This is a genomic window from Serratia sp. JSRIV002 (assembly GCF_019968725.1).
Lineage (GTDB): Bacteria > Pseudomonadota > Gammaproteobacteria > Enterobacterales > Enterobacteriaceae > Chania > Chania fonticola_B.
The window spans coordinates 1,554,390-1,612,060 of the sequence record NZ_CP074143.1 but is presented as its reverse complement, the minus strand read 5'-3'; the positions used below and the strand labels follow the sequence as shown (position 1 = coordinate 1,612,060).

The window sequence follows — 57,671 nt, the reverse complement described above, 5'->3', positions numbered from 1 at the left end:
ACGGCTGGTATGCCTGGAGCCGTCAGAACGAAAATAATGAAGCCGCGCTGAAAATCCGCTGGTTGCCACGGCAAAAGGCTCTCACGCTGCTGGTGGTTTGCGTGGTGGCCATCGGCCTGATGTCGCTGTTTATCGATCCGGTATTCGCCGTGCTGACGCGCATTGCCATCGGCATTATGCAGGGAATGGGGCTTTCGGTGGTGATGCCTGAACTGCAACCAGACGCCTTCCCACTGTGGGATTCCACCATGCTGGTGCTGTCGATCGCCGCCATGGTGCTGATGACGCGCAAATACGTCGAGAACTGGCTGCTGTGGGTGCTGATTGACGTGATCAGCGTAGTGATTTACGCCATCCAGGGGGTTTATGCCATGTCGTTGGAGTATATTTTACTGACGGTGATTGCGCTGATGGGGTCGTTTGCCTGGATCAACAGTGCGCGCCAACATGGCTCAAAGCCGTTGCAACAAGAGACAGCACTCAAGGCAATGCCTTGAAAATGGGGGGTATCCCCCCCATGTAACCTGTGTTGTCTGCCATTTCGGTAGGTCTAGCGAAAGGAAATGAACATGTTAGAGAATTATTTTGGCTCTGGGATCGCTCCAACGGAAGAGCAAAAACGCAGATTACTGGCGGTGCAGGCAGCACTGGAACTGTTGAAGGCAACGCTGTCTGACACCAATGACGGCAACGGTGTCGAATACCAGCTGAAAACGGCAGAAAAGCACGTCAGCTCTCTGGCAGATGCCATCCAGGCAGCCGTAGAGAAGAAGTAACGTCCTTGCCTTGCCGAAACCCCTGCACAATCCACGTTGTGCGGGGGTTTTTATTGTCTGCTCCCCTCAAAAAACTGCTTACCTCCCCCCGATGTCTTTATCCGTAATATATATTTGTGCCAGCACTCACATATTTAACCAGGGAATTTTTGATTCCCATTCACAACCGTTCCCCTCTTCCTATAGTGTGAAAATCAATCACCAAGAGGGCGATAACTAAAAAATAAAATCTGGACTTTCTTATCAGCATTAAATCATGTGCGGCGTAGGTTGCTTATTGGTTCGCTATTATCTGTTTATTGTTAAATAAGTTAATTATCTCAAGCACAAATCGTTAGAGAGTTTAATGCATCCAGCTCAACTCATTATTTTTTAGTGAGTCGTTTTAGTTCGCCTCATCTTAATAAAAAAAAAGAAAAATGACTTACCTTACACAGGATCATAATAATGAAAACAATACCTCTGGCATTACTCCTTCCTGCCCTGCTAGCCACCAGCGCCGCCGAGGCAGTGACGGTCTATAACAGTAAAGGAACACAACTCGATATTTATGGCCGTATCGAGGCACAAACCGGCAATGAATGGACAGATGAACACACTAATGCCACCAACCTGACCGGCCGTCTTGGCTTTGAAGCCAAACAAAAGCTCGATGAGCAATTCGGCCTGTTTGGCAAGTTGGAATGGCAGGTTAACACTCAGAAGAACGATACCGAGGTCGCCGAAGATAACTGGGATATTCGTTATGGCTATATCGGGATTGACGGTAAGGATCTGGGGAAACTGATGGTTGGCCGTACGCGCAACCCGATGTACCAGTGGATGGGCATCACCGATCGTTACATGAACTACACGGCTAACGTTTACTCCAACTGGGTCGGCACGCGTATCGACTCCTCCTATCAATGGAACCGTCAGGACGGCACATTACAATATGAATATACCTATGCCGGGCTGGACGTTCGCACCGCCTACGTGATGGGTAACGGTGCAAGCGACAGCACCGTTGACGATGGTTATATGGCCAGCCTCGGCTACGCTTTTGAATTCCCGGTGATGGGTACGCCACTAAAAATCAAACCGGTGATTGCCTGGCAGAAAATGACCAAAGACCCCAAAAATACCAGCCTAAGCGGCAACTACACCGATTATACCCAAAAAGGGATTGGCATACGCCTCAGCTACGACAAGGCTTATCTTGGTATCAACGTTGGCCGACAAACCTACGAGCAAACCGGCAAGCCAGATAAAGATTATGATGCCTTCGACTCGCTGGCCGAATACTGGTTTACCAGCAAAGTCGCGCTACGTGGTGGTTACTCGCAGTTGATCGAGTCTGAAAATGATTACGCCCACCGCAAACAGTGGATCTCTGAACTGGAATATCGCCTGAAAAAAGATGTGCATCTTTCTGCCACCTACATTTATGACGATCGGCAAAGCTACGATTCGGCAGAAAACCTGTGGGTACTTGGGTTACGTTACGAATTTTAATCACTGCGCAAGGATGGAAAACATGAACAATTTTCTCAGTTTATTCGCCGTGTTAGCGTTGAGCGCCAGCGTCAGTCACGCAGCCGCGCTGCCAAAAGAGAGCGGTAGTTTCGATTTCACCGTGCCACAAACCGGCAAGAAGATGGAGGTCTTCAGCTACCAGCCTCCTGGTGCCAATGCCAACACCCCAGTAGTGTTTGTCCTGACCGGGCTGAACCGTAATGCCGATGAGTACCGCGACTCTTGGGTAGAAAATGCCAAGAAAAACAAACTTATCGTCATCGCCCCGCTGTTCTCCGAAGCCGATTATCCCGGTAACGACGGCTATAACCTGGGGAATATCGAGAATGCCAAAACCCACCAGGTCAACCCTAAAGGGGAATGGGCTTTCACGGTCATTGACGATCTGTTTGCCGATATGCAAAAGCAGGGGATCACCAAACAACAAGACTATTATTTATTTGGTAACAGCGCTGGCTGCCAGTTTGTTCACCGGATGCTGACCTTTGTCCCTGAGGCGAATGTCAAAGCCGCCATTTGTGCGGCAGCCGGATGGTGGACCATGCCAGATGTGGAAAACCCCTGGCCCTATGGCCTGGACAATGCGCCGGTGAAAGTGACGCAAAAACAGCTGGCCGACTACTTTGCCAAACCCGTGCTGATCACCGTCGGTGAAAAAGATAACGATCCGTATCACCCTTTGCTGCGCCGCTCTTATGAAGCCATGGCACAGGGGGATAGCCGGTTAACCCGTGCACAAAGCTATTTCCTGACGGCGCAGCAGAAAGCCAAACGCTATAAGGTCGACTTCAACTGGCGCTTTACGACCTTGCCCGACGTTGGGCATAGCGGCTCGAAGATGTCTGCCTATGGCGCAGAGCAATTTGCCTGGTTTGAACAGCATGGCGAGTTCAAGGTACAACCGTAACTTGAGGAGAACGCGCTACTGCCAAAGCAAGCGGTAGCGCGGGTCAGAAGGGAATGAGAGATGACACACACTTCTGACAAGGGAATTTTTGATTCCCCTTTTTTCTCCCTTGGGTTTTGTTATTAATGAAGGAAGAAATGGCGTAGAGGGGAAAACTGACATGAACAGAGCGGAATTCACTCAACGTATTGCCAGCATTGATAATCTGACCGAAACGGATCGGCGTATCATCGACTATTTTGACAAACACTTTGAGTCCATCCCCTACAGCAAAGTGATCGATGTTTGCCATGAGATCAACATCGCCAAGTCAACCTTGGGGCGATTTATGATGAAGCTCGGCTTCACCGGCTTTCGTGACTTCAAAGAGTCCACCATCGAGCCAGAGCAGCGCAGAAACATCTCCCCCATAGAACGCTTCGACAACAGCAAAAACAGAAAAAACGGCATCGAATTCATAGAAAAACACTGCGGCGAGATCACCGATAATATCAACAATACGTTGAAAAACATCAATCGCCAGCATTTGGAGAAAACCATCGCGCTGATTTGCGATCCGGAAAAAAGGCTGTATGTGATTGGCAGCGCAACGGCACATGCCTTGGCCGAGTATTTTTATCTGCTTGGCCGCTATATCAAAAAAGACATTGTGCTACTGGATGCCAATATTGCCAATTTACCGCATAAGCTAATCGACTCGAGAAAAGGCGATGTGCTACTGGCGATTTCTTATTATCGTTTTTCCAGCGTGACGACAAGGCTGATAAAATGGTTTTATCAACATCGTGGCGATACCATCGTTATCACCGATAATGCCGTCAATCCGTTCAGCCACTTCGCCACGGCGATGTTGCTGATGGAGAGCCAGCATAGCGGGCTGTTCAGCAGCCGCAGCGCGGGCTTCGTATTAATCGAGGCGCTGGTCAATTATATGGGCGAAGTGAAAAGCAACGAATTAAACGAGAACTTCAACGTCATGGAGTCGTTATTCGAGGCATTTAACGTTTTCAATAAATAACACCAACACCAGGCAGTATTAATATTCACCAACCATCTTTATAGCCCTGTTGCTTCAGGGCTAAGCATTGACTTACCAGAATGCCATGTAGCAATCCATCTCTGGCGTTTATTTAATGAAAAGAGGCTTTATCATGAGCAGTGAAAACAGCGCAATCCCTGTTTGCCCTGAGCAGCAAATTCTACGTACCTCACAGGGGAATTTATCTTTCCGCGCCTGCGGTGAGGGCGAAACCCTGATCTTTTTACACGGTATTCTGGGCAGCTCAAAAGCCTGGCCATTCCAGTATGCCGCCTTTTCTCCCCACTACCGCGTCATGGCTTGGGATGCACCGGGATATGCCGACTCCGCGCTGGTTCCGGCCGAGATCGACGCTTTTGTGCAGATGCTGCATGAGTGGGTGCAATACTGCGGGGCAGAGAAAGTCTCCCTCGTCGGGCATTCAATGGGCGGCACCGTTGCCAGCCGCTACGCCGCACGCTATCCAGAGCGGGTAAAAAACCTGGTGTTGTCCTGCACCCATCCCGGCTATGGCGCGCCAGAGTCGGCCCCAAGTTCGGAAAAGCTGGAAAAACGGCTGAAAGAGCTCGCCGAAATCGGCCGCGAAGCCTACGGCAGAAACCGCGCCCGAGATCTGCTTCCCTTCCCAGATGTGCCCACAGCGGTGCTGGACTATGCGGCAGACATTGCGGCAGGCACCAATCTGGAAGGCCTGAGGCGTGCCACTCGCATGTTGCAACTCGCCGACAACCGCCCGCTACTGCCCCAGCTCAAGATGCCAACGCTGATCCTCACCGGTGAAAAAGACGCCGTGGTGCAACCACAGCTCAAAGCCGATCTGCTGGCGCTGGTGCCTTATACCCAACATATCGAGATGCCCGGTATGGGCCATGCGCCTTATTTCCAGGCTCCGGATTATTACAACACGCTATTGCATGAGTTTTTTGCCAAACACTCATAAGGGGACATGATGACTGGATTTATCATCGGGATGATCGTTACCGTATTGGCGGCCTGGTTTATTATCAAAAACTACCAGCCGCAAACCGTGTTACTGCTGGCGGGGCTGAGCCTGCTGCTGATCACGGCGGTGTTCTTTCCCGAGCAATCGATATTGTACGGCAAGGCCAAATCCATCGGCTGGGTTGGCGGGGATATTTTCGCGTTCGTGAAAGAGTCTTTGACCACCCAGGTGGCGGGCATCGGTTTGATCATTATGGCGGCGGGCGGTTTTGCCGACTATATGGATCACATCAAAGCGTCGAACTCGATGGTAAATCTGTGCATCAAACCCTTGCAGATGATCAAGGCTCCTTACCTGATCCTGGCGATCGGCTACATCTTATCCCAGTTGCTGCACGTGGCGATTTCCAGCGCGGCCGGTCTGGCGATGCTGCTGTTGGTCACCTTCTTCCCGGTGTTGGTGCGGCTTGGTGTCAGTAAAGCCGCCGCCGCCTCGATGATCGGCATGTCGGCGTTTATGGATCTCGGCCCGGCGGTGGGCACCGCCAACCTGGCAGCCAAACATGCCGGTATGGAAACCGCAGTCTACTTTGCCCACTACCAACTGCCGGTCGCTACCGGCGTGATGCTGGCGGTAGCGGTACTGATCTTCTTCACCGCACGCTACTTTGACGCCAAAGACGGGCACATCGTCACCCAACAGCAGGTGGAACAGCCAACCAGCGAAGATACAGCCAAGGTACCGGCATTCTACGCTTTCCTGCCGGTGTTCCCGGTGATACTGGTGATCGTCTTCAGCCCGCTGGTGATCAGCAGCATCAAGATTGACGTGGTGACAGCGATGATTATCGGCACCCTGTTGGCATTTTTCTGCGAGTTGCTGGTACGGAGAGATTTCAAAACGGCCTGCAAAGGCATCCAGGTGTTCTTCAAAGGCATGGGCACCATGTTTACCAGCATCGTTTCCCTGCTGGTGTGTGCCGACGTTTTCGCCCAGGGCTTACAGATCATCGGAGCCGTTGACTTCATTATTCACACCGTTCAGGCCGCGGGCTTTGGCTTTGGCAATATGACGATCGTGATGGCCCTGCTGGTCTGCGTGACCGCGGCGCTGACCGGCTCCGGCGTGGCGGCGTTCTTCTCCTTCTCTGGGCTGGCTCCAGGCATTGCCGCCAAGTTTGGCGAAAGCGCCGTCAGCATGATCCTGCCAATGCAACTGATGGCCGGTATGGGAAGATCGATTTCCCCGGTGGCAGGGGTGATCATTGCCGTCAGCAAGGCCGGTGAATGCTCGCCGTTTATGATTGTCCGCCGTACGCTGATCCCCGCTGTAGGCGGGATGATCACCATGCTGGTGCTAAACGGCATCTTGAATTAACACCCTGTTAAAACTCGGGGCAGGGAACTCTCTGCCCTATCATCAAATCCTCGCCAACTGTCCATTTCCTGACCATAAACCTGGTCTTTTCTGAAATGTTTCACCGCCTCTATATCGCCTGGTTTTCCCTCTGTACACTGCCTGAAATTACCCCTCACCCCAACCCTCTCCCACAGGGAGAGGGAGCTGTCTGGAGTCTGCGGTTAGCCCGCGCAGCTTCGGAAAATTGGATGTAAGAACAAGAAAGGCAAGGTATTACGCAAGGCAATCAACGAACTCGATCGGTCCCCTCGCCCTTTGGGAGAGGAAGCTGTCTGGAGTCTGCGGTTAGCCCGCGCAGCTTCGGAAAATTGGGTGTAAGAACAAGAAAGGCAAGGTATTACGCAAGGCAATCAACGAACTCGATCGGTCCCCTCGCCCTTTGGGGGAGGGAGCTGTCTGGAGTCTGCGGTTAGCCCGCGCAGCTTCGGAAAGTTGGGTGTAAGAACAAGAAAGGCAAGGTATTACGTCAAGCAATCAACGAACTCGATCGGTCCCCTCGCCCTTTGGGAGAGGGTTAGGGTGAGGGGAACCAAAAACACCAAACCAAAACGTCGAATTTATTAACAAGGAGTGTTGATATCATGTTCTCAAAGATCATGTTTATTCTGTTTGCCGCCACCGTGGTATTGGTGCTGATTAACTGGGAACGCCTGTGGGACTATATCCGCCCAATGGTGTAATTCAACATAACCCTGCCCCTGCAAAAAAGGGGCAGGTAATTCACTGAGCGCTAACGATGGTACAGTCCCATTGCTGGTTTACCTCGCTCTGATTAGCGGGAACGCAGATCTAGCGCCACGTCGACGATCATATCTTCCTGGCCGCCCACCATGCGGCGTTTACCCAGCTCGACCAGAATATCCACCGTGTTGATACCGTATTTCACCGCGGCCACTTCACAGTGGCGCAGAAAACTGGAGTAAACTCCGGCGTAGCCCAGCGCCAACGTTTCACGATCGACACGAACGGGCCGATCCTGCAATGGGCGCACCAGATCGTCAGCCGCATCCATCAAGGCATACAGATCCGTGCCATGGTGCCAGCCAAGTTTATCCGCCGCCGCAATAAACACCTCAAGCGGCGCGTTACCGGCTCCTGCCCCCATCCCTGCCAAGCTGGCATCCACGCGATCGCACCCTTCTTCCACCGCCACCATCGAGTTGGCGACCCCAAGGCTGAGGTTATGGTGCGCATGGATACCGGTATGCGTTTCTGGTTGCAACACCGCTTTCAAGGCTCGGAAACGGGCACGGATATCGTTCATATTCATCGCGCCGCCAGAATCCACCACGTAGATGCAGGTTGCCCCGTAGCTTTCCATCAGCTTGGCCTGGCTGGCCAGATTTTCCGGCGTCGTCATATGGCTCATCATCAGGAAACCCACGGTATCCATGCCCAGCTCACGGGCATAGGCGATATGCTGTTTGGAGACATCGGCTTCGGTACAGTGAGTGGCGACACGCACTACCCGCGCCCCGGCGTTATAGGCATCCTTCAAATCGTGAATGGTGCCAATGCCCGGCAGCAGCAAGGTGGCGATTTTAGCGTGGGTGGTCACGTCCGCCGCCGCCGCAATCCATTCCAGATCGGTATGTGCGCCAAAGCCGTAGTTGAAGCTGGAGCCCTGCAGACCATCGCCATGCGCCACTTCAATCGAATCCACCTTCGCCGCATCCAGCGCCCTGGTAATGTCCTGCACATTTTGCAGCGTATATTGGTGACGGATCGCGTGCATCCCGTCGCGCAGGGTCACATCCGAGATAGTGATTTTTTTCTCGTTCATAGCCGTTCTCCAGCAACGTGTGCCATGGCCTGAGCCATTCGCTCGGCGGTCGCCAGCGCAGCGGAAGTCATGATATCAAGGTTGCCTGCATAGGCAGGTAAGTAGTGCGCCGCGCCTTCAACCTCCAGAAACACCGAGGTTTTCAGGCCAGAAAAACGGCCAATCCCCGGTAAGTTAAGCGGTGCATCGGCAGGGATGACATCAAACTGCACTTGCTGCTTCAGCCGATACCCCGGCACATAGGCCTGCACGGCCGCCGCCATTTCATTGATTGAAGCCTCAACCTTGTCTTGATCGACGGCTTCACTCAACACATAGACGGTATCACGCATCATTAAGGACGGTTCCGCCGGGTTCAACACGATAATCGCTTTGCCCCTCTCTGCCCCGCCAACTACCTCGATTGCCTTGCTGGTGGTTTCGGTAAACTCGTCGATATTGGCGCGGGTGCCCGGCCCGGCAGACTTACTGGCAATGGAGGCGATAATTTCGGCGTAATGAACTCTGGCCACCCTAGCTACCGCTGCCACCATCGGAATGGTCGCCTGCCCGCCGCAGGTCACCATATTGACGTTGACCTGGCTCAGATTTTCCTCCAGGTTCACTACCGGCACGCAATAAGGGCCAATCGCCGCAGGCGTCAGATCGATCAGCCGGATCCCCGGTTTGGCCGCCCGCAGGATGGCATCATTTTTAACATGAGCACTCGCGCTGGTGGCATCAAAGACAAAATCAATGTCGGCGAACTCAGGCATCAGGATCAGCCCGTTAACGCCGGTATGACAGGTTGCAACCCCCATCCGGCGAGCACGAGCCAGGCCGTCCGATTCAGGAGCGATCCCCACCATCGCCCCCATCTCCAGATGCTTGGCGTTACGCAGGATTTTAATCATCAAATCGGTACCGATATTACCGGAACCGATGATCGCCGCTTTTCTCTTGCTCATCATTGGCTGTCCTCATAGAAGTGGGCAGAAACCGTGCCGACGCCTTCAATTGTTGCCGTAAAACTGTCACCTGCTTGCACCGGCACCATCGGGCCCAGTGCTCCAGTCAGCACAACATCACCCGCTCGTAACGGCGTGCCGAGGCTGGCCATTTTGCGTGCCAACCAGACGGCAGCATTAATCGGATGCCCAAGACATTCACTTCCACGCCCGCTAGACACCACCTCGTGATTGCGCGTCATGCTCATGCCGCAATGTTGCAGATCCACCTCATCGATGCGACGCACCGGGCCACCCAGCACATACACGCCACAGGAAGCGTTATCCGCCACGGTATCGACAAACGCGATCGACCAGTCCTTGATGCGGCTGCCCACCACTTCCAGCGCTGGCAATACCCACTCCACTGCGCTACATAACTCATCGAACGTGGTATCGGCATGCGGTAAATCACGATCCAGCACCAACGCAATCTCCGCTTCGATACGGGGCTGCATCACCCGCGAAAATGGAATGTCCTGGTTGGTGCCGTAGCACATGTCGGCAAACAGGGTGCCGAAATCCGGCTGGTCAACTCCCAGCTGTTGCTGAACCTTGGGATGGGTGAGCCCTACTTTGCGCCCCACCACTCGGCGGCCAGCAGCCTGCCAATGCTGTACGTTCAACTGCTGGATGGCATAGGCCGCCTCGCCGTTGTCGAGGCCTAGGCGATCGCGCAAGGGCTCAATCACCTTGCCGCTGAACTCGGACTGCCGTAGCGCCGCAGCCAATTGCTCCAAATTGTCATCACTCATCATTCGCTCCCTGATTAATGCTTGAGAAAATCCACGACCATGCGGTTAAAGCTGTCGGCATGTTCCCATTGCGCCCAATGCCCACAGTTGCTGAACACATGCAGTTGTGACCCGGCAATGCCTGCCAGCAGGCGCAGCCCGGTATCCATCGGCACAAAACGATCGTTACGCCCCCAGACGATCAGCGTCTGGGCTTTGATTTCACCCAGGCGCGGGCTAAAATCCGGGAACTGCTTCGGATTGACCGACAGGCTCTTGACGAAGTTCTCCAGGTGGTCACGGTGCGCCAGAATATTGTCGAGGCGGGTTTTGAACAGCGCTTCAGTCAGATCGCTGGGATCGTAAACAAAAATGTTCATCATTTTGCGCAGGTTCTCGATGTTTGGCTCACGGTAGAGCCCCTGCAGCAGCTTGATCCCTTCCGTTGGCATCGGCACAAACGGGCTAGCACCACCGGTACCGCCCCCCATCAACACCAGTTTGCCAACGCGCTCAGGCCAGGTCAGGGTAAACGCCACGGCGCTGTGGCCGCCCATCGAGTTCCCCAGCAGATGTACCTGCTCCAGATCCAGCGCGTCCACCAGCCCTTTCAAAATGCGGGCATTGAGGTCCGAACGGGAACCGGTACTGACGATCGAATCGCTCTTGCTCCAGCCAGGGAAATCCAGCAGGATCACGCGATAACCCGCCGTTACCAGCGGTTGAATATTACGGCTGAAGTTCGCCCAGCCGCTGGCTCCGGGGCCGGAACCGTGCAGCATGACCACGGTTTGTGCACCGCTGCCACAGTCGTTGTAATGGATACGCAGGCTGGCTTCACCCTCTTGGATTTGCACGAAGCGGCTGGTATTTTCTTCAGTAAGGTCAAAAGATTGCGATGTCATGATGGTGCTCCTTTATCGTTATTATTTCCGCGGTGCGGCGCTGATTGAGCCGAACCCGGCGATCCACTCGGGAAGCTCGCGGTAATAGCGCCCCTCGGTCTGATAAGGACCAAATGCCGATAGTGCAGCAAAGGCGGCCATCCAGGCTTTAACCTCATGGGTTGAGCGGCCAGCGATCGCCGACAGTTCGTCATTGCCCAGCCCATCCAGTTCCGCCAACTGTCCGCCGGAAAGAATGTCCATAAACTGGTTGTCCCAGACCGGGTTGAGAGGATGTAAGGTGCTCTGATCCTGCACAAAAGCACGGGCAGCAGAGATAACGCGGTGCTGGCGTAATTGGCGCTCGTCTGCCGGTAATTGGCGGCCACTGCCCAACAGGCGGTCACGCATATGAGCGTCAGCCTCGGCCAACTGAGGTACCGGCGGCTGGTGCGAAAGCCCACCAGAGCCCAGGATCAATACTCGTTTATCCAGGCCACGGGCAAAACGCCCGATAGCTTCACCCAGCAGGCGCGTTCGCTTGAAGCCAGGCAAGGGTGGCGCAACCCCATTGATAAATACCGGCAGCACCGGGCAGTTCGCCAGGCCACCGAGCAAATACTCCAGCGGCTGGGCAAAACCATGATCCACCTGCATGCAGTAGGAAACCGCAACGTCGACCCCCGCATCCAACACCGATTGAGCGCAGGCCTCGGCCAGCTTCGCAGGCACCGGCAGCTCGCCAGCGGCACTGCTGAAGTCACCTATCGCCGTAGCGGCCATACCAATGCAGAACGGCGGCATGATGTCGTAGAAAAAGCCGTTGTAATGATCTGGCGCGAACAGGATCACCAGTTCAGGATCAAATGCCTGGATCCGCTGCCGTGCGTCGGCAATAGTTTTTTCCACTTCGGCCAGCACCACTGGGGCCGGATCAACGTAGCCCACTAACGGGGAATGAGAGAGACAATGAAGATAAGCGTTCATATCAAGCCACCTTGTTTTTAATCATTAGCGTGTTTAGCGCGGAACGGCTATTCCAGACGGTCCAGGTTCCGGGCGTGAAAGCCCCCCCTCACCTGCTCGCGACACCAGATCAACTCCCTCTCCTGCGTAAGAGAGTGGGGTGAGGAGGGGAAACCGGTTAGCCATGACAGGGCTAAATCAAGCTCTTTAGTGCAACCTGTGGATCAACCAATAGCCTTTCATCTATCTGGCTACCTTGCTGGATCAGCCTGCGAAGATGGCGCATTTCCCGCCCCTGGTTCAGCGTGATGGCCCCCACCAGCCGACCCTCTTGCAACCCAAACCAGATGGCGCTGTGCGCCTCAACGCTGCCGCGCACCAACCAATATTCGCTCTGCATGGCCCCGATAAACTGAATATTGCTGTCGAACTGATCGGTCCAGAACCACACCGGCACCGTGGGCGGTAACGGCTGATCCAACATGGCACAGGCCGCCACCAGTGCCTGCTGGTTGGCGTTATCCCAGGTCTCCAGGCGGACAAGTTGCTCACCCTGACGGCGTAAAGTGACATCTCCAGCCGCATAAATATTGGCAACCGAAGTACGGCAATGGTCGTCGACAATGATGCCGTTGGCAGTCGCTAACCCTGCCTGGATAGCCAGACGATCGTTGGCTTCAATGCCGATGCCATAAATCACCGCGTCCCCCATCAGCCGTTCACCGTCCTGCAACGTCAGCACTACGTTTCCCTGTTCCAGAGCGACGTGCTCAATCTGGGCATTAAGGCAAAGACGCACCTGATGCTGTTGATGCAGGCCCATCAGATAATCGCGCACCGGCGGTGGAGCATTGCGCCCCATCACCATCGCCGCCTGTTCAATCACCGTCACCTCACAGCCACTCTGCTTCGCACTGGCTGCCAACTCGAGGCCAATGGTGCCGGCACCGACAATCAGGATCCGTTGGTTGGCAGTCAGTGCTTCACGTAACCGCCTGGCATCTGCCGCTGTGCGCAAGGTATGCGATTTATCACCCAACGCATCCAGCGATGTGAGCCGTCGAGCCTTGGCCCCAGTCGCCAACAGCAACCGGTCCCACTCCAGTTCTTCACCATCAGCCAGTAGCACCGTGTGCTGTAAGGTATCGATCGCGACAACCTGCGTATTGCGGCGCAGGACAATGGCATTCTCCTCATAGAAGGAAGCAGGCAGAATGTCTTGCAACTGCGGGGTGGGCGACAGCAACATGGCTTTCGACAAAGGGGGGCGTTCGTACGGAATTTCCGCTTCTTCGCCGATCAGGGTGATGCCACCGGTAAACCGTTGTGCGCGTAGGGCTGCGGCCGCCATAGCTCCGGCCTGACCACCGCCGATAATCACTATCTGTTTCATGTTGGCTCCTATAGCTGCAATCCACCCGCCACGTGGCGAATACCCCGAATGGCAAGGCCCGCATCGGCATTGATCATCACGCCGCTCAACGTCCGGTTGTTACGGCGCGAGGCCAGCATCAGGTAAGGGCCGGTAAAATCTTCCGGCGCAGGGGAAAATTGCAACGGCAAAATGGCGGCAATCTTTTCCGGCGTCAGCGATTGCATAATCGAGGTGTCGTGCTGCCCAAGCGCCTGTGGACCACGCAAGTCACTGGCCATGCCACAAGGCCCAACGCCATTGACCCGAACCTTGGGGGCCAGTTCATAAGCCAACTGACGGATCAGCCCTACGTCAGCATGCTTGCTGGCGGTATACAGCGGGCCGCCGCCGCCGGGATACCAGGCCGCATTGGAAAGCGTGAAGATCATACTGCCGCAGGAGTGGATCAATGCCGGAGCACTGGCTTTGGCGCCCAACAGATAGCCTTTGACGTTAACGGCAAACAGCTCGTTAAAGCCGGACTCCAACTGCTCCGCCGGTGTCGCCAGCAACGAGGCATTATGATCCCAGATACCGGCATTGCCGATAAAACAGTCCAGACGCCCAAAGCGGGACAGCGCCATCTCCACCGCACGCTGATTATCGGCAAAGGAAGTCACGTCACCCTGTACAGCCACAACCTGCTCGCCAAACTGCTGCTGTAACCGGCTGACCTTTTCCGCTGAACGCTCCAGGGTCGCCACCCTGGCACCCTCCTCGATAAATCGCGCCACCAGAGCCAACCCCAAGCCTGAGCCGCCACCGGTTATCAGCACTACGTCATCTTTAAGATCGGACATCAGACGCCCTCCGGTAAATCGATAAACACGGCCCCCTCTAACACGGTGACCTGATAGGTTTGCAGCGGTTCGGTGGCGGGCATGCATAACGCTTTACCGGTCTTCAGGCAAAAGCTGGCCGAGTGCAGTGGGCATTCCACGGTCGCGTCATCCTCGATATAGCCCTCAGACATCGACGCATTGCCGTGGCTGCAACGATCGTTGATCGCGTAATATTCACCGCCCACGTGAAACAACGCGATCGTCGGCTCAGTATCGAGCCGGAGAGCTTCCCCCTCCGGCAACGCCCCAACAGCACAAGCATGGATTCGTTTCATCAGAACAGGATGCTCATGTTGTGGGAGGTGATAACCGCCTGGTCGAGAATGATTTCACGCCTACACAGCCCCCAGCCCTCCTCGGTTGAACGGCGGCGCAGCAGATCGGTACGGGTGCCAACGTAGATGGTTTCATCACGCTCTTTTTGCGACCGGTAAAGCAGGTAGTTCACTCGCACGGAGAACACATCGGCCTGTGCCGTTTCGCTGATAATGCAGTTGTTGACCATATGCCGAGTGCGGGACGGCGGCTCTTCAGCCCAGGCCATCCCGGTTTCCAGGCGGGCGATCCGGCGTTCAAGCTGTGATTTGGTGTCGTTGAAAATCCAGGTGGTCGGTGGTTGAACGCCTTTGCGCCGATCGCGAGTCTGGGCATTAACCCTAGTGCGCATGGTGTAGCTCAAATCATCGTCAAGCAGTTCTAGCCAGGCACGGAACGCCCAATCATCTAACAGGGCGGCTTCGCGGTAGAGAAACTGGGTAATCTGATGCTGGAGTTCCATAGAGATCGGATGGCTCATTTCATCACCTCCTGCTGGTAGGCTGCGGTTTTCTCTTGGACTTCCTGCCAGGTATCGCTGCTCAGCAAATCCGCCCAACGTTGGTACATGCCGCGCGCGGCGGTTTCAGAAAAGATGTAGTTGGTAATACCGGGGATACCGTCTTCACGGCGTTTTTCCTGATTCAGCCCCATCTCCAGGCATAATGGATTGTGACGGGCCTGGTGGCCTTTGAGCAGTTTCTGGATCTCAGCCCAGTTTTCCGAATCATCCTGCTCAAGGAAACCGGCAGGGCCAAAGGCTCGAGTGGCGCTATTTTCAAACGCCGCTTTGGTTTCCGGCGAGGCGGCCTTGTCGGCAATGCAGAACGCCCAAACCTCAACCTGATCTGGCCCACGGGGATGCCAGACACGCATAGTGGCGGTGCCATTGAGCCAGGAAAGCGTAGGGAAAATATTGTTATGCCCGGCCAGGCGCAAAGCACGGATCTTGCCCAGACGCTGCTCGGCTTCGGGGTAGCTTTCCCGGTAGTAGCGCGAGACTTCACCATCAACCCACACGTTGGCGTCCGGCTTTTCGGTAAAGAAGAAGCCGCAGCCGTGGCCATCCTGACCGAATTGCACCGCGTCTTTGGCGGTTTCCCACACCGGGCGTGCGGTCTGGTCATTACCCAGTTTTTTATCGCTGCCATCCTGCATGCCGCCCAGTACCTGTACCGCCGAGACATGGCTGAACAGGGCATGATACTGATCGCTGGCGAACTGCTCGGCCGGGAACTTCCAGTTGCAGTTAATTACCCACTTCTGCACGCCACCGACAATTTCGGTGCCGCCTTCCCGCCGATCCAGCAAACCATCCAGATACCAGGCCATATCACCCAGATACTCTTTGAGTGGCGGAGCACTGGTATCCCAGTTGCCAAATATCAGGCCTTTATAGCTTTCGACACCAGGCACTTCCTTCAGCCCCCAATGCGATTTGCACAAGCCTTGTGGATAGGCGCGCGGCTCCAATGGCACCTCAGTCAATTCGCCATCGATGCCATAAGACCAGCCGTGGTAAGGGCAGGTAAAAGCGCGGGTATTGCCGCTATCTGCGTAGCTGACACGCATCGCACGGTGGCGGCACTGGTTGAGAAACGCCTTGATGGAGCCATCTTTCTGACGGATGACGACTACCGCGTCTTCACCCATGTAGGTGTTAAAGAAATCGCCGGGTTTGGGGATCTGACTTTCATGGGCCAGAAACAGCCAGCAGCGGCCAAATATACGCTCAAGCTCTAATTGATAAATGTCCGGATCGGTGTAGATCCGTGGCAGAACTTGTCCATTCCGGGTGTCGATCAGGCTATAAACATCTAATTTTGCGTTGGTGGTCATATTATTTGATCCTCATCCAAGAGATGTATTGACCTTCGTAGGGGTTACGCAAAGGATGTTGCTTTCCAGTTACTATTTTGTGAAATAGTAAAAAACGACCGTACCAGACATTTTTTCTATGATGGGAGAAAAAGGCATGGAGCTAAGACACTTACGTTATTTTGTCGCGGTAGCCGAAGAACTCAATTTCACCCGGGCCGCCGAGAGGCTACATACGTCGCAGCCCTCATTGAGCAGCCAGATAAAAGATCTTGAGGGTTGTGTCGGCGCGCCATTATTAATAAGAAATAATCGTCAGGTTTCGCTAACCCGCGCCGGAGAGGTGTTTTTACATCAGGCGATCAATATTCTTGAATTGTCAGAGCAGGCAAAACAGCTGGCGCGTAAGGCCATGGAGCAACAGGTTCGGCTGATCATTGGCTTTGTACCCTGTGCGGAAGTGAATATCCTGCCCGACGTTCTGCCCCAGTTACGCCTGAGGCTACCGGCGTCCAGTATCGAACTGGTGAGTATCATTACCACTCAGCAAGAAGATAAGTTATTGAAAGGAGAAATTGACGTTGGTTTTATGCGCCGCCCGATTATCAGTAATCAGCTGAACTACCGGGTGGTTTATCGTGAGCCCTTGGTGGTGGTGATGCCCATCGATCACCCACTGAGTAAAGAATCGCAGCTAGAACCGCATCATCTTGATGGCGAAAATTTTATCAGCACCGATCCGGCCCACTCCGGCGCGTTGTACCAGATGGTGACAGCCTATCTCGCCGAGGCCCGGTGCAAGCCCAAGATCGTGCAGGCAGCGACCAATATTCTGGTCACCATGAATCTGGTGGGAATGGGGCTAGGCTTGTCCATTGTGCCGCGCTATGTCAGCCATTTTCAGTCATCGAACGTGGTCTTCCGCCCGCTACCGGCCAGTGCACCGCAGATCGAATTATTGATGGCGTGGCACAGAGAGAACAGCAGCGCGGCGCTGGCACAAATGATTGATCTGGTGGAAGAGCAACCTGAGGTTTAGCCGCATCCAGTCCTTTTTTGCACTCTCAGAACCCACTACTTGGGCGGGTCTTTGAGAGATTGCTAGGCGACAGCTTCGCGCTTTTCCTTACGCACCACGTTGACCCGCCAGATGCCAAAGCACACCAGCACCAGCGCCACGGCATAACGCCATTCCATGATGCTTTCCTGTAAGAAAATGGCCGACAGCACCGCGCCGGAAACCGGGATCAGGAAGTTGAACGGCGCAATCATGCCCACGCGGTTATATTTCAGCAGCAGGCTCCAGAGCGCGAAAGCGACCGAGGACAGCAGCGCAAGGTAGCTCAGGATCGCCACCGATGCCCAACCGTGGAACTCTAATCGTCCCCCCGCCAGATATCCCCCTACCGTCAGCATCACGCCGCCGATGGCCAGTTGCCAACCGGTCATGATGGTCGGATCGACGGTCTGCGAAATGCGTTTGCCATACAGCGTAGCGGCCGAAAGGATAAACGCAGCGATCACCACAAAACCGTCCCCCAGCCAGCTAAAGCTGAAGTCCATCAGTTGACTGTTGAAGTTCACCACCATCACCCCGGCAAAGCCCACCACGCAGCCGACGATTTTATTCATGCTAAGACGATCGTTTTTATAAATGAAATGCGCCAGCAACACGCTAAAGAAGGTGCCGGTCGCATTCATGATCGATCCTTTTACCCCAGTGGTGTAGGCCAGACCGATATAGAAGAAAACGTATTGCAGCGCCGTTTGCGTGCTCCCTAACACCACCAACTGTGAATACTGGTGCCGTGACAAACGGCCGATGGGTTTACCCTGCAAGATGGCAAACAGCAGCAGCAAGGCCCCGGCAATCACAAAGCGGTAACCGGCAAAAACGATCTTGCCGGGGAGATCGTCCGTGGCAATCTGGAAAATGTCATAACCGTTTTTAATCGCCGGGTAGGCACTGCCCCACAGCAAACAGCAGAAAGCCGCACACAGCCAGACGAACTTCGGCTGGGTAAACAACGACAGGTTAGTCTTCACGCCCCTTTCCTTTCAAAAAATTAAAATCCCGTTTCATAATTGCGTATTATCCGTCAAAACAAAAAAATAGCCCGCTGTTTAATCAATAATTTGGCTGATCTCTTCGCCGTCACAACGCGTTATGATAGGGCAGGATAATCAACACTCAGGAGAACATGGCGTGTCTACCGCAACCTTTAGCCGTTTAACTTCCCTTCTTGACCAACACCAAGCCCGCTATCGCGTGGTTGAGCATCCTAAGGCAGGCAAATCCGAAGAAGTCGCCAAGATACGCGGCACCCAGTTGGGGCAAGGGGCGAAAGCGTTGGTGTGCCACGTCAAGGGCAACGGCATCAAGCAGCACGTGCTGGCCATCATGCCCGCCGACCAACAGGCCGATCTCGGCGCGTTGGCACAGGGTGTTGGCGGGACTCGCGCCTCTCTGGCCAGCCCGGTGGAAGTCGACCAACTGACCGACTGCGTCTTTGGCGCGATCCCGCCGTTCAGCTTCCACCCGGATTTGCTGCTGGTGGCCGATCCGCTGCTGTTTGAGCGCTTTGACGAGTTGGCCTTTAATGCTGGCACGCTGGAGCGTTCGCTGATCCTCAACACTGGGGATTATCAGCGCATTGCTGAGCCTAGACTGGTGAATTTCGTCCGCATGGCGTGATTTATTGTTGGCGCAGTAGCAGCTTGGCCATATTGATGGCCTCAATCAGCTGTGGCCGATTAACCCGTGGTGATTGGCTGTCCAACAGGCGTTGCCACAAGTTTATCGCCTTGGCATATTCCGTATGCAAAAAGGCATCGGCAGCCAGCAGCATCAGCGCCGAGACCTCATCCTTATCCAGTGCCAAGGCCTTTGCTATATTGCTCTCCACCTGCGGGGTAATCCGCTGCCCTGCCTGGTAATAAAGCACCGTTGCCAACGCCGAGTACAGTTCGGCATTCGCCCCCCGCAGTGCCAATGCCCGCTGATAGGCCGCCTGCGCATCGGCAAAATTATCGTTAAACAGATAATATTCTGCCAGCTGCGCCCACAACACGCTGTCTTGCGGTGACTGCTCGATCTGTTGCTGTAACTGCTTTAACTCGCTTTCGGCCTGCTGCTGAGGCGTGAGCGGCTGGACAGGCAAGCTGCGCTTATGCTGTTCGGCCAACACGGTGGCCGGGCGGCCGCTGGCCACATACCAACCCGCGGTAAGGCCAAGCACCAGCACGATAAACAGCAGAGGGTAAGAGCGCGATTTCATTCCGCTTTCCTCCGCCGCCATAACACCAACCCGATCGCCCCCAACATCAGCGGTGGCAGCCCCCAAAGTAACAACGTAGAGGACTCAAAAGCCGGTTGATAGCGGACAAAGTTGCCGTAGCGTGCCGTCATAAAACTCATGATTTCCGCCTGCGTTTTGCCTTGTTCGGTCATGGCGAACACCTCATGGCGCATGGCGACCGCCGCAGGGGCATTGGACTCCAGCAGGCTCTGATTCTGGCATTGCGGGCAACGGATCTGGCCCGCTACTGCCAACGCTCTCTCCTGCATTTCCGGCGAGGTAAATGCCCAGGTATCGACGATCTGGGCCGCCAGCGGCAACGTGATGCTCCCCCACAACAGCAGAGCGGTTAACCAGCGCATGCTTGCCTCCTTTGGCAACCGGTAGCCAACACGCCAATCATCATCAGCGCCCCTCCCCACCAGATCCAACGGATGCCGGTCTGTACATAAAAACGCATGGCGTAACGCTGCTCGCCGCTTTTTTCGCCCATCACCACGTACCAGTCATGGAAAGCGTTCCAGTCGATGCCGGGCTCAAACATCTGTTGGCGGCGGGCGGTATAAAACCGCCTTTCAGGCGTCAACTGGGCCACGGGCTTGCCATACCGGGTAACCTCAATCACCGCCTGTTCACTGGTGAAATTAGCCTGAGCCTGCAGATCTACCGAGCGCAGCGTAAATTGGTATCCCGCCAGGCTGACCGTCTCGCCCACGGTGACGTTCAGGCTGATTTCATGGCGTTGCAGCGCCGAACTGGCGATGCCTAATGCCGTCAGCAGCACTCCGGCGTGAGCGATCCACTGGCCATAGCGCCGCCGCCTAAACCCGCCGTAGCACATCAATACCAATCCCAGCAGCCCAAACGGCAGCAGCACCAGATTGAAATAAGGCGCGCCAACCGAGATCTGCCCCCATCCCATCATCCGATAGAGCATCGGGTACAAAGTGCCCACCAGCACGATCAGGGCGGCGGAGCTGAGAAGCAACAACGCGCCGAGCAACGCAGGTTTCACCGGGGACGTAACGGCTTTCCCCCGGTTGGCGCGTAAGGCATAGATTAAAAATGACGACCCGCTAAGAAAGGCAAACAGGATAAACAGCGGCAAGGCGCGCTGCTCATCCAGCGCAAAGGCATGCACTGAAACCAGGATGCCAGAACGCACAATCAGGGTGCCCAACAGGCTGAGAACAAAGGTGCCCAGCGTCAGCAATAGCGACCAATGCCGCAATCCTCCGGTACGCTGGCCGACCGCCAAACTGTGTAACAAAGCGGTCGCGGTCAGCCAAGGGAGCAGTGAAGCATTCTCCACCGGATCCCAGAACCACCAGCCGCCCCAGCCCAGTTCGCTGTAAGCCCACCAGGACCCCAAAATGATCCCGGCAGTGAGGAAACACCAGGCCGGTTTGGCCCATCGCAGGCACTGCCCGGCAATCTCGGCGCTAAACTCCCCTTGCAGCAAAGCAGCCAGCATCAGAGCACTACAGGTGGCAAACCCGGCATAGCCCAAATAGAGCAGCGGAGGGTGCAGGATCAGGCCGATATGTTGCAGCATCGGGTTCAGATCGCGCCCTTGAAGCGCGGCGGGAAAGAGCCGAACGAAAGGATCGGAAAAGAACAGGATGAAAAGCAGAAAACAGCCGACGATCAGCGCCAGAATGGCCAGCGTGAGCGGCTGTAGTGAGCGTACCGATTTGGGGCTGAATAAGGCAAAGCAGGCAGACCAACCGGCCAGGCACAGCAACCAGAGCAGCAGCGAACCTTCGTGCCCACCCCACAGCGCCCCGGCCTTCATCAACGGTGGCAACTGGCTGTGACCATGTTGGGCTACGTACATGACCGAGAAGTCATTACTCAAAAACAGCTGTAGCAGAATGGCGAAAGACAGTGCGATTAACACAAAAATGCTCAGGCTCCAGCCACGCGCTGGCAACAGCCCACCCCAACGGCGATCCATCAACGTCAACAGCGTGATGCCAGCCAGCAGCAGCGACGCCGTGCAGGCCAGCAATAACGCAATAAATCCCAGCTCGGGTAACCACAACACATCTACCGCCTTATTCTGCTACAACATGCCTTCAAGCTACTGTCATCTGCCCGGCATACAGAATGAAATAACGCAGCAACAGCACGCCACACAGGCTAGCGCCGCTGATCAACAGGATATGGAAACGCGCTTTCCCCCAGCCCAAGGCCTTCAGCAGCAATGGCATAATCAGCCCACAGCCGACGACGCCCAACCAGAACCACCAGGACCAGAACCCACCGCCAAGCGCGGCCGACAAGGCACGGAGTTTGCCGTCATCCCCCAGCCACAGGCCGATGAAGAACGCCGCCAGCAGGAAGATCTCCAGCCACACCACCGGCGTCTCCAGGCGATGCAGGAAATGCACTTCCCGGCTGTGCAGATGACCTTTAGGGCCGCAGGCCGCCACCAGCAGTGCCACCGCGATCCCGGACGAAACGCCCGAGAACAGGAACAGCACCGGTAACAACGGGTTATTCAGCATCGGGTACGACTTCAGCGCCGAAAGCAGGAAGCCGGTATAAGCCCCCAACAGCACCGCCAACACCAGCATCACCGTTTCTATTGGCCGCAACAACGGCAGCAAGCGCTGCTGCAGGCGCGGGATCAGCGCCAACTTTGGCAACCAACGCTGTTGTAGCGCCGCCACCTCGTCACGGAAAATCAGCGCCAGCCAGACCACCAACACCACCATGTAGACCTGGAACAGCATCACCCCCATCGACATCACCGAGGTGAAGCTATAGTGGAACATCAGTTTCCAGAAGGTCCACGGACGGGTCAGATGGAAAATCAGGATCACCAGCCCAAGCATGACCGAGGTTGGCGCGACAAACAGCGTGGTCAACATTACCCGGCTGTTAGAGGCCCCCTCCTCTGGATGATAGCGGCGCAACAGTATAGCCAGGGTGACCAGACCGGCGGAGATGCCGATCAGGAACAGGTAAATCGCAATGGGCCAGTCCCAGACCAGAGAGTCAAAATGAAAGGCAGAAGTCATTGACTTGTCTCCCCATATTTAAACGGCACGCGATACATTTTTGGCCGTGTCCCTAACGCTATCTTGTAGCGATAAGTGGTCTTTTGCTGCAACAGACGCGAAATATCACTGTGCGGATCGTCGAGATTGCCAAAGGTTAATGCCTTGGTGGGGCACGACAATACACAGGCTGGCTGCTTGCCCTGACGCAGGTTGGTCTTGCGGCAAAAATCGCATTTATCCGCCGTTTTGCTCACCGGATGAATAAAGCGCACCCGGTAAGGGCACGCAGCGATGCAGTATTGGCAACCGACACAGAGATCCGGGTTGACGTCGACAATGCCGCTGGCGGCATCGATAAACGAGGCCCCGGTTGGGCAGACATGCACGCAGGGAGCGTCATCGCAATGCTGGCACGAATGGCGGAAAAACCGGTACTTCACGTCCGGAAATTGGCCTATCGGTTCACTACGAACGATCTCCAGGCGTGAAACGCCCACCGGCACCTGATTGACTTCGCGGCAGGCATCCATACAGGCGGTACAGCCGATGCAACGCGACTCATCGTGGATCATGCCGTAACGGATGCCATTGACGTTCATGGTGCGCGCCAACAGCTTTTCCGTCAGGGTCGAGCCAGCCGCCAACACGCCAATGCCTACGATAAAACGGCGCCGTGAGCAGCTCATGGCTGCCCCTTATCCAGCCTTACGGACGCTGGATTAAACGCGGGATCATCCTGTTGTTGACGGTGGCAGTCCACGCAGAGCTTGATCCGCCCCTTGTCGCTCAGGCCTTGTACCTTATCTTGCTGCGGGTGCAACGTATGGCAGCTGGCGCAGCTCACCTTGGCCAAATGCACATCATGTGGCCAGAAGGCTTTTTGCAACGTCTCCGGCAAGTGGCAAGACATGCAAACGCTGTTTTGCTGTTCCACGCCGAACATTGGCTCGTTGAAACGCATCACATCCTTCACGCCCTCACGGTGGTGCAGCGAAGGTGAACCGTGACAGTTGGTGCAGGTCAGCGGCAATTTGTTGTTCGGGTTAATGGCTCCCGCATGTTTACCGTGCATCGCATTCTGTTGCGGCTTATGGCAGCGCAGGCAGGCCTCATCCGGATTACGTTGCAAGGTGACTTCCGCCGATTTCTGTTGAACCGCGGGGCTGTCGGTCTGGGCCGATACCGGTAATACTGTCAGCCAAAGGCTACAGGCAAGCACCCCGGTAGTTAATAACGAACGCAGTACGCTCATATTGACTCCATTTGTTTACGCCCCACACACGGGGCGGAGGGGTTATTTGCCTAACAGCCCGGTTTTACGTGCCTGTTCTTCCCACTGCGGTACCACCGTCTTGAGGAATTCCTGCTTTTCGGCGTTCAGCTGCGGCATGTCCATACCCAGCGCCAACTGCGCCTTTTCCTTGGTGGAAATGTCCGGCAACTTGACTTCAGTGGTGATGCCCTTGGTCGCTAGCAGACGGATCAACTGAGTCCGAGCCTGCGCTGCCTGATCGAGCGCGGTACCCAAAATGCGTAGTGCCACTTCTGGCGCATGCATTTGAATACCGTGGGAAGCGATGGCAAAGTCCCAACGCCACTGTGCATGACGGATGTGGGTCAGGATAGGCTTCATCTCGGCTTCGGTCGCTCCGGCATCCCAGGCCGCTTTCGCTTCAAAGTGCGCGTGAACCAGTTGGTCTTCTACCTTCAGCTTGATCTCGTTGATATCCTGCTTACGTTTTTCGACCACCGCCTGCATGCTGGCTTTATCCTGGGTGTGGCAGTTCTTACAGGTTTGTTCGAAGTTATCGAACGGGTTGCCAATTTTGTGATCGGTATAGATCTTGCCTTGGGCGTTTTGCACTTTCGGCATATGGCAGTCGATACAGGTGACGTTGTTCTTGCCATGAATACCCGCGCTCCAGGTTTCATATTCTGGATGTTGGGCTTTTAGCATTGGCGTCTTGGACAGCGGGTTGGTCCAATCGGAGAATTCGATATTGTCGTAATACACTTCCATGTCATCGACCGTGGTGCCCTTGTCCCAAGGGAATTTCACCGCTTTGTCTTTACCATCAAAGTAATACTCAACGTGGCACTGCCCACACACCATCGATTGCTGATCGAAGCGGCCTGCCTTGTCAAACGGCTTACCTATCGTTTCCATGGCACGAGCCGCGTAAGGGCGGGAAAGGTGTAGCGCAGGTTTACCAGCGGCAAAATCAGCGGAAGCGGTATTGTGGCAATCCGCACAGCCGAGGTTATTGACGATTTCCGGCCCGCCACGCGCCCATTTACCGTGGAAGTAGGCCGCTTCGCCCTGTTCGGCGATCACCCTGGCAACGTCCGGGCTTTTGCAGCTCCAGCAGGCCATTGGCAACGGCCCATCTTCTGCCGTTTTCGGTGCACCGGTACGCAAGGATTCACGAATATCCGTGATGGCATAGGCGTGACCACGTGGTTTGTTGTAATCCTTGGCAAACGGGTACCCGGCCCAGAGAATAACCAGGCGCGGGTCGCCGGCCAAAGCGTCTACCCGATCGGACTGCTCGGAGGTCGCCTGCCAGGACTTATATTGGTCAGGGTGAGGTGCAGAGAAGGTTTCATTCTTGGCTTCAACCTTCTGCGGTGTGGCGGCAGGTGTCACCTCTGCCTGTACCGAGAAAGAGAGAAAAACCGCGTACATCCCTGCCAGAAATAGCATCAATAACTTGCTTACCTTATTCATAAGCATCCCATCCATTTTGCCTGCTTGAGAGCAGTGCTTTTATTAGTCGTTAAGTTCTTGTTAGAACAGATTTTCGCCATTACACCGTGCGTAGGGATACCATAGACCACACAAAAAATGTTGTCTTTGGTCAAGTTCCGGCAGGTTGTTCAGTTGTTGATTGAATTTTGCGAGGCAGCGCAAACTCGAACCAACTCTAATGAGTTATTGAAAGATAAGGGGTTGGATGGGGAAGCAAAATGATGACACGTACTCGATGTTACTCCTCCCCCCCCCAAAAAAGGAGAGGGACGAGTTCGGATCGGTAGTCAGAATCTGCGGCATGTTGCCCCTGGCCATCGCGTGCAAAAAAACCGCATTTTTTAATTGACTGACCGTCAGTCAATTACTACCGTAGCGCTACTCCATACAAAAAAGAGGGATTTAATATGGTACGTACAGTGAAAACACCAGAGGTGCGCCGGGCTGAAATTTTGCAGGCGGCAAGCGAGCTGTTTCAGGAAATCGGTTATGAGTCGACCTCTGTTGATTCCATCGTCCGCAGCGCAGGTATCGCCAAGGGGACGTTTTATTACTATTTCAAATCCAAAGATGAAGTCCTGGCAGCGCTGGCACAGCAACTGTGTGCCGAGATGGTTACCCGCTCACAAATCATTGCTGACGATCCGCAACTGGGGGCGATTGAAAAGTTCTGCGCCATCATAGCCTCGCAGAATCAAACCGTAGAAGCCGGGCAGGCTTTGGTTGAGGACTTACACCGCCCAGAGAACCGCGCATTGCATGAGCGCAGCAATATTGAAACGGTGTTGGCATTTGGGCCGATCCTGGCAGCAGTGGTGGAGCAAGGAAACCAGGAAGGCGTTTTTCAGGTTGATGATCCGCTATCGACAGTGCAGTTCATTCTCGCCGGTTCGCTGTTCCTGTTCGGCCACCAGATGTTTAGCTGGACGCCAGAAGAGCAAGCCGCACGTATGCAGGCCATGTTGTTGCTGATTGAGCGCGCCTTCGGTGCCGTTGCCGGGTCTTTTGCCGCCGTATTAGGAGCCAGTATCCAAGGAGGGGAATAAGCTATGATCCCGGTGATCCGTTATTCTCCGCTACGCTTTTTTGGTCTGGTTTTTGCGTTTTCATGGTTACCGTGGGCCATAGCAGCCTATCTGAGCCATTCGCCGGATAGGCAGCAGTCGACGCTCTTCGTGGCTCTGCTGGGATTGCTTGGCCCAGCCCTGGCAACAGGGGTGATGATATGGACGGCCCAAGACCGGCGGTTGTGGAGGGATATTCGCAGCAGAGTATTTTCTTTGGCAGGGATAACGCTGGGCCGCACGCTAACCCTATTGGGATTAATTCTGCTGCCGTTACTGACGGCCATTTGGCTGTCAGTGCGGCTAGGTTTGGATACCACCCAGTTTGCTTTTTCCAGCGGTTTTCTGCCCATGCTACCGCTGGCACTGATCGCCTCAATACTGGAGGAACTAGGCTGGCGCGGTTATGTCGTCGATAGCCTGAGGAGCGGTTGGCCAATGCTGTTGCCCACCTCGTTGATATTTTTTGGGCTATGGGCACTCTGGCATTTACCCTTATTCTTTATTGCAGACACCTATCAGCATCAACTATGGCAGGCCGGGGGAATATACGTTACCAACTTTTTTATCAGCATGTTTCCTGCCGCCGTGCTGGCCAATTGGTTCTACTATCGTTGTCAGCGTAGCATTCCGGCAGCCATTTTATTTCACTTTACCCTGGTGATGGCGGCAGAGCTTATGCAGGTTGCACCGCTGACCAAATGTATCTGGACGGCCCTATTATTGTTGATAGCCACTTTACTTATTGCCATTGAACAAGAGCTATTTTTTAAAGAGTAAGTAACATTACGTCATTAACACCTTAAAAAGAATTAAATTTCAGTTATCAGATTATTAGCGGCTGATGGCAACCTTTTGACCTAAATCTGGGATATCTATCATGATAGAAAATAATTTTATATCTTTTCGCAAGCCACTTTTCTCAGTTAATGCCCTATCGCTGGCGGCCATATTATTAACGGGCAATGCCTATGCTGGCGACTGGTCGGTAGGCGCTGCCGTTCTGGCAGAACAGTTACCCTATCGCGACTATGACGCACAATATATACCGCTACCGATTGTGACTTATCAAGGAGAGCAGTTTTTTATTAATAGCCAAGGGATCGGCATTAATCTATTGCGTTCAGAAAAGCACAATCTGCATTTGGCAGTTAACTACTCCCCGCTAAGCTTTAAGCCTGCGGATAGCGACGATCCGGCGATGAAGAAGCTGGATAAGCGGCGAGCGACCGCCATGGCGGGCATCGGCTATCAATATCATGCCGATTGGGGGAGCATCAACGCTGACATTGCAACAGACGTGCTGGGCTATAGCGATGGGGTGATTGCCGATGTCGGCTATCAGTATCGCTTCCAGTTTGGCAAATTGCAGTTGGTACCTGGTTTCGGCATGCGCTGGCAGAACCGCGCCTTCAATAATTACTATTTTGGTATCAACGAAGGGGAATCACAGCGCAGCGGGATGCCACAATACCGGGCGAAAAGTGGCGTCACATCTTACATTTCTCTCGCCAGCTATTATGCCATTAATAACGACTGGCAGCTGTTCCTGATGGGATTTAATGAGCAGATGAGCGACACGGTGAAAGATAGCCCGATGACCGACCGTGATTATAGTATCAATGCCGTGGCCGGTGTTTTATATAGTTTCTAACAGGCCTGAAAATGCGGCAATATTACTGAATTTGTAGAGACGAACCTATCCGCCTCAAGTTAACCTATGGCTCACTTTACGGGCACAGCATACTGCTGTGCCCCTTGTAGTCAGGTCAACTGATTAATGTCTACAGTCTCGACCTTTACTTATCAGAGATTATGATAAGTTTAAAAATGATTTTTAAGGAAATCTTTCATTTTATCTTTCAACTCAACAAGCTTGGTCTTTGGAGACTGTTTTCACTCGGCAATAATCTTTGGCGTCACCGCGACATCAACCTCATGAAAATTGACGGTATCACCATGTTTGTACTGAGCATCATCATTCAAACCCCAAAACGCAACTGGGGTATAAGAAATTGAAATATAATTAACCGACCGAATGTGTAACAACAATAGAGCAATTGACTTAACACCAACAACAGAGCAATCGGAAATTAATGTCATACAATTCCTACACGTGAAGGCTCCCGCCTACAGCACAATATGAACGAACCGATATCTCCCGCTGCGGCACAACGCTATATTCTCCCACCCGAAAATATTGATAACGACTTTATTTATTCATTAGAGATAACAGAGAGGGTTTAGTGACTGAAACAATTATTGCCGCGCTACTGCCAATTGTCGTGACGCTTATGCTGGGTTTTTTAGCCGGTTGGCATCACGACTTTGACGCCAAGCAGGGCACGATCCTCAATCGCATGGTAATGCTCTATGCACTACCATTGACATTGTTCGCCGGGATGATGGGACTCACACGCTCCGTGTTACTAGAGCAAGGGAGCATGGCGATCGTGATATTGATTGGTATGGTGGGGGGATATGTTGTCATCTATCAACTTGCGCGTCATGTTTTCCGCCAACCGAGTAAGATCGCTGCACTGTTGGCACTGGCGATTAGCGGCCCTGCAGTACCTTTCGTCGGTGTGCCAGTGCTGGGACATTTGTTCGGCGATCTCAGCACTATCCCTATCGCACTATGTAGTATCATCATGAACCTGTTCCAGGTACCGGTAACGATACTGATTCTTTCGTCCGGTAATGCCGATGGCACTAAAACAACGTTCAAAGACAGCCTTATTCATACCTTAAAAGAACCCGTCGTGTGGGCTCCTATTTTGGCGCTGATTTTATTGCTGTGCGATCTGCATATTCCAGCGCAAATCCGTTCGTCTTTACAGCTTCTCGGTGGAGCAACCGGCGGAGTGGCCCTTTTCGCTTCGGGTATCATTCTATATTCCTTCCACGTGGCGTTCAATCGTACGATTGCAATGGCCATTTTGGCAAAAAATATCCTACTCCCGTTAGCAGTGCTAGGGGTGGCATTATTATTTAAAGTTGATACCACTACGTTAAGCCTTTCAGTCATTAGCATTGCGATCCCAACGGCATCTATCTGCGTAATACTGGCTGTGCAATACAAAACAGCAGAACAAGAGATGGCTTCGACACTCTTTTTCAGTACGCTTTTATCCATCCTCACCATGGGCGGATTCTTGTATTACCTTCATTGAGCGCTCAATTATCAATAAATACCAATACATTTAAATTGCCGTTAATTAATCAGGAGTCTTACCATGTTGAATGACCAGCAGAACGTCGCCGAGTTTATTGTTTCCTGCCTTGAAGCCGAAGGCGTTGAGTATGTCTTCGGTATTCCCGGTGAAGAAAATATTAAGTTAGTGCGCGCCATCACTGCGTCTGAAAAAATTCGCTTTATTCTGGTACGTCATGAGCAGGGTGCCTCCTTTATGGCTGATATCTATGGCCGCTTAACCGGGAAAGCGGGCGTATGTACTGCAACGCTTGGCCCAGGTGCCATCAATCTGCTGCTGGGCGTAGCCGATGCACAAACAGACTCCAGCCCTCTGGTCGCCATTTCTGCACAGGTGGGCCTGAACCGTATTTATAAAGAATCACACCAGATCGTCGATCTGGTCGCCATGTTTAAACCCATCACCAAGTGGGCGGATACCATCCTGACGCCAGCTGCGGTGCCAGAAATGGTGCGCAAGGCATTCAGTCTTGCTCAACAAGAACGTCCAGGGGCCACTTATCTCGCCATCCCGCAGGACATTGAAGCGATGCCCATGCCAGCGGCACTCACCCCAATTCAACCGGGGAACGCGGTTAATACCTATCCCGCACCAGAGCAGATCCAACAAGCCGCTGAACTACTGCGTAATGCGCGTTACCCGGTGATTTTGGCTGGCCATGGCGTGGCCAGAACCAAGAGTTCTGATGCACTCACCGCCTTAGCAACGCGCTACCAGGTTCCGGTTGCCACCACCTTTATGGGCAAAGGCGTTATCAGCGACAAGAGCCCGCATGCGTTGGGCGTGATGGGCTTTATGCGTCACGACTATGAGAACTTTGCGTTCGATAAGGCCGATGTCATCCTGGCCATTGGCTATGAATTACAAGAGTTTGCGCCAGAGCGGATGAATCCGCATGCAGATAAAAAAATCATTCATATCAATACGTTCAGCGCCGATACGGACGAACATTATCGTGTCGATGTCAGTATTGAATCCGATATCGCACAGGCAATCGCGGCGCTGACCGCCGAGCTGGGTAACGCTCCACTGCATACCGTGCCGAGTACATCCAACATTCGCAAACTGCGTCTGGAAGAGCTGGATAAAGGCCAAAAAAGTTGCGATTTCCCCCTGAAACCACAACGTATTGTCGCCGATATCCGCAACGCGATGGATGATAACGACATTGTGTTAGCCGACACTGGTGCAATCAAAATGTGGATGTCACGCCTCTATCCGACCTATCAGCCGCTGACCTGTCTAACGTCAAACGGCCTGTCCACTATGGCCTTCTCTCTGCCAGGTGCGCTGGGTGCCAAACTGGCCTATCCCGAACGTAAAGTGCTAGCGGTAATGGGTGATGGCAGCTTTATGATGAACTCACAGGAAATTGAGACCGCGGTACGTGAAAACATCCCGTTGGTGGTACTGGTTTGGGTGGACGGCAGCTACGGCCTGATTAAGTGGAAGATGGATATCGAAGAAGGCGCGCACGACACCGTCGACTTTGGTAACCCTGATTTCGTGAAGTATGCGCAAAGCTTTGGTGCCAACGGTTACCTTATTAATAGCGCAGAGGAGTTACTGCCAACGTTGAACAAAGCCTTCAGTGAGAGTGGCGTGTCTGTTATTGCCTGCCCGGTGGATTACAGTGAGAACATGAAATTGGTGAGCAAACTCGGTGAACTGACTATTTCACTTTAAGTCTCTGACCGCCCTTGCTCTCGCAGGTTACTGGGGGCAAGGGAAACATTCACTATGGCTCTTGGTTGATACCCACATCACTCCCGATAGAGCAAATCCCCATAAATCCCAGTCAGCACCCCACCCGGAGCAAACTGCTTTTTGATCCACTGGGTCACCTGCCCGGTTGCCGCATGCTGTGTCGCCAGCAACATGCTGGAATCCTGCCGTGGGTTATGAATGGCGCGGGTCGCCAATAGCCCTTCCGCTACCGGCTCACGCGCCATATATTCCGGCAGGAATCCAATCCCCTCCCCTAAAATCTGGCATTGGCACTTGGTGTTAAAGTCCGGCACCAGGATTGCTTCCTGCCCGTGCAGCAACCAGCCCACCTTCTTGTTGATGGTATGCGCAGTGTCTTCCACCATGATGTTGGGATAAAGCCGTAGCTGGCTCTCGGAGATCGGCTCTGGCATAAACGCCAAGGGATGATCGGGCGCAATGGCGAACACCCAACGGATGGCGCCGATTTCGGTGTAATCAATGCCGCCGCCGTCCAGTAACGTATCCGGTGCGCCAATGGCGATATTGGCCTGGTTGTTGATGATGGAATCCCAGACGCCGTTGTATACCTCGGTGGTCACCGTGATATGGCAGGTGGGGAATTGCTTCTTCAGCACCTGTAACAACCGAGCGGTATGCCGTGGGGTATAGAGCAACTGATTGATACAGATGCGCACTCGCGCCTCTATGCCCTGAGAGATGGTATCAATACCGCGCTTGATGGCATGGAAGTCGTTGAGCAGGTCGGTCGCTTTACGGTAGAAGTAAAAACCGGACTCGGTGAGTTCGATGCTGCGCGTGCTGCGGTTAAACAGCACGACGTCCAGCCCGGTTTCCATCCGTTTGATGGTATAGCTGATGGCCGAAGTCGTCAGATCCAGCTCTTTGGCCGCCTTGCTGAAGCTGCCAAAACGCGCCGTGGTGGTAAATGCCAATAGGTTTTCTTCGGTAAAAATAGAATTCATGACTCCTCCTCCCCCCTGGGCGCATTGTTGAATGTATTTGTAAATCCTATGACACGCAACCAGTATTGAACAAAATTTAACACTGCCATTACAACTGATTTGAAGACAATCACACTTCTGATTATTAGTTTGGAGCCTGATGTGGCGGGAGGTGACAGCCCATTGCCCGCAGAGACGTTTGCCGCGACAAAAGGCGTAAAACATAAGAGAAAGATTGCGCCGACGCACAGTTTGCCTTTATTGTTGAATTACTTTCAATAATTACACCCTTTGCGATGAATGATTCTTAAGCGGATGTTTTTATCCAGCATCTGTTGCTATTCTCAGTAGCAATGAAAGCATCCAAAGCCCACTGGAAAAATAGGGAGCTAGAATATGTCTGATAAAGCGCTAATCACAGAATTTCTTTTTGCGGCGGAACAGGGCGACAGCGACGCGCTGAAAAGCTGCCTGAGTAAAGGGGCAGATATCAATGCCACCAACCGCCAAGGCCGCACCGCAATTACGCTGGCCAGCCTGAATAAACATTACGACTGCGTGGAATTATTAATCGCTGCCGGTGCCGATATTGATAAGCAGGATCAGACCTGTTTTAACCCCTTCCTGCTGAGCTGCCTGAATAATGACTTAACGCTGCTACGCCTGGTATTGCCAGCCAACCCGGATTTGGATCGCTTAACACGCTTTGGCGGTGTGGGTATTACCCCAGCCAGTGAAAAAGGCCACGTCGACATTGTGCGTGAATTATTGACGCGTACCGAAATTAACGTCAACCACACCAATTTTGTCGGTTGGACGCCGCTGCTGGAAGCTATTGTGTTGAATGATGGTGGTGCGAAACAGCAAGAGATTGTCAAATTACTGCTCGATCACGGTGCCAATCCGCATATGACCGACAAATATGGTAAATCTCCCCTGACGCTGGCCCGTGAAAAAGGCTATCACGAAATTGCTGAACTGCTGGTTGCCGCCGGCGCTTAACAGAGGAGAAATGCCATCGCACAGCCGCAGCGGCAGTGCATTACAGCGTTATCGGCGGAGGTGGCGTTCCCCCGCCAGCGGCTAAGTGGGCAGGTCGAACAGGTTTTTTCTCGCGCGGTAAACCTGTTCGTTCCCGAGCAGAACATGCTCTACACGTTATTAAGCGACGAGTACGATAACGCCCCCAATAGTTGCCGCATAGCGCTCAGGCACTGTGACCAGATATTTAGCCCAGGAGATCGCGTCGAGTTTTCTCAGGGTGGCATTGAAATAGGTCAGCATAGTTGGATTGATTTTTCCCACTGTCAGACATGGCAACAGCCTGACCTGTATTTAACCGAAGCAAGCAGAGCATCTATTGCTTGGCACCAATGGGGGGCATGCATTAACCAACAGGCTTCATCCGGTAATTCGCTGTTTAATTACCGTGGCGAGAATATATTTTATCGGGAAATGGCCAGATTATTACAACTGCATCGTGATGCGTTATTTCTGGCGATACGGCGCAATGAAGATCCCTACGAAGCCTTACATTCTCTCATTGGTTTGGGAATTGGCCTGACGCCTTCTGGGGATGATTATCTGGTTGGGCTTTTCTCTATATTACTGCTGCCCGGTCATCCAGCGCAAAAGTATCGCGAGGTTTTTCTGGCGGTGCTGAAAAAAGTACAACATAAAACCACGTTGCTAAGCGCTATTACATTAGAGGCGGCAATCAATCAGCGTTACCGACAGGTGATAAGTCACCTGTTAGAAAAATTAGTGCACGACGATCGTCACCTTATTATCGATACCATTAACAAGATTAAACAGATTGGTTCAAGTTCGGGCTGCGACATGCTGTATGGCATGGCCGATGCCTGCCTCTTGACCTCATATTTTGGAGAAAAATATGTCCATCAGGATAGTGGTAAAAAACAACACCTGGTTTGACTCTGTTTCGCTGATGTCTATTTCCACCAAAGCGAACAAACTTGAAGGCGTTGAACAAGCGTTTGTGGCCATGGCCACGGAGATGAACAAAGGAGTGCTGGAAAACCTGGGCTTGTTAACCCCAGAGCTGGAAGCCGCCAAAAACGGCGATCTGATGATCGTGATTAAGGGGGCCAGCGATGAAGCTAACGAGGCCACCCTACAGGCGATCGAAGCCTTGTTCACCCACAAAGATAAAGGTGGTCGCCACGAAGCGCGCTATGCCACTCTCGCCAGTGCGAAAACGCATATTCCGGAGAGCAACCTCGCGGTGATCTCGGTAAACGGGTTGTATGCGGCACGTGAGGCTCGTCAAGCGCTGGAAAACGATCTCAACGTGATGCTGTTCTCCGATAACGTCTCCATCGAGGATGAATTGGCGCTGAAACAGTTGGCGCATGAAAAAGGCCTGCTGATGATGGGGCCAGACTGCGGCACCGCCATCATTAATGGCACCGCTCTGTGTTTTGGTAACGCGGTTCGCCGTGGCAACATCGGTATTATCGGCGCATCCGGCACCGGTAGCCAGGAGCTGAGCGTGCGTATCCATGAGTTTGGCGGCGGCATTTCGCAGCTGATTGGCACCGGCGGGCGCGATCTGAGTGAGAAGATTGGCGGCCGGATGATGCTGGATGCGATAGCGATGCTAGAGAACGACAACGGTACAGAAGTGATTGTACTGGTCTCCAAGCCCCCTGCCCCAGCCGTGGCACACACCGTGCTCGAACGGGCCCGTGCCTGCCGTAAACCCGTAGTGGTTTGCTTCCTTGGGCGCAATGAGCCACCAGCCGATGAGCCAGGATTGCAGTTTGCGCGTGCAACCAAGCAGGCAGCGTTAAAGGCCGTGCTGCTTACCGGCATCAAAGAAGAGTCCCTCGACCTGCATCCACTGAACTGGCCGCTGATTGAAGAAGTGCGTGCCAAACTGACGCCGCAGCAAAAATACATTCGCGGTCTGTTCTGTGGCGGCACCCTGTGCGACGAAGCGATGTTTGCCGCACTGGAAAAATACGACGACGTCTACAGCAATATTCAACCTGACCCGGCCATGCGCCTGCAAGACCTCAACCGCAGCGTGGCACACACCTTCCTCGACTTTGGCGATGACGACTTCACCAATGGCAAACCGCACCCGATGATCGACCCAACCAACCGCATCCAACGTCTGTTGCAGGAAGCGCGCGATCCCGAAGTCGGCGTGATCGTGATGGACTTCGTGCTTGGCTTTGGATCTCACGAAGATCCGGTGGGCGTAATGATCGAGGCGATCAAAGAGGCCAAGGCCATTGCGGCCAGCGAGAGCCGACCGTTGGAGATCCTCGGCTATGTGCTGGGTACCGATCTCGATACGCCGTCGCTACAGCAGCAGTGCCAGATGCTCACCGATGCGGGCGTGATCTGGGCTAGCAGCAGCACCAATACCGGATTGCTGGCGCGTGAATTTGTCTGTAAAGGAGGGAAAGCCTGATGAGCCACTCATTATTTAACCAACCGCTGAACGTCATTAACGTCGGTATCGCCATGTTCAGTGATGACCTGAAAAAACAGCATGTGCCAGTAACCCAGCTCGATTGGACTCCGCCGGGCCAGGGCAATATGGCGGTGGTTGAGGCGCTCGATCAGATTGCCTCCCCAAGCCTTGCCGAGAAAGTGGCTGCCGCCAACAAACTGGCGCTGGAGCGCATTATTCAGTCGCATCCGGTGCTGGTAGGTTATGACCAGGCGATCAACGTCGTCCCTGGTATGACGCGCAACACTATTTTACATGCAGGCCCGCCGATCACCTGGCAGAAGATGTGTGGTGGGATGAAAGGCGCGGTCACCGGTGCGTTGGTGTTTGAAGGACTCGCAGCCAACCTCGACGAAGCAGCAGAATTGGCAGCTTCTGGCGAAATCATCTTCTCGCCGTGCCATGAGCATGACTGTGTCGGTTCGATGGCGGGTGTGACGTCTGCATCGATGTTCATGCATATCGTAGAAAACAAAACCTACGGCAACCGCGCTTATACCAATATGAGCGAGCAGATGGCGAAGATCCTGCGCATGGGAGCCAATGACCAGAGCGTGATCGACCGCCTGAACTGGATGCGCGATGTGCAAGGTCCGATGCTGCGCGATGCCATGAAGCTGGCCGGTGAGATCGACCTGCGGCTGATGTTGGCGCAGGCGCTGCATATGGGCGACGAGTGTCACAACCGCAACAATGCGGGCACCACGCTGCTGATCCAGGCGCTGACGCCGTGGATTATCCAGGCGGGCTACCCGGTAGAGCAGCAGCGCGAAGTCTTCGACTTTGTCGCCAGCAGCGATTACTTCTCCGGCCCAACCTGGATGGCGATGTGCAAAGCGGCGATGGATGCGGCACACGGCATTGAATACAGCACCGTGGTCACCACCATGGCGCGTAATGGTGTTGAGTTTGGTTTGCGCATCAGCGGGCTACCGGGCCAGTGGTTTACCGGCCCGGCACAGCAGGTTATCGGCCCGATGTTTGCAGGCTATAAACCTGAAGACTCGGGGTTGGACATCGGCGACAGCGCCATCACCGAAACCTACGGCATTGGCGGTTTTGCCATGGCGACCGCTCCGGCCATCGTCGCACTGGTAGGGGGCACCGTGGATGAGGCGATTGATTTCTCGCGTCAGATGCGTGAAATCACCCTGGGCGAAAACCCTAACGTCACCATTCCCCTGCTGTCGTTTATGGGGATCCCAACGGCGATCGATATTACCAAGGTCGGCAGCAGCGGCATTCTGCCGGTGATCAACACCGCCATTGCCCATAAAGATGCGGGGATTGGCATGATCGGTGCCGGGATTGTCCATCCACCGTTTGCCTGTTTCGAGAAAGCAATACTGAGTTATCGCGACCACTACTGCCAATAAAAAAATAACGGGGCTAACCAAGCGTTAGCCCCACCTGACACCAGAGAGTTGTTCACCTGCAGGACCAATGGCGATCCCGTGGATCGTCGAGAGTTGTTAAACGACCTGTGAAGGATTTTCCATGAACAAAATGAAATTAGAATGGAAACGCGGTGACTGGGCAGCCTACTTCGGGCTGATGACCAATAACCTGACCAACCTGCTCACCATGATGGGGCTGCTCATCTTCGTAGTGGGTATCCCAAAAGAGATCGTCTACGGGCGCATAGCCCCGGCCTTTGGTCTGGCCGTGATGATGGCCAGTATCTGTTACACCTGGTTTGGGCTGCAAATGGCTCGCCAGACCGGGCGGAGCGATGTGACCGCGCTGCCGTCTGGCCCGAGCGCACCGTCTATTTTTACCGTGACCTTCCTGGTGCTGATGCCGGTATATCAGTCCACCGGCGATGCGGACTTTGCCATTTCGATCGGCCTGGTGTGGTGCTTTGTTGAAGCGCTGATCCTGGTGGGCGGCTCTTTCCTCGGCGAAACCATCCGCAAGATGATCCCGCGCACCGTGCTGCTCTCCTGCCTTTCCGGCCTGGGGCTGTTGCTGCTGGCGATGAACCCGATGCTGCAAGCGTTCGAAGCGCCAACCGTTTCGTTCATCGTGCTGCTGCTGATCTTTATCAACTGGTTTGGCAAAAAGCCCATATTCGCCCGCATTCCGACCGGTTTGCTGCTGCTGATCGCCGGTACCGCGCTGGCGTGGATCTCCGGCCTGCAAAGCCCAGATGCGATTAAAGCCTCGATGTCTTCCTTTGGCTTTAACCCGCCGGGATTCCATGTTGACAGTTTTATGCAGGGCCTGCCACACGCGCTGCCGTATCTGGCCTCTGCCGTCCCGCTGGGGCTGGCGAACTACATCTTTGACCTGGAGAATATCGAGAGTGCGCACGCCGCCGGGGATGAATACAACACCCGCAAAGTGATGATGGCCAACGGCCTCTCCTCCATGTTCGGCTGCCTGCTGGGCAACCCGTTCCCGGTGACCGTGTATGTCGGCCACGCCGGTTGGAAAGCCATGGGGGCCAGCATTGGTTACACCTTGGCTTCTGGCTTGACGATGTTCCTGGTACCGCTGTTCGGGCTGGGTGCCTTTATGTTAGCGGTGATCCCGATGACGGCGATCGTGCCTATCCTGGTGTTTATCGGCGTGGTCACCGCCAACCAGGTGGTGAGGGAAACGCCGAAAATCGAAGTCCCGGTGATCTTCATCTGTCTGTTCCCGTGGATCGCCAACTGGGGATTAACCGTGGTTAACAGCGTGCTGGGTGCGGCGGGCACCTCGGGAGCCAAGCTGGGCGCAGAGTTGCTGCACAGTAAAGGCGTGTATTACCAGGGGCTGGTGCATTTGGGTAGCGGTGCGCCGCTGGCCAGTATGCTTTGGGGATGTGTCGCGATTTTCGCCATCATCAACAAACCGCTGCGTGGTGCGGTAGCGGCGGCAACCGGTGCGCTGCTGGCGCTGTTCGGCGTGATCCATGCGCCAGCCGTGGGCTTTGCCGAGGGAAGCTCGTTGCTGTTCACGCTGGCTTACCTGATGATGTCGGCCATGTTTGTACTGAAGCATTTCCTCGATAGCCGTGAAACGGTGGCTGCCGCAGTGCAGGAACCCAGCAAGACAGCCTAAGCCCTCACCCCAACCCTTATGTCTTGATCTTCTCCGCCTTAGCGGAGAAGATCCCCGACTGATCATCGGGAGATAGCCGGTGAGCTCCCCCTAACCCTAGTGCCTATGAGCCCGTGGGAGAGATTGTGCCCCGGCTGTCTATTTCCCTGTCGCCTTGTAGACCGAACGGTATCCTGTGCCTATGAGCACCTACATATAAGGATGGTCCGGCGATAAATTTCAGACATGGTTATGGAGTGCCATAATGCGTAGAACCCCTGTCGGCGTTGATATCGCTAAACACAAATTTGATGTCGCCGTACTGCTGGACAATCAGAAGTATAAAACCAAAAAGTTTGCCAATACCCCTTCTGGATGCCGCGAGTTCGCAGCCTGGTTGAGCCGCTTTGGCGACTGTCATGTCTGTATGGAAGCCACCGGGAGCTACAGCACGGAACTGGCCACTTATCTGGCAGACAACAACTACCACGTCAGTCTGATGAACCCGGCGTGTATCCATTCCTTCGGCAATACAGAACTGGCCCGGAACAAAACGGACAAAAGCGATGCAGCGATGATAGCCCGCTACTGCGCACTGCATCAGCCTGCCCCGTGGTTCCCAGCCCCGTTGAGCGAGCGCCAGTTGACCGCGTTGGTCAGGCATCTTAAGAACCTGGAAGAGATGCGTCAGATGGAAGAAAATCGCCTGGAGGTGGCCGAAGCAGTCATCGTCCCTTCACTCAATGAGCACATCGCCACGTTGGATGAACTGATACGAGAAACGAAAAAGAAAATCAGTCAGCACATCGATGATAACCCTGACCTGAAACGGGACAGCGAGTTGCTAAAAAGTATCCCTGGAGTGGGAGAGATGCTGAGCTCCAGCCTGCTGGCCTTCGCAGGAAACCTGCGTCGGTTCACCAGCAGCAAGGCCCTGGTAGCGTACGCAGGACTGAATCCACAGCGATGTGAGTCGGGGATGTTTAAAGGGAAAAGCCGGTTATCGAAAGTGGGGCACGGTGAGCTGCGAAGTGCGTTATACATGCCCGCGGTAGTGGCAGGCCAATACAATGTTGTGGTTAAAGACTTAACAGAAAGGCTAAAGTTGCGTGGGAAGTCGGGCAAAGAAAGAGTGTGTGCGGCGATGCGAAAGTTGCTGCAACTGGCCTATGGTGTGGTGAAATCAGGAAAGACATTTAATGCGGAAATACCGCTTGCCGGATAGCCGACAAGACGGTATCTCTCCCATAGGGAGAGGGAGCTGACCGGCATCTTGGATAAGGCTGTGCGGCTTCGGAAAGTAGGGTATAAGAACAAGAAATACAAGGTATTACACAGGGCAATCAGCACACTCGATCGGTTCCCTCTCCCTCTGGGAGAGGGTTAGGGTGAGGGGACATTTATAGACTCCCGCCCCTGTTTAAACGGCCTTTTAAATCGGAAAACCCAGATGAAAGAACTCGTCGTCGTCGCCATTGGTGGCAACAGCATTATCAAAGACAACGCCAGTCAGACCGTAGAACATCAGGCCGAGGCGGTGAAAAAGGTCGCAGACTCGGTGCTGGAGATGCTGGCATCGGATTACCACATCGTACTCACCCACGGCAACGGCCCGCAGGTGGGGCTGGAGTTGCGCCGTGCCGAAGTGGCTCACGAACATGAAGGGCTACCGCTGACCCCGCTGGCCAACTGCGTGGCGGATACCCAAGGCGGTATCGGCTATCTCATTCAGCAGGCACTCAATAACCGCCTGGCGCAGCATGGCGGGCAGAAAGCGGTAACCGTCATCACGCAAGTTGAAGTGGATAAACAGGATCCCGCCTTCACCACCCCAACCAAGCCGATTGGCGCTTTCTTTAGCGAACAACAGCGCGATGCGTTATTGCAGCAATACCCAAGCTGGCGGTTTGTCGAGGACTCTGGCCGCGGCTATCGCCGGGTGGTCGCCTCACCGGAACCCATCAGGATCGTGGAAGCCGACGCAATCAAGGCACTCACGCAGCAAGGGTTTGTGGTGATCGGCGCGGGTGGCGGTGGCATCCCTGTCGCGCGTGATCCACAAGGGGATTACCAAAGCGTCGATGCGGTGATCGATAAAGATCTCTCCACTGCCCTGCTCGCCAGGGAAATCCGCGCCGACGTGCTGGTGATCACCACTGGCGTAGAGAAAGTGTGCATTCACTTCGGCAAACCGAATCAGCAGGCGTTAGGCCAGGTGAACGTGGCCCAAATGACCCGCTATATGGCAGAGGGGCACTTCCCTGCTGGCAGCATGCTGCCGAAGATCGTCGCCAGCCTGGCGTTCTTGCGCGATGGCGGCAAACGCGTCGTCATCACCTCGCCGGATTGCCTCCCCGCCGCACTGCGCGGTGAAACGGGCACCCATATCGTTAACCTCTGAGAGGGAAGAACAGATGAATGAGAACAAAAGCCGCCGTGAGTTTTTGAGCCATAGTGGCAAAGTGGCTGCGGCCTGCGCACTATTGGGTGCAACCTCCTCCGTCGGTTATGCTGCTACCCCGGCAACCGCGAACTGTGAGACGGACCAGCGCATGAAAATTAGCGACAAACACTATTATCTGGATAACGTACTGCTGGAGGCGGGTTTCGAATTTGACGGAGCAACGCCGGTCAGTACCCACACCGAACTGAAAACGCTGGAAATCAACCAGGGCAAGATCGTTGCCCTGCGCGATAACCGCCAGCATGCGGACAGTACGCTGCCGGTCTACGACGCTGGCGGCAAACTGATGCTGCCCGCCATGCGTGATATGCACATCCATCTGGACAAAACCTTTTACGGCGGCCCATGGCGTTCGCTGAATCGCCCGGCGGGTACCACCATCAAGGATATGATTCGGCTGGAGCAGAAACTGCTGCCGGAGCTGCAACCTTACACCCAAGAACGGGCCGAAAAGCTGATCGATCTGATTCAGTCCTACGGTTCCACCACCGCTCGCAGCCATTGCAACGTTGAGCCAACCTCCGGCCTGAAAAACCTGGAGAATCTGCAAGAAGTGCTGGCACGTCGCAAGTCTGGCTTTGACTGTGAAATTGTCGCGTTCCCACAGCATGGCTTGCTGTATTCGAAATCAGAGCCGCTGATGCGTGAGGCAATGCAGGCAGGAGCACATTACGTCGGTGGCCTGGACCCGACCAACGTCGATGGCGCAATGGAAAAGTCGCTCGATAGCATGTTCCAGATCGCGCTGGATTATAACAAAGGGGTGGACATCCACCTGCACGAAACCAGCCCGGCAGGCATTGCGGCGGTGAACTACATGGTGGCAACCGTCGAGAAAACGCCACAACTCAAGGGCAAACTGACCATTAGCCACGCCTTTGCGTTGGCGATGATGAATGAACAGCAGGTCGATGAAATCGCCACCCGCATGGCGGCGCAGCAAATCACTATTGCCAGCACGGTACCGATTGGCACTATGCATATGCCGCTCAGCCAACTGCGCAAGAAAGGCGTGTTCTTGATGACCGGCACCGACAGCGTGATCGACCACTGGTCGCCGTATGGCCTGGGTGACATGTTGGAGAAAGCCAACCTTTACGCTCAGCTTTACGTACGCCCGAATGAGGGAACCCTATCGCGCTCGTTGGCTATCGCTACCGGTGATGTATTGCCGCTGAACGATAAGGGCGAACGCGTATGGCCGAAAGCCAAGGACGATGCCAGCTTCGTGCTGGTTGATGCTTCCTGCTCCGCCGAGGCGGTAGCGCGTATTTCCCCAAGGACCGCCACGTTCCATAAGGGCGAGATGGTTTGGGGTCACGTTGGGCAAGGGAGCAAGGCTTGATATATTGGGTTACTGTTGTTCATGGTGACGACTAGGGGCGCTGCATGCAGCGCCCCTAGGGTATAAGCCGGTTAAAACCTGGTTATTATCAGCTTAAATCCACATCCTTGCTGCCAAACAGCCAGGTCAGAATAAATCCGGCAATATAGGAGATCAATATACCGGCGACATACACCAGCATGCCCGCGAAAATCCCCTTGGCTGAGGTCATTAATGGGATCGACACCAGACCCGAGGGGCCAAACACCGTATTCAGCCCCACCGGCAACCCCATCCAGGCAACCAGACCGATAAAGAAACCACCGACCGCGCCCCCCAGACAGGCAGTAACGAATGGCTTCAGGCGCGGTAAGGTGACGCCATAAATCAGCGGCTCACCAATCCCCAGCAGGCCGGGGAAAATGGCCCCTTTAATCTGGGTACGCAGCAGAGAGCCTTTAGGCGAGCGAGCAAACAGTGCCAGCGACGCCCCCACCTGCCCTGCACCGGCCATCGCCAGAATAGGGAACAGCGAGTTAAAGCCCTGCGCATCCATCAAGGCAAAGTAAACCGGCACAAAGCCCTGATGAATGCCAAATACGACGGCAATCAGGAACAACCCGGCCAGAATGGCGGTGCCGAACGGGTTGCCGTTCAGGTGCATAAACAGCCATGACATGCCCTTAAACAACTCACCGCCAACCGGCATAATCACCACAAAGGTAATGGCGCCAGTGATCAGCAGGGTAATTGACGAAGTCAGGATCATATCCAGATTATCGGGGATCACCCGGCGTACCTGCCTTTCGATCCATGCGCCCAAGATACAGGCCAGTAGAACCCCAATGATGTTACCGCGTGGGTCGATCGCCAGCCCAAAAAAGTCGCTCATCCCTGCGTAGTAGCCGGTAGTCCCTTCTGGTACATAGCGTAAAACAAACAGCGAAGCGATGATCGCACCGTTAACCCCGGTGCCACCAAAGGCCTTCTGAGTGTTAAAGCCAATCAGGATACTGAGGAAGGTAAACAAACCGATGCTGAACACTTTCATGTAAGCGATCAGCCCTTTGAGCCATGCGGCCGGTGCCACGCCCTCCACGATCAGCGTTTGCTGCATCAGGGTAGCGATCCCCAACAACAACCCTGCGGCAATAAAACCTGGGATCAACGGCGTAAAAATCGTGGCAAACTTAGTCAGAAAATTATGCACCGCGCTATTTTGCTTGGCTTTCATCTGCTGCTTGTTTTCACTTGCCAAGGCCTGCAAGTCAGCTTGCTCGGCATTTCCCCGTTCCTGCTGCGGCTGCGCCGTTAACAACGCATTCATCATCTCGCTGGCTGTTTGCGCTTTGCCAGGGCCGAGGATAACCTGCAGTTGATCGTCGCCGTTAACTACCCCCATTACGCCAGGGATCTTCTTCAACTCATCGACTCGTATTTGCTGACGATCTTTTAACGTCAGACGCAGCCTGGTCATGCAGTTACCGCAGATAATGATATTTTTACTGCCACCCACCAGGAGTAAAATTTGCTCTATCATAGGAACGGTGATTTTCGCCATGGTTATGCCTGTATCCCTTGCAGTGCTTGACGGATAAATCCTTTGTTTTTACTCAAAACCGCGCTGGCCTCAGGTGCAGACAAGCCGCCGAGGATCATGACAATCGCGGTTTTGCAGTGGCGCTGACATTGATTAAGTGCCTCTTCCGCCTCTTCCGGGCTGCACTCCGTGGCTTCGACCACGATATTAACCTGGCGCTGTATAAGCTTGGCGTTGGTGGCCTCCACATCGACCATCAGGTTGCTGTAAACCTTGCCGCTGCGGATCATCGCACCGGTGGTGATCATATTCAGAATTAACTTCTGCGCCGTTCCCGCTTTCATGCGCGACGACCCCGTCACCACTTCTGGGCCCACCACCGGTTCAATGGCGATATCCGCCGCCTGGCTCATTGCGCTATTTGGATTGCATGAGATGGCCACGGCAGTCGCCCCAACGCTACGAGCATACGCCATAGCCCCCAGTACATAAGGGGTGCGGCCACTCGCTGCGATACCAACCAGCACATCACGTGCATTGAAACCGAGATTACGCAGATCCTGTTCGCCCATTTGCGGATTATCTTCGGCATTTTCTACCGCCTGTAAAATCGCGGTATGGCCCCCTGCGATCAGCCCAACCACCTGCTCACGCGGTGTACCGTATGTTGGTGGGCACTCACTGGCATCCAGGATCCCCAACCGGCCAGAAGTCCCCGCACCGCAATAAATCAATCGGCCACCGCAGGCAAAAGCGTCTACCACCAGATCCACTACCCTGGCGATTGCTGGCAAGGTAGCAGCTACCGCCAGCGGCACTTTTTGGTCTTCGCTGTTGATCACGGCGAGCATATCCAGAGTGGGCAACGTATCAATTTGCGAACTGGCCGGGTTGCGGCTTTCCGTCACCATCTGGCTTAAATTTATCTTCATAGGGGCTTCCAATGGGTTAAGATTTTCGACAATGTTAAGGAATTATTTATTCGGCAAATGTGATAATCGTCACGGTAAGTCGATTCCAGGCGCGAGGTAAAGCAGGAATAAAGCGCAAAAAAAACCGCCATTTAAATTTTAATTTTCAACAATTTCAAATAAATAAGTCAAAGGAATGAAAAGCCCCCGAACTGGAATAATCTATTACACACAGTGGAGATATTGTTGATGTCAGTCCTGAACGAAATCACCTGGTTGCTGCCAAGCCTGGCCGAAAACCAGCAAAAAATCGCTAAATATATCCTTGATAACCCGGAAGCCGTCCTGAGCATGTCTTCATCCCAGTTTGCTGAAGATGCTGGAGTCAGCCAGTCAGCCATCGTCAAGTTTAGCCAGAAAATCGGCATGAAAGGCTTCCCCGCACTGAAAATTGCCATCAGTGAGGAGCTGGGCAGAAATAACCTGTTCAAGTCCTCTCCGCATAAGGCCTTGCATAACGCCATCTCGTCGGAAGATTCTTTGATGGTGGTGGCACAAAAACTGGCTCATGAGAAAAATACCGCCATCGTAGAGACGACAAAAAGGATCGATTTCCCCATTTTCCAACGGGTGGTTGATATCATCGATAACGCTCAACGCGTGCAGATCGTGGGTATTTGGGGCTCGGGCCTCACCGCCAAAGATTTGAGCTACAAATTACAAAAGATCGGTATCCTGAGCCTGGTGGAAGCCGACCTTCACGTCCAGATCGCCACCGCACAGGCGCTAACCCCCAAAGACGTTCAAATCGTTATTTCTTTCAGTGGCCGCAGGAAAGATATGCATATCGCCGCCTCGATGGCCAAAGCACAGGGAGCGACGGTGGTCGCCATAACCGGCAGCAAGGACAATCCTTTAGCCAAAATAGCCGATTATGTACTGGAAAGTGTCTCTGATGAAAACGAGTGGCGGAGTTCTTCGATTTCGTCCAGAACCGCACAGAATACCCTGACGGATTTGATTTTCCTGGCGTTAATGCAACGACGCAAAGAGATAGCCAAACCTCTGGTGCTGAATGCGAGCATGACCATTAATAACCTGGACGACTGACCAGCAGAAAAAACCGAATACCATTAAAACAATGACAAGAATTATCTTAACTTTTTATGACGGGATTAAAATAATTAGCGCAAGATATTCTTGCCCTTAAAGGGTTATTCTTTGCTCGCCCCCTTTACCAATCAAGCTGGTCGATACAATGCCGGTATAAAAAACCGGCATTATTCCTTTACGCATCACAAACACGAATCGATCAACTGTGATAATTATCACTTTATTACCTGATTTGGAATGTACAATCGCCGGAAATTGATACCTCGGAGTCATCCCATGAAAAAAATAATACCGGCCATCTTTTTATTTAGTGCCGGAAGCTACGCGGCCGCTATTCCAGAAGCCCAACTAAAAGAAATGTGGCTTTCCCCCAAAGACGCGGCTGAAAAGCTCAGTACCGACATGAGTTTTGCAGAAAAACTCGGGCAAATGTTGATGGTTGACATTCGTTCCTGGGATGAAAACAGTAGCGAAAGTAAAACGCCTTTTATTGAGATGAATACCCACGTCAGTAAAATGATGACTGACTATCATTTGGGCTCAGTGATCCTGTTCCGTGAAAACCTGATTAACACCCCACAAACGGTTGAGTTGATTAATAATTTCCAGCATGCACGGACTAATTTACCGCTGTTTATCAGTACCGATCAGGAAGGCGGATATGTTACTCGTCTACGTGTGGGCACCGAGATGCCGGGCAATATGGCCTTGGGGGCTACCGGTGTGGCCGATTTAGCCAAACAGGCTGGGAATATTCATGGTTATGAGTTAACCAGCCTTGGGTTTAACTTTAACTTTGGGCCGGTAGTGGATGTGAATAACAACCAGAATAATCCAGTCATCGGCGTTCGCTCTTATTCCGACGATCCGATTCTGGTTGGGCAATTAGCTCGCAGCTATATCGAAGGTATTCACCAATATCCGGTGCTCACCTCTCTGAAGCACTTCCCTGGGCACGGCAACGTCGCCTCGGATACCCATTTTGCCCTCCCCAGCGTCAACACGGATAAGGCTTCATGGCAACAGACCGAACTGAAACCCTTTGTCGACGTGATGCCCGATACCGATGCCATCATGACCGCCCATGTGGTGGTGCCAGCGCTTGATAGCACCCTCCTGACCAACATCAAGGGAGAGAAAATCGGTACCCCGGCCACCTTATCCAAAGCAATCTTGACCGATACCCTGCGTAATCAACTCAAGTTTGATGGGCTGATCCTGACGGATGCCATGGACATGGGGGCCATTACCGGTAATTTTGACCGTCATTGGTCCATCAAGCAGGCTATTTTAGCCGGTAATGATATTGTCTTGATGCCTATAGGAATTAAAGACAGCGCCAGTATTGAACAACTCGGCGAACTGTATGCTTATTTGCAGGCCGAAGCGGAAAAAGATCCGGTCCTGAAGCGACGCATTGAAGATTCCGCACAACGTGTGATTTATACCAAGCTCAGCAAACGCATCTCCCCGGCGCCTCATGATGCTACCACGGCTGAAACCATTGTCGCTTCCAAGGCGCACAAGGATCTGGAAAACGCCATTTCGGAGCAGGCCATTACGCTGATCAAAAATGAGCAGGTTCTGCCTTATGCGCTTAAGCAGCAAAACAACATCATGGTCTTTTCGGACGAAGGCCCGCGCAATGAGTTAATCAACAAGCATTTAGCTCAGATTGCCAATGAGTTGAAAGTGGGCTTAAACGTCAAGGATCAGGTGGTTAAGCTGGATCAGGACACATTAACAACGGAAGAAATTGAGCAGCAACTGCAAGATCAACAGTTGGTTATCCTGGCCACCTACAACCTGAAGCTCAACCCGGCCAACGCCCAACGCATCATCGACGTCGCCAATAAGCAAAATATCCCTCTGGTGGTGATTGCAACGCGTAATCCCTATGACATCGCTTATTTATCGGGCGTAAAAGCCAATATTGCGATTTATGGTATTACCGGTTTTGATGTGACCAATAACGTCCGTAACAGCCTGGAAACCAACATTCGCAGTGGTTTAAGAACGCTATTCAAGGGGCCAACAGGGGAGAGCCTCGCAACGCCTCACGGTAAATTACCGGTTGATATTAAAACACCAGATAATAATAACGTGCTCTACCCACGCGGTTACGGATTAACAGCATTATAATATCTCTGAAGGTAAAACATGAAGATCTTAACAGGGCTAGTGATTTTCAGTGCTGTTCTCATGGCACAACCAGTATTGGCTGATGAGTCTGAGACGGATTATAATCAGGAAATCATCAAACTCAATAAACGCATTCAGCAAATCGAAAAAGAAAAGAAAGCAGCACAGGATAAGCTTAAACAGCAAACCTGGCGCTTCGATACCTATATTGGTACCGAGCAGGAGATAGACAGTGACGATCGCTGGAAATATATCCGCGGGAGTGTAGCGACCTCGCCTTATGTCGGTGCCTTTATTTACCAGAATGATTCATTATGGCTGTATGACGTTCAGTTTTTGAAAACCTATCTGGATAATACGCCAGAATATGACCGCACACGTTGGCAAGCAGGCGTCACCAGAACGTTTCCATTCACTCTGGCGGGGAAAACTGGCAATACAAAATTGCGCCTCGGTTATCGTAACGACAACTGGCATTTTCCTTCTATCAGCAACCCAGCGCTGGCAGCACCGGAATACAAAGGGGATATCCGCAAGGGCGAGGAGCGGCACGAGATCTGGATCCGTCCGCAAGCCTATTACAAGTACTCTGATAGCCTGAGCTTTAATGCCAGCCTCTCCTTCCGCCTGATTGACCGCAAGTTGGATTATGCGCGGGCAAAAGGAGATTATGGGGTTTACAAACGCGACTGGAGCCAGATCAATGAGCACTTCGCGGGAGCGAACCTGACGTTTAACCAAAAAAACTCCCTCTGGCTGAACTATCTGTATATCGATGAGCAACTGGTCAATACGCTGTATAACAAGGAGCATTTCTTGTGGGCGATTTACCGTTACAAGTTCGATAGTGGCGTGATGCTAATGCCTTATACCCGCCTGGCGTTGGCCAAAGGGACGCAAAGCTTCCGCGACTCCAGAAACCAGGAAACGGTTTATAAAGAGAAAGACCGAAGCCGCTACGGCTTCCAGGCAATCTATCCGTTTACCAAGCAGACGTCGCTGTTTGTCGACAGTTACTATCGCCCGGAACAAACCTGGATGAATGGTGATAAAACCAGCAACAATTTCTGGTTCTGGGCGCTGGAACTGCGGCATAACTTCTGACGGGTATTTGACCCTATTAATGGAGGGAAACAAGGAATGAGACACCTGCTACTGACGGTATTATTCCTGTGCTCGTCATTGGCTACCAGCGCTGGCTATGCCGGCGCAGTGCCAGGCATAGTGCTAGGCGTCGATCGGGAACAAATCTATGGGCCGTTGCTGAAAAACCAGCGCGTCGGCCTGATGGTTAACCAAAGCTCAATCAATAAACAGGGCCGGCACACCATCGACAAATTGCTCGCCGAGCAGGATAAATATCAGTTTACCGTGACCACCCTGTTCTCGGTAGAACACGGTATCCGCGGCAATGCCGATGCCGGGCTGGGTGACGATAACCATATCGATAAGCACAGCGGCCTGCCGATCGTGTCTTTGTATGGTCGTGATGAAGATGGGCGGTCTCGCGCCCATCCCACCGAGGCACAGTTAGCCAATGTCGATATCGTTATTTACGATCTGCAGGATGTGGGCGTGCGTTTCTTTACCTACACCATTTCCCTGCATCACATGCTGGAAAGCCTGCAAAAATATCATAAGAAAATGATGGTATTCGACCGGCCCAACCCGCTCGGCAGGCATGTGTATGGCCCTATTCTTGAGGAGGCAAATATCTCGGGGATTGGTATGCATCCAATACCAATGGTGCACGGGCTCACCTCGGGGGAGTTTGCCCGCATGATCACCGGCGAAGGTTGGCTGACGAATTTCAACGATACCCGCTGGCAGACCTTTGGCAACAAAGACCACCAGTTTCCCGCTGAAGATCTGATGGTTATCAGCATGGCTAACTACCGGCATGACACCCCATATTCACTGCCAGTACGGCCATCTCCGAACCTGCGCAGCGATCTGGCTATCCAACTCTACCCTTCTTTGGGGCTGTTTGAAGCCACCAGCGTCAATATGGGCAGAGGTTCAGACCATCCGTTTGAACAACTGGGTTTTCCTAGTCGCCAGTTTTACGTCAATACCTGCTATCAGGTGGATATCAGCCAGCAGAAAACCGGCTGGCCACAGGCTGGCAAGGAAGTGTGCGGGGAGATTTTGACCGCTACAGATATCAGCCAGGTTAAACCAACGATACGTTACCTGGTCGACTGGTGGTTCAAATTCAAGACTGCGGGCTATGAGATGGTGATCCCTGCGGCAAAAGAAGCGCAGTACCTGGATTATCAGGAGGAGTTCTTCTTGATACGCCCTCAGTGGCTGGCCAAGCTCACCGGCACCAGCAAACTGGTGACGCTGCTCAATGACGCAAGCGAAAGAAAACTGTCTGTTGATGAAACGGTCCTGTTCATCGAGGCCCAGTGGCAACCCGAAGTGGATAGCTATATGCAACTGCGGGAGAAATATAAGCTTTACCCTTAACGAACCTGCAATGACACAAGGGGCGTAGCATGTTACGCCCCTTACAAACTCAGCCATTATCACGTTATCAAGCTTTCCCTTTTCCAATGACTTTGACTTTTGGTGGCGGTAGTCTTTGCCACCATTTTTTTGTGAGTCACCGTTCAATGGGCGCGTCATGCCATCGAGATGAGGTTTCTATGGCCCCCTCTTATGTTCTACTCACCTTACCCTGACTCAGCGCCAGAACGGACGGCTGTAGTCTCGCTTGATATCATCCCGGCGTAGACCGATATCCTTTAGCTGATCGCTATTCAGCCTTGCTAGCGTATTGGCAGCTTTGCGCCGCTCATTCCATCGATTTGCCCATCTGTATGCTTTTAACCCTAAACGGACAAAAATATGACGGCGTTTGTTTTTTGTTCCCTCAGCTGACAAGCAGCCACCATCAATTTGATTTTCAATAACATTACTCATAATCAGCTCCCCGTCAGTCGATGAGCCTTTAGCATGATGCTTGGGTGAAAAACATTACAGATGCAAAGCCAGGCTATTATTTCCATACAGATATGTGCTAAACAGTCTGAATGGTAAAAATCAGCGCCATCTGTACTGGTCCCCTCTCTTTATCAGGTGATATCTATGACTCGCTACCAACAATTAGCCGATATCCTTAGCCAGCGCATCAAAGAAGGGTTGTATGTGCCCGGAGAGCGGCTGCCTTCCGTTCGGGTGTTGAGTGACGAGCACGGGGTCAGTATCAGCACCGTACAGCAGGCCTATCGGCAGCTCGAAGAGTGCCTGCTGATCGAAGCGCGGCCGAAATCGGGATACTTCGTGCGCTGTAGCTCAAATCTGCCAGCGTTACCCGCGCTGTGCAGCCATGCACAAAGGCCGGTCGAGATATCTCAGTGGGAAAATACGCTGGAGTTTTTGAAGGCCAGCGCGCAAGACAATGTGCTACATCTGGGCGTCGGCACGCCGGACCTGTCTGGCCCAGGCCTGAAAATACTCAGCCGTTTGCTGGCCCGTATCAGCCTGCATCAAAGCGAGGAAGTGCTGGATTACGACAGTATTTACGGCACCACGGTGCTACGTGAGCAGATTGCCCGCCTGATGCTGGACAGTGGCAATCATCAGTCGGCAGACAATATCATCATCACCTCTGGCTGCCATGGCGCACTGGCGATTGCCTTAGGGGCCGTTTGCCAACCTGGCGATATTGTGGCGGTGGATTCCCCCAGCTTTCATGGCGCGATGCAGACGCTGAAAGGGATGGGAATGAAGGTGATTGAAATCCCCACCGATCCGGTAGTGGGGATCAGCCTGGAGGCGTTGGAAATGGCGCTGGATCAGTGGCCGATTAAAGCCATCCAGCTGACGCCAACCTGTAATAATCCGTTGGGTTACAACATGCCGAATGAGCGCAAGAAAGCGCTGTTGACGCTGGCGCAGCGCTATGACGTGGCGATTATTGAAGACGATGTGTATGGCGCGCTAGCTTATCAATACCCACGCCCGCCGACCATTGCCTCCTTCGATGAGGATGGCCGCGTATTGCTATGTAGCTCCTTCTCTAAAACCGTTGCGCCCGGTCTGCGGGTTGGCTGGATTTCTCCAGGGCGTTACTTAGAGAAAGCGTTACATATGAAGTACATTTCCGCCGGGCGGGTCCCTACCTTACCGCAATTGGCTATGGCTGAATTTATTAAGCAAGGACATTACCTCCAGCATTTACGCCGCATGCGCCGCCAGTATCAACGTAATCGCGACATTATGACGGGTTGGATCATGAAGTATTTCCCGCCGAATACCTGCCTGAGCAGACCGCAAGGGAGCTTTATGTTATGGGTGGAACTGCCTTATGGATTCGATAGCCTGCGCCTGAACCGCTGCTTGTTGCCACAGAGCATACAGATTGCCGTCGGATTTATCAGTTCTGCGGCAGGAAAATACCGCAATTGCCTACGGCTCAGCTACAGCAAGCCCATGACCCGCGAGATTGAGCATGCGATCCAAAAGGTGGGAAACACGATTTATGAATTGCTGGAGGTGGAACAGCCAGCAATAGCGGCGGAAAAGCAAAACCAATAAGCCAGTTATCAGTAGGATGCTTGGTGCCACCGGCCCACACGGCGATGGCCCATATCGTTGCTAACGATCCGAAAATGGAACTCAAGATGGTAAATATCAATAAATCGCCATCCTGAGCACCTCTTTTCTCACTGGCCATATTTCGAACATATTTCTCCCCCCAAGCTTAATAAAAGCATTCCGCCGGTGTGTATAGACTGTTTTTATCGAGATACATAAAAACTGGCTAATAGAAGTGGCATTCATACCATTAATCGTATGAGTGAGTATGGTTTTTTCTCTTTTGGTTAACTTCCCTTTTTGCAAATCTATCGAAGGTTTCTCATGCTCAAAATCTTCAGTTATCTTATCTAGAATATTTTCAATGTTCGCATAGGGATCCAGTAAAATATTTTTTTCAAAAGCAATATTGAAGTTTGATCTATTATTTACCGGAATGACAATCAGTCGACCAGGAAGTGGGTTGCTTGAAATTAATAGCAATATTTCATTAATATAATTTGATGTATAGAAAATGTATACATCGTCACTTTTTAAATTATTTCTTGGGATGCTATTCAACTCATGGAAGTCTATATTGCTCACTTCTCTTTCATCGTTTTGGAGATATGCTTTAAGCCCAATAAAGAAATAGTGATTTTCAGTAATGACTTTAATATTCATTGACATGTCATTAGTCCTTATGGTTTATATGTAAAATCCGTTGATATAAACACTTACCGACGGTTTGCCAAGCCCCTAAACAGTATTAATTTTTATAACGGATGACGACGCTCGGGCTGTTTGTTATTTCGGCGTCGTCTTTTATTGTTAATAATAGCTAATGGTAAACGTCACTTTGCCATTCGCTTTGCCCGGTGTAGGCGTTGTCGCCGTTTGAATATAGCGAGCAGCCAGAGGCACACGTATCGTCGAGGTGCCGTCCTTAGGTAAAGTTACGGTTTGTTCAGCCGCAAAATTAAACAGCGTCGGCGTTTGGCTGCTCTCTCCCCAACCGAGCTGAATACCTACACCTGAAGCGGCCCCAGCTACCGTCGAATCAATGGCCATAATCCCGTTGGCGGAATCCACAACGGACGTTGCAGGGGTTAATCGCACACCAATAGTGTTATTGAGTGAGGTCGTTGAGGTGCCTGCTCCGGTATTGTAATTCATTAACAATGGCGCATTAGTCGAATTATAAAAACCGTAGAATTTAGGGCAATGAGTCAGGGCAATGGAAGCATCGATCCAGGGGGTTGTTGAATTTAATGCTCTAAAATTCTCAGCGATTGCATAAGTTCCCAATGTCACAGCGACATCCGGCGTCGTGCAGGTTTGCGCTGATACCGTGATTGACCCTTGAAAACTGAAAATCCAATTATATACCGGCAGCCCACTGGTTGCGGCGGCATTAGTGTGGCTGGTTTGTGAAACGTCCATACCCTGCGTAACGGTAGGAAAATTGGCACCACTGGCAGTGTAAATTCCGGGTGTAAGCGGGCCGGTTTTAATCAGCGCGATATTTCGTATATTGCTCTCACCTGATTGGATAAGTAGTCCACCTAATTCTGACCCAAGAAGGTTCTGCGCCTCTGCATAACGCTTGGTTGTTGTTAAGGGGGTTCCCGAGGCACTCAAGATTGCCACGCCGATACCGGGAATACCGGTTTGATAGACTCCGCCTGCATAAGGGCCCGTTGTCAGATTAGCAGAAGGCTGCGGAGTATTTGATACAAACGCTGTGGAAGTATAATAAAGGTATTTTCCAACATCCGACGCTGGCCATTTTATGGTAAAAGTCCCATCTTTCATAATCAGACTCGCCTGGTAGAGCACGGTCCCCACCGGTACATCTACACCGGCAGAAATCTGTGGCGGGCTCAAGGGAACGACTACTGTTTGGACACCGGTGTTTAACGTCACAGTCACAGCGGCCCAGTTAGCAGGGCTGGCTGTCGTTAAAAAAACTCCCCCCAGCACACCTAACAGGTTATTGATCGATAACTTCATACGTCATTCTCCCTCTTTCTGACCGGCCCCACCGGACCTATGTCAGAAAGAAAAAATAGTTGTGATGCTTCGGCGGTTAACCGTTGTCAACGACCGATTCTGTGCTGTTCTTGGCCAATTTCGACTTATGGGTACCGGGGAGGGAACCCGCAGTGCACGGGGAGGTGAATCTCTGTATCTGGCTCTGTTGTTGCCCTTTGACCATGGGCAGCAAGATATAACTGACGGTGCACTGCATCTCACCACCTTCGCCCCATTTCACCCGCAGTTGTCCCTTGTCTTCTGCTACCCGTGCGTACAGTTGCCCCCCCTGTCCAACCGACCCCACGTTATTACCGGTGCTGTCAAAAATATCCGCCCCGAACGGGACCGGCTCCCCTCGATAGGTCGCAATCACCAGGATTGGCGTGCCCTGCTTGGTGTTGTATTTCAGCCTCACCACAGCCCCGAAGTACGGCGCCACTTTCTGACTGGTATTGTCCAACTCCACATTGGCCGCAGTACCTGTCGGATCGATACTGACTTCATTCATCTGGTATGGGTTCAGGTAAGGCACCACCGCATAGCCACGTGAGTCGACACTCACCCCTGGATACGAGGAGACCTTGGCCCCTTCGGCTCCTTTAGCTTCCACCAAGGCAAAGGTGTCCGAACTGTACGGCGTAAAGGTCACTCCTCCCGCATGCGCAATAACCGTGCCATTCATCCCGGCCGACGCACTCTGGTAACCTTTACCGGTGCTGACCGTGCCGCTCAACGCCGTAGCCGAGCTGCGGTAACTACCGCTCAGCGACCCACTGGAACCCATGCCCTGGTTGGCGTTCATCGCCGTCACGCCATAGCTAAACTGGTTATCCTGCCCTGCGGTACCGGATACCGTAGCCTGCTCGCCATAACGCCCACTGCTGTCATGCGATAAATCCATGCGTAGCTGAGGCGTGTGGGTTTCATCATTACGCCCCAACGGCAGGCTGAAACTCAGCAGATAGTTGGTCTGTGACCCACCCAGACTGGAGAAACTGCGGTTGATACTCAGGCCATACGACAGGTTTTTGTATCGGTTGTTGTAACCCATCTGGTACTGCTTCTCAGTACCGTCTTTGTTCCAATAGTTCTGCAACGATCCGCTGACATACAGTTGGCCCCAGTTTTCTGGCAATCCCTGTGCGGCGGTGACCGTCAGGCGATTTTTCGCCCGCCAGATAGAATCCGGCGAGAACCCCTGCGCTACCGCATCGCGGGTCTGCATCGCAGTCATAAAGTCCATGTAGCCACTGGTTGAGAAGCGGTATGCCGCCAGCGTCAGGTTGCTGTTGGTTTCACTGATCAGCTTGCTGTAACTCACCTGATAGCTTTGCCCACTCAGGCTGTTACCCGGCTGATGCCGGCCACTCGCATTAGTGGCGTTACCCAAATGGGTGCGTGCCTGTGTGGCATCAAAGGCCAAGGCCCCTATCGGCGTCCCCACCGCAGCACCCAGTTGCAACGCATAGTAATCCTGGCTGGCTTGCATGCCGCCATAACCCGTAACCGAGTTGGTCAATCCAAGCTGGTAGGTTGCCTGGTAAAGCGCAGGTTTCTCACGCAGGTTATCGCTGCGTACTTCACCCGCAGTGATCGAATACCGTGATGAACCTGGGCGTAAGAGCTGTGCGACCGAGGCATACGGCACGCTGAAAGTCTGCTCGGTGCCGTCTGACTCACGCACGGTGACGACCAGATCCCCACCGTACCCGGTCGGGTACAGATCGTTGATCAGAAACTCGCCGGGGGTAACGTTGGTCTCATACAGCACCTGCCCCCCCTGGCGTACGGTGACACGAGCGTTGGTGCGGGCAATGCCACGGATATCCGGCGCGTAACCACGCAGGGACTCCGGCAACATCCGATCGTCGGTCGTCAGTTGAATGCCGGTAAACGGCAGCGTATCGAACAGTTGTCCGGTGGTGTTCGACTGCCCCATCAGCACGCGCGCCTTGAGCTGCGGAATATCGCGCTGCAGATAAGTATTGAGGCTGGTGTACTGGCTCTCACCGTTGTCCGTCCGGGTGTAAGAGCCGTTATGGCGCAGGTACCAGGCCCCGACGTTCACCCCGGCATTCACCCCGGCATACATAGAATTAAAGGTGCTACCATGCGACTCACTGGTGTAACCATTGACGTTGTAGCCCAGCAATAATGCCGGTACACCACTGTCCCACAGTTCCGGATTCACGGTGCTCCGGGCCGTACTCAGCGTGTAAGCCTGTGGGATCATGATATCCAGACGCTGTTCATTACTGTCATAATTAACTTTGGACTCCGGCAGTTTACGTACCAGATCCATACATAATTCGCCCTGGCCTTGCGGACCTAAAAAATCCGCCGGCAGCCTATCATAATTGAATGGTATATTTTTAATCAGCTCGCGGGTCAGGCAGGGATACACAGATTTGTCCGCCCGTGCCTTGAATTCAATATCGGTATTACTGACAAGTTGATTGTTAATGTATAAAGCAGTTTTATATACCCCAGGCAATCCCGTAGACCCATTGGCAAAACGGCTAAGATCCACTGACTTCTGATCGTCAACATTCAGGAATGAAGCATCAAACTCCAGATTTTTTGCGATCTCGGTCGGAGGGTTAATGGAATTTTCAGCACTGGCGCCACCCACGATAAACGTCGATAAGATAGCCATCGCGAGAGGGGTTAATTTTCTCTGGGATCCATACTGCAAATTTTTTGACATAACGCATCCCTTCATAACTCATTCCTGAATAGTGACAATCCTGTCACGCC

Annotated in this window: 53 protein-coding genes (1 of these 53 only partly in view); 27 read left to right on the top strand and 26 right to left on the bottom strand. The window is 53.2% G+C overall.

The window, feature by feature from the left end; translation table 11 throughout:
* The 7 genes from pnuC to dcuC all read left to right on the top strand — a co-directional run.
* A protein-coding gene (gene pnuC, locus KGP26_RS07355; protein WP_059200125.1) for a nicotinamide riboside transporter PnuC crosses the window boundary here: on the top strand, positions 1-497 show its 3' portion. It extends 247 nt beyond the left edge of the window; 497 of the gene's 744 nt are visible here — the last part of the coding sequence; its start codon lies off the left edge, out of view; the stop codon is at positions 495-497.
* Between the two features lie 72 nt (positions 498-569).
* Complete coding sequence (locus tag KGP26_RS07350) at positions 570-776, top strand: hypothetical protein (RefSeq protein WP_021180021.1); 207 nt, start codon at positions 570-572, stop codon at positions 774-776.
* A gap of 447 nt (positions 777-1,223) precedes the next feature.
* The gene (locus KGP26_RS07345) at positions 1,224-2,270 is read left to right on the top strand and encodes a porin (RefSeq protein WP_179252154.1); all 1,047 of its coding nucleotides are present in this window, start codon (positions 1,224-1,226) and stop codon (positions 2,268-2,270) included.
* Positions 2,271-2,292: 22 nt separating this feature from the next.
* Entirely contained in the window at positions 2,293-3,198 is a 906-nt protein-coding gene (locus tag KGP26_RS07340) for a hypothetical protein (protein WP_094983101.1), read from the top strand.
* A gap of 160 nt (positions 3,199-3,358) precedes the next feature.
* Entirely contained in the window at positions 3,359-4,216 is an 858-nt protein-coding gene (locus KGP26_RS07335; protein WP_021805347.1) for a MurR/RpiR family transcriptional regulator, read from the top strand.
* A 133-nt stretch (positions 4,217-4,349) separates the two neighbouring features.
* Complete coding sequence (locus KGP26_RS07330; RefSeq protein ID WP_037375148.1) at positions 4,350-5,177, top strand: alpha/beta fold hydrolase; 828 nt, start codon at positions 4,350-4,352, stop codon at positions 5,175-5,177.
* 9 nt (positions 5,178-5,186) lie between these two features.
* Positions 5,187-6,557, top strand: coding sequence for a C4-dicarboxylate transporter DcuC (gene dcuC, locus KGP26_RS07325; RefSeq protein WP_021805349.1), 1,371 nt, complete (start codon positions 5,187-5,189; stop codon positions 6,555-6,557).
* Between the two features lie 814 nt (positions 6,558-7,371).
* Here the strand turns inward: dcuC and mhpE are convergent.
* The 10 genes from mhpE to hcaE form a co-directional block, all read right to left on the bottom strand.
* Positions 7,372-8,382 carry a 4-hydroxy-2-oxovalerate aldolase gene (mhpE, locus tag KGP26_RS07320; RefSeq protein WP_223499091.1) on the bottom strand — a complete coding sequence of 337 codons (1,011 nt, stop codon included), beginning with the start codon at positions 8,380-8,382 and terminating at the stop codon, positions 7,372-7,374.
* Positions 8,379-9,329, bottom strand: coding sequence for an acetaldehyde dehydrogenase (acetylating) (locus KGP26_RS07315; RefSeq protein WP_223665629.1), 951 nt, complete (start codon positions 9,327-9,329; stop codon positions 8,379-8,381). Before KGP26_RS07315 ends, mhpE begins: the two co-directional genes overlap by 4 nt.
* A complete protein-coding gene (gene mhpD / locus KGP26_RS07310) occupies positions 9,329-10,123 on the bottom strand; it encodes a 2-keto-4-pentenoate hydratase (protein WP_021805352.1) in 795 nt (264 codons plus the stop codon). Before mhpD ends, KGP26_RS07315 begins: the two co-directional genes overlap by 1 nt.
* 14 nt (positions 10,124-10,137) lie before the next feature.
* The gene (locus tag KGP26_RS07305) at positions 10,138-11,007 is read right to left on the bottom strand and encodes an alpha/beta fold hydrolase (RefSeq protein ID WP_094981128.1); all 870 of its coding nucleotides are present in this window, start codon (positions 11,005-11,007) and stop codon (positions 10,138-10,140) included.
* Positions 11,008-11,028: 21 nt separating this feature from the next.
* On the bottom strand, positions 11,029-11,973 hold the full coding sequence (mhpB, locus tag KGP26_RS07300) for a 3-carboxyethylcatechol 2,3-dioxygenase (protein WP_223665221.1): 945 nt from the start codon (positions 11,971-11,973) through the stop codon (positions 11,029-11,031).
* Between the two features lie 172 nt (positions 11,974-12,145).
* Complete coding sequence (gene hcaD / locus KGP26_RS07295; RefSeq protein ID WP_223665220.1) at positions 12,146-13,345, bottom strand: 3-phenylpropionate/cinnamic acid dioxygenase ferredoxin--NAD(+) reductase subunit; 1,200 nt, start codon at positions 13,343-13,345, stop codon at positions 12,146-12,148.
* 8 nt (positions 13,346-13,353) lie between these two features.
* On the bottom strand, positions 13,354-14,166 hold the full coding sequence (hcaB, locus tag KGP26_RS07290) for a 3-phenylpropionate-dihydrodiol/cinnamic acid-dihydrodiol dehydrogenase (protein WP_209528583.1): 813 nt from the start codon (positions 14,164-14,166) through the stop codon (positions 13,354-13,356).
* Positions 14,166-14,483, bottom strand: a complete 318-nt coding sequence (gene hcaC / locus KGP26_RS07285) for a 3-phenylpropionate/cinnamic acid dioxygenase ferredoxin subunit (RefSeq protein ID WP_209528581.1) — start codon at positions 14,481-14,483, stop codon at positions 14,166-14,168. Before hcaC ends, hcaB begins: the two co-directional genes overlap by 1 nt.
* The gene (gene hcaF / locus KGP26_RS07280; RefSeq protein WP_223665219.1) at positions 14,483-15,004 is read right to left on the bottom strand and encodes a 3-phenylpropionate/cinnamic acid dioxygenase subunit beta; all 522 of its coding nucleotides are present in this window, start codon (positions 15,002-15,004) and stop codon (positions 14,483-14,485) included. The genes hcaC and hcaF overlap by 1 nt, the downstream gene beginning before the upstream one ends.
* A complete protein-coding gene (gene hcaE, locus KGP26_RS07275; protein WP_121606159.1) occupies positions 15,001-16,362 on the bottom strand; it encodes a 3-phenylpropionate/cinnamic acid dioxygenase subunit alpha in 1,362 nt (453 codons plus the stop codon). Before hcaE ends, hcaF begins: the two co-directional genes overlap by 4 nt.
* A gap of 136 nt (positions 16,363-16,498) precedes the next feature.
* Here hcaE and hcaR point away from each other — a divergent pair, with 136 nt between their 5' ends.
* Positions 16,499-17,380: a DNA-binding transcriptional regulator HcaR gene (gene hcaR, locus KGP26_RS07270; protein WP_223537945.1), complete on the top strand. Its 882-nt coding sequence runs from the start codon at positions 16,499-16,501 to the stop codon at positions 17,378-17,380.
* Positions 17,381-17,442: 62 nt separating this feature from the next.
* On the opposite strand, the gene KGP26_RS07265 is transcribed toward hcaR, so the two are convergent.
* Entirely contained in the window at positions 17,443-18,387 is a 945-nt protein-coding gene (locus tag KGP26_RS07265; protein WP_021805361.1) for a DMT family transporter, read from the bottom strand.
* A 160-nt stretch (positions 18,388-18,547) separates the two neighbouring features.
* Between KGP26_RS07265 and KGP26_RS07260 the strand changes: the two genes are divergently transcribed.
* Positions 18,548-19,036, top strand: a complete 489-nt coding sequence (locus KGP26_RS07260) for a YbaK/prolyl-tRNA synthetase associated domain-containing protein (protein WP_223665218.1) — start codon at positions 18,548-18,550, stop codon at positions 19,034-19,036.
* A gap of 1 nt (position 19,037) precedes the next feature.
* On the opposite strand, the gene KGP26_RS07255 is transcribed toward KGP26_RS07260, so the two are convergent.
* The 7 genes from KGP26_RS07255 to nrfA are packed head-to-tail and all read right to left on the bottom strand — an operon-like array spanning position 19,038 to position 25,352.
* Positions 19,038-19,619, bottom strand: coding sequence for a heme lyase NrfEFG subunit NrfG (locus KGP26_RS07255; RefSeq protein ID WP_094981136.1), 582 nt, complete (start codon positions 19,617-19,619; stop codon positions 19,038-19,040).
* Complete coding sequence (locus KGP26_RS07250; RefSeq protein ID WP_021805364.1) at positions 19,616-20,002, bottom strand: cytochrome c-type biogenesis protein CcmH; 387 nt, start codon at positions 20,000-20,002, stop codon at positions 19,616-19,618. Before KGP26_RS07250 ends, KGP26_RS07255 begins: the two co-directional genes overlap by 4 nt.
* Complete coding sequence (gene nrfE / locus KGP26_RS07245) at positions 19,990-21,687, bottom strand: heme lyase NrfEFG subunit NrfE (protein ID WP_223665217.1); 1,698 nt, start codon at positions 21,685-21,687, stop codon at positions 19,990-19,992. The genes KGP26_RS07250 and nrfE overlap by 13 nt, the downstream gene beginning before the upstream one ends.
* Before the next feature lie 31 nt (positions 21,688-21,718).
* The gene (nrfD, locus tag KGP26_RS07240; protein WP_223665216.1) at positions 21,719-22,666 is read right to left on the bottom strand and encodes a cytochrome c nitrite reductase subunit NrfD; all 948 of its coding nucleotides are present in this window, start codon (positions 22,664-22,666) and stop codon (positions 21,719-21,721) included.
* Positions 22,663-23,334: a cytochrome c nitrite reductase Fe-S protein gene (gene nrfC, locus KGP26_RS07235; protein WP_179252163.1), complete on the bottom strand. Its 672-nt coding sequence runs from the start codon at positions 23,332-23,334 to the stop codon at positions 22,663-22,665. Before nrfC ends, nrfD begins: the two co-directional genes overlap by 4 nt.
* A complete protein-coding gene (nrfB, locus tag KGP26_RS07230) occupies positions 23,331-23,900 on the bottom strand; it encodes a cytochrome c nitrite reductase pentaheme subunit (protein ID WP_223665215.1) in 570 nt (189 codons plus the stop codon). The genes nrfC and nrfB overlap by 4 nt, the downstream gene beginning before the upstream one ends.
* A gap of 42 nt (positions 23,901-23,942) precedes the next feature.
* Positions 23,943-25,352, bottom strand: a complete 1,410-nt coding sequence (nrfA, locus tag KGP26_RS07225) for an ammonia-forming nitrite reductase cytochrome c552 subunit (protein ID WP_306459511.1) — start codon at positions 25,350-25,352, stop codon at positions 23,943-23,945.
* 452 nt (positions 25,353-25,804) lie between these two features.
* Between nrfA and KGP26_RS07220 the strand changes: the two genes are divergently transcribed.
* From KGP26_RS07220 to KGP26_RS07210, 3 genes are all read left to right on the top strand, one after another.
* Positions 25,805-26,443 carry a TetR/AcrR family transcriptional regulator gene (locus tag KGP26_RS07220; RefSeq protein WP_021805370.1) on the top strand — a complete coding sequence of 213 codons (639 nt, stop codon included), beginning with the start codon at positions 25,805-25,807 and terminating at the stop codon, positions 26,441-26,443.
* Between the two features lie 3 nt (positions 26,444-26,446).
* The gene (locus tag KGP26_RS07215; protein ID WP_223665214.1) at positions 26,447-27,241 is read left to right on the top strand and encodes a CPBP family intramembrane glutamic endopeptidase; all 795 of its coding nucleotides are present in this window, start codon (positions 26,447-26,449) and stop codon (positions 27,239-27,241) included.
* 100 nt (positions 27,242-27,341) lie between these two features.
* The gene (locus KGP26_RS07210; RefSeq protein WP_094981142.1) at positions 27,342-28,115 is read left to right on the top strand and encodes a MipA/OmpV family protein; all 774 of its coding nucleotides are present in this window, start codon (positions 27,342-27,344) and stop codon (positions 28,113-28,115) included.
* Positions 28,116-28,357: 242 nt separating this feature from the next.
* Here KGP26_RS07210 and KGP26_RS07205 read toward each other — a convergent pair whose 3' ends face one another.
* Positions 28,358-28,564, bottom strand: coding sequence for a hypothetical protein (locus tag KGP26_RS07205; protein WP_141234325.1), 207 nt, complete (start codon positions 28,562-28,564; stop codon positions 28,358-28,360).
* A gap of 143 nt (positions 28,565-28,707) precedes the next feature.
* On the opposite strand from KGP26_RS07205, the gene KGP26_RS07200 reads away from it, so the two are divergent.
* Together KGP26_RS07200 and KGP26_RS07195 are read left to right on the top strand one after the other, a co-directional pair.
* Positions 28,708-29,634, top strand: a complete 927-nt coding sequence (locus KGP26_RS07200) for an AEC family transporter (protein ID WP_166734408.1) — start codon at positions 28,708-28,710, stop codon at positions 29,632-29,634.
* 63 nt (positions 29,635-29,697) lie between these two features.
* Positions 29,698-31,362 (top strand): acetolactate synthase large subunit, encoded by a 1,665-nt coding sequence (locus KGP26_RS07195; RefSeq protein WP_094981144.1) that lies wholly within the window; start codon positions 29,698-29,700, stop codon positions 31,360-31,362.
* Positions 31,363-31,439: 77 nt separating this feature from the next.
* Here the strand turns inward: KGP26_RS07195 and KGP26_RS07190 are convergent, their stop codons facing one another.
* Entirely contained in the window at positions 31,440-32,369 is a 930-nt protein-coding gene (locus KGP26_RS07190; RefSeq protein WP_021180041.1) for a LysR substrate-binding domain-containing protein, read from the bottom strand.
* 375 nt (positions 32,370-32,744) lie between these two features.
* Here KGP26_RS07190 and KGP26_RS07185 point away from each other — a divergent pair, with 375 nt between their 5' ends.
* The 8 genes from KGP26_RS07185 to KGP26_RS07150 all read left to right on the top strand — a co-directional run bounded on the left by KGP26_RS07185 (position 32,745) and on the right by KGP26_RS07150 (position 42,668).
* A complete protein-coding gene (locus KGP26_RS07185) occupies positions 32,745-33,350 on the top strand; it encodes an ankyrin repeat domain-containing protein (protein WP_021805376.1) in 606 nt (201 codons plus the stop codon).
* A gap of 39 nt (positions 33,351-33,389) precedes the next feature.
* On the top strand, positions 33,390-34,283 hold the full coding sequence (locus KGP26_RS07180) for a DUF2877 domain-containing protein (RefSeq protein WP_094981145.1): 894 nt from the start codon (positions 33,390-33,392) through the stop codon (positions 34,281-34,283).
* Positions 34,243-35,790 (top strand): acyl-CoA synthetase FdrA, encoded by a 1,548-nt coding sequence (gene fdrA, locus KGP26_RS07175; protein WP_223665213.1) that lies wholly within the window; start codon positions 34,243-34,245, stop codon positions 35,788-35,790. Before KGP26_RS07180 ends, fdrA begins: the two co-directional genes overlap by 41 nt.
* On the top strand, positions 35,790-37,208 hold the full coding sequence (locus KGP26_RS07170; RefSeq protein ID WP_223499081.1) for a DUF1116 domain-containing protein: 1,419 nt from the start codon (positions 35,790-35,792) through the stop codon (positions 37,206-37,208). The genes fdrA and KGP26_RS07170 overlap by 1 nt, the downstream gene beginning before the upstream one ends.
* Positions 37,209-37,329: 121 nt before the next feature.
* Positions 37,330-38,880 (top strand): xanthine permease, encoded by a 1,551-nt coding sequence (locus KGP26_RS07165; RefSeq protein WP_094981148.1) that lies wholly within the window; start codon positions 37,330-37,332, stop codon positions 38,878-38,880.
* A gap of 244 nt (positions 38,881-39,124) precedes the next feature.
* Entirely contained in the window at positions 39,125-40,084 is a 960-nt protein-coding gene (locus tag KGP26_RS07160) for an IS110 family transposase (RefSeq protein WP_059199085.1), read from the top strand.
* A gap of 225 nt (positions 40,085-40,309) precedes the next feature.
* Positions 40,310-41,260, top strand: a complete 951-nt coding sequence (locus KGP26_RS07155; RefSeq protein WP_115158727.1) for a carbamate kinase family protein — start codon at positions 40,310-40,312, stop codon at positions 41,258-41,260.
* Between the two features lie 13 nt (positions 41,261-41,273).
* Positions 41,274-42,668: an amidohydrolase family protein gene (locus KGP26_RS07150; RefSeq protein WP_223665212.1), complete on the top strand. Its 1,395-nt coding sequence runs from the start codon at positions 41,274-41,276 to the stop codon at positions 42,666-42,668.
* A gap of 88 nt (positions 42,669-42,756) precedes the next feature.
* Here KGP26_RS07150 and murP read toward each other — a convergent pair whose 3' ends face one another.
* Positions 42,757-44,208, bottom strand: coding sequence for a PTS N-acetylmuramic acid transporter subunit IIBC (gene murP / locus KGP26_RS07145; RefSeq protein WP_021805384.1), 1,452 nt, complete (start codon positions 44,206-44,208; stop codon positions 42,757-42,759).
* Positions 44,209-44,210: 2 nt separating this feature from the next.
* Positions 44,211-45,119, bottom strand: a complete 909-nt coding sequence (gene murQ / locus KGP26_RS07140) for an N-acetylmuramic acid 6-phosphate etherase (RefSeq protein WP_021805385.1) — start codon at positions 45,117-45,119, stop codon at positions 44,211-44,213.
* A gap of 228 nt (positions 45,120-45,347) precedes the next feature.
* On the opposite strand from murQ, the gene KGP26_RS07135 reads away from it, so the two are divergent.
* The 4 genes from KGP26_RS07135 to KGP26_RS07120 all read left to right on the top strand — a co-directional run bounded on the left by KGP26_RS07135 (position 45,348) and on the right by KGP26_RS07120 (position 50,825).
* Positions 45,348-46,208: an SIS domain-containing protein gene (locus KGP26_RS07135; protein WP_059200098.1), complete on the top strand. Its 861-nt coding sequence runs from the start codon at positions 45,348-45,350 to the stop codon at positions 46,206-46,208.
* Positions 46,209-46,487: 279 nt separating this feature from the next.
* The gene (locus KGP26_RS07130) at positions 46,488-48,353 is read left to right on the top strand and encodes a glycoside hydrolase family 3 protein (RefSeq protein WP_223665211.1); all 1,866 of its coding nucleotides are present in this window, start codon (positions 46,488-46,490) and stop codon (positions 48,351-48,353) included.
* 18 nt (positions 48,354-48,371) lie between these two features.
* Entirely contained in the window at positions 48,372-49,457 is a 1,086-nt protein-coding gene (locus KGP26_RS07125) for a hypothetical protein (protein ID WP_223665210.1), read from the top strand.
* Between the two features lie 36 nt (positions 49,458-49,493).
* Positions 49,494-50,825 (top strand): exo-beta-N-acetylmuramidase NamZ domain-containing protein, encoded by a 1,332-nt coding sequence (locus KGP26_RS07120; RefSeq protein WP_223665209.1) that lies wholly within the window; start codon positions 49,494-49,496, stop codon positions 50,823-50,825.
* Positions 50,826-51,041: 216 nt separating this feature from the next.
* Here KGP26_RS07120 and KGP26_RS07115 read toward each other — a convergent pair whose 3' ends face one another.
* Positions 51,042-51,281, bottom strand: a complete 240-nt coding sequence (locus KGP26_RS07115) for a DUF1127 domain-containing protein (RefSeq protein WP_094981151.1) — start codon at positions 51,279-51,281, stop codon at positions 51,042-51,044.
* Between the two features lie 165 nt (positions 51,282-51,446).
* Between KGP26_RS07115 and KGP26_RS07110 the strand changes: the two genes are divergently transcribed.
* Positions 51,447-52,898 carry a PLP-dependent aminotransferase family protein gene (locus KGP26_RS07110; RefSeq protein ID WP_223665208.1) on the top strand — a complete coding sequence of 484 codons (1,452 nt, stop codon included), beginning with the start codon at positions 51,447-51,449 and terminating at the stop codon, positions 52,896-52,898.
* Between the two features lie 96 nt (positions 52,899-52,994).
* Here the strand turns inward: KGP26_RS07110 and KGP26_RS07105 are convergent, their stop codons facing one another.
* The 3 genes from KGP26_RS07105 to KGP26_RS07095 form a co-directional block, all read right to left on the bottom strand.
* Complete coding sequence (locus tag KGP26_RS07105; RefSeq protein WP_094981152.1) at positions 52,995-53,567, bottom strand: helix-turn-helix transcriptional regulator; 573 nt, start codon at positions 53,565-53,567, stop codon at positions 52,995-52,997.
* Positions 53,568-53,708: 141 nt separating this feature from the next.
* Positions 53,709-54,890 carry a fimbrial protein gene (locus KGP26_RS07100; RefSeq protein WP_021805392.1) on the bottom strand — a complete coding sequence of 394 codons (1,182 nt, stop codon included), beginning with the start codon at positions 54,888-54,890 and terminating at the stop codon, positions 53,709-53,711.
* Between the two features lie 76 nt (positions 54,891-54,966).
* Entirely contained in the window at positions 54,967-57,621 is a 2,655-nt protein-coding gene (locus KGP26_RS07095; RefSeq protein WP_371824938.1) for a fimbria/pilus outer membrane usher protein, read from the bottom strand.
* Positions 57,622-57,671: the final 50 nt, after the last annotated feature.

Coding starts and splice junctions, on each gene's coding strand:
- KGP26_RS07330 (WP_037375148.1), top strand. CDS start 4,350: ATGAGCAGTGAAAACAGCGCAATCCCTGTTTGCCCTGAGCAGCAAATT.
- hcaE (WP_121606159.1), bottom strand. CDS start 16,362: ATGACCACCAACGCAAAATTAGATGTTTATAGCCTGATCGACACCCGG.
- KGP26_RS07150 (WP_223665212.1), top strand. CDS start 41,274: ATGAATGAGAACAAAAGCCGCCGTGAGTTTTTGAGCCATAGTGGCAAA.
- nrfB (WP_223665215.1), bottom strand. CDS start 23,900: ATGAGCGTACTGCGTTCGTTATTAACTACCGGGGTGCTTGCCTGTAGC.
- hcaC (WP_209528581.1), bottom strand. CDS start 14,483: ATGAAACGAATCCATGCTTGTGCTGTTGGGGCGTTGCCGGAGGGGGAA.
- KGP26_RS07100 (WP_021805392.1), bottom strand. CDS start 54,890: ATGAAGTTATCGATCAATAACCTGTTAGGTGTGCTGGGGGGAGTTTTT.
- KGP26_RS07250 (WP_021805364.1), bottom strand. CDS start 20,002: ATGCGCTGGTTAACCGCTCTGCTGTTGTGGGGGAGCATCACGTTGCCG.
- nrfC (WP_179252163.1), bottom strand. CDS start 23,334: ATGAGCTGCTCACGGCGCCGTTTTATCGTAGGCATTGGCGTGTTGGCG.
- KGP26_RS07350 (WP_021180021.1), top strand. CDS start 570: ATGTTAGAGAATTATTTTGGCTCTGGGATCGCTCCAACGGAAGAGCAA.
- KGP26_RS07155 (WP_115158727.1), top strand. CDS start 40,310: ATGAAAGAACTCGTCGTCGTCGCCATTGGTGGCAACAGCATTATCAAA.
- KGP26_RS07130 (WP_223665211.1), top strand. CDS start 46,488: ATGAAAAAAATAATACCGGCCATCTTTTTATTTAGTGCCGGAAGCTAC.
- KGP26_RS07340 (WP_094983101.1), top strand. CDS start 2,293: ATGAACAATTTTCTCAGTTTATTCGCCGTGTTAGCGTTGAGCGCCAGC.
- KGP26_RS07215 (WP_223665214.1), top strand. CDS start 26,447: ATGATCCCGGTGATCCGTTATTCTCCGCTACGCTTTTTTGGTCTGGTT.
- hcaF (WP_223665219.1), bottom strand. CDS start 15,004: ATGAGCCATCCGATCTCTATGGAACTCCAGCATCAGATTACCCAGTTT.
- KGP26_RS07160 (WP_059199085.1), top strand. CDS start 39,125: ATGCGTAGAACCCCTGTCGGCGTTGATATCGCTAAACACAAATTTGAT.
- nrfD (WP_223665216.1), bottom strand. CDS start 22,666: ATGACTTCTGCCTTTCATTTTGACTCTCTGGTCTGGGACTGGCCCATT.
- hcaD (WP_223665220.1), bottom strand. CDS start 13,345: ATGAAACAGATAGTGATTATCGGCGGTGGTCAGGCCGGAGCTATGGCG.
- hcaB (WP_209528583.1), bottom strand. CDS start 14,166: ATGTCCGATCTTAAAGATGACGTAGTGCTGATAACCGGTGGCGGCTCA.
- mhpB (WP_223665221.1), bottom strand. CDS start 11,973: ATGAACGCTTATCTTCATTGTCTCTCTCATTCCCCGTTAGTGGGCTAC.
- KGP26_RS07105 (WP_094981152.1), bottom strand. CDS start 53,567: ATGTCAATGAATATTAAAGTCATTACTGAAAATCACTATTTCTTTATT.
- nrfA (WP_306459511.1), bottom strand. CDS start 25,352: ATGCTATTTCTGGCAGGGATGTACGCGGTTTTTCTCTCTTTCTCGGTA.
- KGP26_RS07210 (WP_094981142.1), top strand. CDS start 27,342: ATGATAGAAAATAATTTTATATCTTTTCGCAAGCCACTTTTCTCAGTT.
- KGP26_RS07335 (WP_021805347.1), top strand. CDS start 3,359: ATGAACAGAGCGGAATTCACTCAACGTATTGCCAGCATTGATAATCTG.
- KGP26_RS07220 (WP_021805370.1), top strand. CDS start 25,805: ATGGTACGTACAGTGAAAACACCAGAGGTGCGCCGGGCTGAAATTTTG.
- KGP26_RS07125 (WP_223665210.1), top strand. CDS start 48,372: ATGAAGATCTTAACAGGGCTAGTGATTTTCAGTGCTGTTCTCATGGCA.
- murQ (WP_021805385.1), bottom strand. CDS start 45,119: ATGAAGATAAATTTAAGCCAGATGGTGACGGAAAGCCGCAACCCGGCC.
- KGP26_RS07345 (WP_179252154.1), top strand. CDS start 1,224: ATGAAAACAATACCTCTGGCATTACTCCTTCCTGCCCTGCTAGCCACC.
- KGP26_RS07170 (WP_223499081.1), top strand. CDS start 35,790: ATGAGCCACTCATTATTTAACCAACCGCTGAACGTCATTAACGTCGGT.
- KGP26_RS07205 (WP_141234325.1), bottom strand. CDS start 28,564: ATGACATTAATTTCCGATTGCTCTGTTGTTGGTGTTAAGTCAATTGCT.
- KGP26_RS07315 (WP_223665629.1), bottom strand. CDS start 9,329: ATGAGCAAGAGAAAAGCGGCGATCATCGGTTCCGGTAATATCGGTACC.
- hcaR (WP_223537945.1), top strand. CDS start 16,499: ATGGAGCTAAGACACTTACGTTATTTTGTCGCGGTAGCCGAAGAACTC.
- fdrA (WP_223665213.1), top strand. CDS start 34,243: ATGTCCATCAGGATAGTGGTAAAAAACAACACCTGGTTTGACTCTGTT.
- KGP26_RS07255 (WP_094981136.1), bottom strand. CDS start 19,619: ATGAAATCGCGCTCTTACCCTCTGCTGTTTATCGTGCTGGTGCTTGGC.
- KGP26_RS07190 (WP_021180041.1), bottom strand. CDS start 32,369: ATGAATTCTATTTTTACCGAAGAAAACCTATTGGCATTTACCACCACG.
- mhpE (WP_223499091.1), bottom strand. CDS start 8,382: ATGAACGAGAAAAAAATCACTATCTCGGATGTGACCCTGCGCGACGGG.
- KGP26_RS07135 (WP_059200098.1), top strand. CDS start 45,348: ATGTCAGTCCTGAACGAAATCACCTGGTTGCTGCCAAGCCTGGCCGAA.
- mhpD (WP_021805352.1), bottom strand. CDS start 10,123: ATGAGTGATGACAATTTGGAGCAATTGGCTGCGGCGCTACGGCAGTCC.
- KGP26_RS07165 (WP_094981148.1), top strand. CDS start 37,330: ATGAACAAAATGAAATTAGAATGGAAACGCGGTGACTGGGCAGCCTAC.
- dcuC (WP_021805349.1), top strand. CDS start 5,187: ATGACTGGATTTATCATCGGGATGATCGTTACCGTATTGGCGGCCTGG.
- KGP26_RS07185 (WP_021805376.1), top strand. CDS start 32,745: ATGTCTGATAAAGCGCTAATCACAGAATTTCTTTTTGCGGCGGAACAG.
- KGP26_RS07305 (WP_094981128.1), bottom strand. CDS start 11,007: ATGACATCGCAATCTTTTGACCTTACTGAAGAAAATACCAGCCGCTTC.
- KGP26_RS07110 (WP_223665208.1), top strand. CDS start 51,447: ATGACTCGCTACCAACAATTAGCCGATATCCTTAGCCAGCGCATCAAA.
- KGP26_RS07115 (WP_094981151.1), bottom strand. CDS start 51,281: ATGAGTAATGTTATTGAAAATCAAATTGATGGTGGCTGCTTGTCAGCT.
- murP (WP_021805384.1), bottom strand. CDS start 44,208: ATGGCGAAAATCACCGTTCCTATGATAGAGCAAATTTTACTCCTGGTG.
- KGP26_RS07120 (WP_223665209.1), top strand. CDS start 49,494: ATGAGACACCTGCTACTGACGGTATTATTCCTGTGCTCGTCATTGGCT.
- KGP26_RS07095 (WP_371824938.1), bottom strand. CDS start 57,621: ATGTCAAAAAATTTGCAGTATGGATCCCAGAGAAAATTAACCCCTCTC.
- KGP26_RS07195 (WP_094981144.1), top strand. CDS start 29,698: ATGTTGAATGACCAGCAGAACGTCGCCGAGTTTATTGTTTCCTGCCTT.